This is a genomic window from Amycolatopsis sp. NPDC006125, from assembly GCF_040614195.1.
Taxonomy (GTDB): Bacteria; Actinomycetota; Actinomycetes; order Mycobacteriales; family Pseudonocardiaceae; genus Amycolatopsis_E; species Amycolatopsis_E tucumanensis.
Genome location: NZ_JBEXTZ010000002.1, coordinates 109146 through 164263, shown reverse-complemented (window position 1 = coordinate 164263; position 55118 = coordinate 109146). Strand labels below are relative to the sequence as shown.

The 55118-nt window shown below is 71.3% G+C and carries 56 protein-coding genes and 1 pseudogene (2 of these 57 cut by a window edge); 21 read left to right on the top strand and 36 right to left on the bottom strand.

Annotated features, from left to right (window positions below):
- On the bottom strand, positions 1 to 968 hold the 5' portion of the coding sequence (locus ABZ193_RS02120) for a hypothetical protein (RefSeq protein ID WP_354708505.1). Its footprint begins 112 nt before the window's first position; only the first 968 of its 1080 coding nucleotides appear in the window; it begins with the start codon at positions 966 to 968; the stop codon falls past the left edge of the window.
- Positions 969 to 1224: 256 nt separating this feature from the next.
- Positions 1225 to 1773: a VOC family protein gene (locus tag ABZ193_RS02115; RefSeq protein ID WP_354708504.1), complete on the bottom strand. Its 549-nt coding sequence runs from the start codon at positions 1771 to 1773 to the stop codon at positions 1225 to 1227.
- A gap of 160 nt (positions 1774 to 1933) precedes the next feature.
- Here ABZ193_RS02115 and ABZ193_RS02110 point away from each other — a divergent pair, with 160 nt between their 5' ends.
- From ABZ193_RS02110 to ABZ193_RS02085, 6 genes are read left to right on the top strand one after another with little or no spacing between them, the layout of a single operon-like run.
- Positions 1934 to 3052, top strand: coding sequence for a substrate-binding domain-containing protein (locus ABZ193_RS02110; RefSeq protein ID WP_354708503.1), 1119 nt, complete (start codon positions 1934 to 1936; stop codon positions 3050 to 3052).
- Positions 3052 to 4590: a sugar ABC transporter ATP-binding protein gene (locus ABZ193_RS02105; protein ID WP_354708502.1), complete on the top strand. Its 1539-nt coding sequence runs from the start codon at positions 3052 to 3054 to the stop codon at positions 4588 to 4590. Before ABZ193_RS02110 ends, ABZ193_RS02105 begins: the two co-directional genes overlap by 1 nt.
- Positions 4587 to 5561: an ABC transporter permease gene (locus tag ABZ193_RS02100; RefSeq protein WP_354708501.1), complete on the top strand. Its 975-nt coding sequence runs from the start codon at positions 4587 to 4589 to the stop codon at positions 5559 to 5561. Before ABZ193_RS02105 ends, ABZ193_RS02100 begins: the two co-directional genes overlap by 4 nt.
- Positions 5558 to 6559 carry an ABC transporter permease gene (locus ABZ193_RS02095; RefSeq protein ID WP_020415727.1) on the top strand — a complete coding sequence of 334 codons (1002 nt, stop codon included), beginning with the start codon at positions 5558 to 5560 and terminating at the stop codon, positions 6557 to 6559. The genes ABZ193_RS02100 and ABZ193_RS02095 overlap by 4 nt, the downstream gene beginning before the upstream one ends.
- On the top strand, positions 6559 to 7455 hold the full coding sequence (locus ABZ193_RS02090; RefSeq protein WP_020415728.1) for an NAD(P)-dependent oxidoreductase: 897 nt from the start codon (positions 6559 to 6561) through the stop codon (positions 7453 to 7455). The genes ABZ193_RS02095 and ABZ193_RS02090 overlap by 1 nt, the downstream gene beginning before the upstream one ends.
- Before the next feature lie 32 nt (positions 7456 to 7487).
- Positions 7488 to 8348, top strand: a complete 861-nt coding sequence (locus ABZ193_RS02085) for an enoyl-CoA hydratase/isomerase family protein (protein ID WP_020415729.1) — start codon at positions 7488 to 7490, stop codon at positions 8346 to 8348.
- Positions 8349 to 8404: 56 nt separating this feature from the next.
- On the opposite strand, the gene ABZ193_RS02080 is transcribed toward ABZ193_RS02085, so the two are convergent.
- The 3 genes from ABZ193_RS02080 to ABZ193_RS02070 are packed head-to-tail and all read right to left on the bottom strand — an operon-like array spanning position 8405 to position 11067.
- Positions 8405 to 9814, bottom strand: coding sequence for an aldehyde dehydrogenase family protein (locus ABZ193_RS02080; protein WP_354708500.1), 1410 nt, complete (start codon positions 9812 to 9814; stop codon positions 8405 to 8407).
- Positions 9815 to 9836: 22 nt separating this feature from the next.
- A complete protein-coding gene (locus tag ABZ193_RS02075; protein ID WP_020415731.1) occupies positions 9837 to 10529 on the bottom strand; it encodes a GntR family transcriptional regulator in 693 nt (230 codons plus the stop codon).
- A gap of 13 nt (positions 10530 to 10542) precedes the next feature.
- The gene (locus tag ABZ193_RS02070; RefSeq protein ID WP_020415732.1) at positions 10543 to 11067 is read right to left on the bottom strand and encodes a VOC family protein; all 525 of its coding nucleotides are present in this window, start codon (positions 11065 to 11067) and stop codon (positions 10543 to 10545) included.
- 169 nt (positions 11068 to 11236) lie between these two features.
- Between ABZ193_RS02070 and ABZ193_RS02065 the strand changes: the two genes are divergently transcribed.
- On the top strand, positions 11237 to 13426 hold the full coding sequence (locus ABZ193_RS02065; protein WP_027935512.1) for an alpha-ketoacid dehydrogenase subunit alpha/beta: 2190 nt from the start codon (positions 11237 to 11239) through the stop codon (positions 13424 to 13426).
- Positions 13426 to 14664 (top strand): dihydrolipoamide acetyltransferase family protein, encoded by a 1239-nt coding sequence (locus tag ABZ193_RS02060; protein WP_020415734.1) that lies wholly within the window; start codon positions 13426 to 13428, stop codon positions 14662 to 14664. The genes ABZ193_RS02065 and ABZ193_RS02060 overlap by 1 nt, the downstream gene beginning before the upstream one ends.
- A 115-nt stretch (positions 14665 to 14779) precedes the next feature.
- Here the strand turns inward: ABZ193_RS02060 and ABZ193_RS02055 are convergent, their stop codons facing one another.
- From ABZ193_RS02055 to ABZ193_RS02035, 5 genes are all read right to left on the bottom strand, one after another.
- On the bottom strand, positions 14780 to 15187 hold the full coding sequence (locus ABZ193_RS02055; protein ID WP_039791030.1) for a type II toxin-antitoxin system VapC family toxin: 408 nt from the start codon (positions 15185 to 15187) through the stop codon (positions 14780 to 14782).
- Positions 15175 to 15402 carry a type II toxin-antitoxin system Phd/YefM family antitoxin gene (locus ABZ193_RS02050; RefSeq protein ID WP_020415736.1) on the bottom strand — a complete coding sequence of 76 codons (228 nt, stop codon included), beginning with the start codon at positions 15400 to 15402 and terminating at the stop codon, positions 15175 to 15177. The genes ABZ193_RS02055 and ABZ193_RS02050 overlap by 13 nt, the downstream gene beginning before the upstream one ends.
- A gap of 32 nt (positions 15403 to 15434) precedes the next feature.
- Positions 15435 to 15989, bottom strand: a complete 555-nt coding sequence (locus ABZ193_RS02045) for a hypothetical protein (protein WP_354708499.1) — start codon at positions 15987 to 15989, stop codon at positions 15435 to 15437.
- A 157-nt stretch (positions 15990 to 16146) separates the two neighbouring features.
- Positions 16147 to 16830, bottom strand: a complete 684-nt coding sequence (locus tag ABZ193_RS02040) for a metal-dependent transcriptional regulator (protein ID WP_354708498.1) — start codon at positions 16828 to 16830, stop codon at positions 16147 to 16149.
- An 8-nt stretch (positions 16831 to 16838) separates the two neighbouring features.
- Positions 16839 to 17378: a YbhB/YbcL family Raf kinase inhibitor-like protein gene (locus ABZ193_RS02035; RefSeq protein WP_354708497.1), complete on the bottom strand. Its 540-nt coding sequence runs from the start codon at positions 17376 to 17378 to the stop codon at positions 16839 to 16841.
- A gap of 134 nt (positions 17379 to 17512) precedes the next feature.
- On the opposite strand from ABZ193_RS02035, the gene ABZ193_RS02030 reads away from it, so the two are divergent.
- Together ABZ193_RS02030 and ABZ193_RS02025 are read left to right on the top strand one after the other, a co-directional pair.
- Positions 17513 to 18169: a GntR family transcriptional regulator gene (locus ABZ193_RS02030; protein ID WP_354708553.1), complete on the top strand. Its 657-nt coding sequence runs from the start codon at positions 17513 to 17515 to the stop codon at positions 18167 to 18169.
- Positions 18170 to 18320: 151 nt separating this feature from the next.
- Complete coding sequence (locus ABZ193_RS02025; RefSeq protein ID WP_354708496.1) at positions 18321 to 19595, top strand: DUF11 domain-containing protein; 1275 nt, start codon at positions 18321 to 18323, stop codon at positions 19593 to 19595.
- A 339-nt stretch (positions 19596 to 19934) separates the two neighbouring features.
- On the opposite strand, the gene ABZ193_RS02020 is transcribed toward ABZ193_RS02025, so the two are convergent.
- Together ABZ193_RS02020 and ABZ193_RS02015 are read right to left on the bottom strand one after the other, a co-directional pair.
- Positions 19935 to 20861 carry an NADP-dependent oxidoreductase gene (locus ABZ193_RS02020; protein WP_354708495.1) on the bottom strand — a complete coding sequence of 309 codons (927 nt, stop codon included), beginning with the start codon at positions 20859 to 20861 and terminating at the stop codon, positions 19935 to 19937.
- Positions 20858 to 21670, bottom strand: a complete 813-nt coding sequence (locus ABZ193_RS02015; protein ID WP_354708494.1) for an SDR family NAD(P)-dependent oxidoreductase — start codon at positions 21668 to 21670, stop codon at positions 20858 to 20860. The genes ABZ193_RS02020 and ABZ193_RS02015 overlap by 4 nt, the downstream gene beginning before the upstream one ends.
- A 113-nt stretch (positions 21671 to 21783) precedes the next feature.
- On the opposite strand from ABZ193_RS02015, the gene ABZ193_RS02010 reads away from it, so the two are divergent.
- Complete coding sequence (locus tag ABZ193_RS02010; protein ID WP_354708493.1) at positions 21784 to 22389, top strand: TetR/AcrR family transcriptional regulator; 606 nt, start codon at positions 21784 to 21786, stop codon at positions 22387 to 22389.
- 64 nt (positions 22390 to 22453) lie between these two features.
- Here ABZ193_RS02010 and ABZ193_RS02005 read toward each other — a convergent pair whose 3' ends face one another.
- The 5 genes from ABZ193_RS02005 to ABZ193_RS01985 form a co-directional block, all read right to left on the bottom strand.
- Positions 22454 to 23077, bottom strand: a complete 624-nt coding sequence (locus ABZ193_RS02005) for a hypothetical protein (RefSeq protein WP_020415750.1) — start codon at positions 23075 to 23077, stop codon at positions 22454 to 22456.
- A gap of 24 nt (positions 23078 to 23101) precedes the next feature.
- On the bottom strand, positions 23102 to 23704 hold the full coding sequence (locus ABZ193_RS02000) for a hypothetical protein (protein WP_354708492.1): 603 nt from the start codon (positions 23702 to 23704) through the stop codon (positions 23102 to 23104).
- A gap of 118 nt (positions 23705 to 23822) precedes the next feature.
- On the bottom strand, positions 23823 to 24473 hold the full coding sequence (locus ABZ193_RS01995) for a response regulator transcription factor (RefSeq protein WP_020415752.1): 651 nt from the start codon (positions 24471 to 24473) through the stop codon (positions 23823 to 23825).
- Positions 24455 to 25555, bottom strand: coding sequence for a hypothetical protein (locus ABZ193_RS01990; RefSeq protein WP_020415753.1), 1101 nt, complete (start codon positions 25553 to 25555; stop codon positions 24455 to 24457). Before ABZ193_RS01990 ends, ABZ193_RS01995 begins: the two co-directional genes overlap by 19 nt.
- Positions 25548 to 26642, bottom strand: coding sequence for an ATP-binding protein (locus ABZ193_RS01985; protein ID WP_020415754.1), 1095 nt, complete (start codon positions 26640 to 26642; stop codon positions 25548 to 25550). Before ABZ193_RS01985 ends, ABZ193_RS01990 begins: the two co-directional genes overlap by 8 nt.
- A 94-nt stretch (positions 26643 to 26736) precedes the next feature.
- Between ABZ193_RS01985 and ABZ193_RS01980 the strand changes: the two genes are divergently transcribed.
- Positions 26737 to 27096 (top strand): MmcQ/YjbR family DNA-binding protein, encoded by a 360-nt coding sequence (locus ABZ193_RS01980; protein WP_020415755.1) that lies wholly within the window; start codon positions 26737 to 26739, stop codon positions 27094 to 27096.
- Here ABZ193_RS01980 and ABZ193_RS01975 read toward each other — a convergent pair.
- From ABZ193_RS01975 to ABZ193_RS01955, 5 genes are read right to left on the bottom strand one after another with little or no spacing between them, the layout of a single operon-like run.
- The gene (locus ABZ193_RS01975; RefSeq protein ID WP_020415756.1) at positions 27063 to 28646 is read right to left on the bottom strand and encodes an AMP-binding protein; all 1584 of its coding nucleotides are present in this window, start codon (positions 28644 to 28646) and stop codon (positions 27063 to 27065) included. The two genes, ABZ193_RS01980 and ABZ193_RS01975, sit on opposite strands and share 34 nt — an antisense overlap.
- Positions 28646 to 29959, bottom strand: coding sequence for an MFS transporter (locus ABZ193_RS01970; RefSeq protein WP_354708491.1), 1314 nt, complete (start codon positions 29957 to 29959; stop codon positions 28646 to 28648). The genes ABZ193_RS01975 and ABZ193_RS01970 overlap by 1 nt, the downstream gene beginning before the upstream one ends.
- A 31-nt stretch (positions 29960 to 29990) precedes the next feature.
- A complete protein-coding gene (locus ABZ193_RS01965; RefSeq protein ID WP_354708490.1) occupies positions 29991 to 30521 on the bottom strand; it encodes a 3-isopropylmalate dehydratase in 531 nt (176 codons plus the stop codon).
- A complete protein-coding gene (locus ABZ193_RS01960) occupies positions 30518 to 31786 on the bottom strand; it encodes an aconitase family protein (RefSeq protein WP_354708489.1) in 1269 nt (422 codons plus the stop codon). The genes ABZ193_RS01965 and ABZ193_RS01960 overlap by 4 nt, the downstream gene beginning before the upstream one ends.
- Before the next feature lies 1 nt (position 31787).
- Positions 31788 to 32639 (bottom strand): isocitrate lyase/PEP mutase family protein, encoded by an 852-nt coding sequence (locus ABZ193_RS01955; RefSeq protein WP_020415760.1) that lies wholly within the window; start codon positions 32637 to 32639, stop codon positions 31788 to 31790.
- 89 nt (positions 32640 to 32728) lie between these two features.
- Between ABZ193_RS01955 and ABZ193_RS01950 the strand changes: the two genes are divergently transcribed.
- Positions 32729 to 33562, top strand: coding sequence for an IclR family transcriptional regulator (locus ABZ193_RS01950; RefSeq protein ID WP_354708488.1), 834 nt, complete (start codon positions 32729 to 32731; stop codon positions 33560 to 33562).
- A gap of 159 nt (positions 33563 to 33721) precedes the next feature.
- Here the strand turns inward: ABZ193_RS01950 and ABZ193_RS01945 are convergent, their stop codons facing one another.
- The 4 genes from ABZ193_RS01945 to ABZ193_RS01930 form a co-directional block, all read right to left on the bottom strand.
- Entirely contained in the window at positions 33722 to 34126 is a 405-nt protein-coding gene (locus ABZ193_RS01945) for a type II toxin-antitoxin system VapC family toxin (protein ID WP_354708487.1), read from the bottom strand.
- On the bottom strand, positions 34119 to 34349 hold the full coding sequence (locus ABZ193_RS01940; RefSeq protein WP_354708486.1) for a type II toxin-antitoxin system CcdA family antitoxin: 231 nt from the start codon (positions 34347 to 34349) through the stop codon (positions 34119 to 34121). Before ABZ193_RS01940 ends, ABZ193_RS01945 begins: the two co-directional genes overlap by 8 nt.
- Positions 34350 to 34369: 20 nt before the next feature.
- Positions 34370 to 35584, bottom strand: coding sequence for an NAD(P)/FAD-dependent oxidoreductase (locus ABZ193_RS01935; RefSeq protein WP_354708485.1), 1215 nt, complete (start codon positions 35582 to 35584; stop codon positions 34370 to 34372).
- A 65-nt stretch (positions 35585 to 35649) separates the two neighbouring features.
- Positions 35650 to 38574, bottom strand: coding sequence for an AAA family ATPase (locus ABZ193_RS01930; protein WP_354708484.1), 2925 nt, complete (start codon positions 38572 to 38574; stop codon positions 35650 to 35652).
- Between the two features lie 175 nt (positions 38575 to 38749).
- Between ABZ193_RS01930 and ABZ193_RS01925 the strand changes: the two genes are divergently transcribed.
- From ABZ193_RS01925 to ABZ193_RS01910, 4 genes are all read left to right on the top strand, one after another.
- Positions 38750 to 39487 carry an IclR family transcriptional regulator C-terminal domain-containing protein gene (locus tag ABZ193_RS01925; protein WP_354708483.1) on the top strand — a complete coding sequence of 246 codons (738 nt, stop codon included), beginning with the start codon at positions 38750 to 38752 and terminating at the stop codon, positions 39485 to 39487.
- A gap of 98 nt (positions 39488 to 39585) precedes the next feature.
- Positions 39586 to 40566, top strand: a complete 981-nt coding sequence (locus ABZ193_RS01920) for a thiamine pyrophosphate-dependent dehydrogenase E1 component subunit alpha (protein WP_020415767.1) — start codon at positions 39586 to 39588, stop codon at positions 40564 to 40566.
- 24 nt (positions 40567 to 40590) lie between these two features.
- Positions 40591 to 41637, top strand: a complete 1047-nt coding sequence (locus ABZ193_RS01915) for an alpha-ketoacid dehydrogenase subunit beta (protein ID WP_354708482.1) — start codon at positions 40591 to 40593, stop codon at positions 41635 to 41637.
- Positions 41634 to 41867, top strand: coding sequence for a lipoyl domain-containing protein (locus ABZ193_RS01910; RefSeq protein ID WP_020415769.1), 234 nt, complete (start codon positions 41634 to 41636; stop codon positions 41865 to 41867). The genes ABZ193_RS01915 and ABZ193_RS01910 overlap by 4 nt, the downstream gene beginning before the upstream one ends.
- 348 nt (positions 41868 to 42215) lie before the next feature.
- Here the strand turns inward: ABZ193_RS01910 and ABZ193_RS01905 are convergent, their stop codons facing one another.
- The 3 genes and pseudogenes from ABZ193_RS01905 to wecB form a co-directional block, all read right to left on the bottom strand.
- Positions 42216 to 42368, bottom strand: a complete 153-nt coding sequence (locus ABZ193_RS01905) for a hypothetical protein (protein WP_354708560.1) — start codon at positions 42366 to 42368, stop codon at positions 42216 to 42218.
- A gap of 33 nt (positions 42369 to 42401) precedes the next feature.
- Entirely contained in the window at positions 42402 to 42548 is a 147-nt protein-coding gene (locus ABZ193_RS01900) for a hypothetical protein (RefSeq protein ID WP_354708559.1), read from the bottom strand.
- A gap of 86 nt (positions 42549 to 42634) precedes the next feature.
- Positions 42635 to 43476: pseudogene (gene wecB, locus ABZ193_RS01895) on the bottom strand (UDP-N-acetylglucosamine 2-epimerase (non-hydrolyzing)); the annotation flags it as partial.
- Positions 43477 to 43604: 128 nt separating this feature from the next.
- On the opposite strand from wecB, the gene ABZ193_RS01890 reads away from it, so the two are divergent.
- The gene (locus tag ABZ193_RS01890) at positions 43605 to 44885 is read left to right on the top strand and encodes a ferric reductase-like transmembrane domain-containing protein (protein ID WP_354708481.1); all 1281 of its coding nucleotides are present in this window, start codon (positions 43605 to 43607) and stop codon (positions 44883 to 44885) included.
- 6 nt (positions 44886 to 44891) lie between these two features.
- Positions 44892 to 45320, top strand: coding sequence for a MarR family winged helix-turn-helix transcriptional regulator (locus ABZ193_RS01885; RefSeq protein ID WP_354708480.1), 429 nt, complete (start codon positions 44892 to 44894; stop codon positions 45318 to 45320).
- A 219-nt stretch (positions 45321 to 45539) separates the two neighbouring features.
- Here ABZ193_RS01885 and ABZ193_RS01880 read toward each other — a convergent pair whose 3' ends face one another.
- Positions 45540 to 46388 carry an ABC transporter permease gene (locus ABZ193_RS01880; RefSeq protein WP_354708479.1) on the bottom strand — a complete coding sequence of 283 codons (849 nt, stop codon included), beginning with the start codon at positions 46386 to 46388 and terminating at the stop codon, positions 45540 to 45542.
- Positions 46388 to 47323 carry an ATP-binding cassette domain-containing protein gene (locus ABZ193_RS01875; protein ID WP_354708478.1) on the bottom strand — a complete coding sequence of 312 codons (936 nt, stop codon included), beginning with the start codon at positions 47321 to 47323 and terminating at the stop codon, positions 46388 to 46390. Before ABZ193_RS01875 ends, ABZ193_RS01880 begins: the two co-directional genes overlap by 1 nt.
- 154 nt (positions 47324 to 47477) lie before the next feature.
- Between ABZ193_RS01875 and ABZ193_RS01870 the strand changes: the two genes are divergently transcribed.
- Positions 47478 to 48656 (top strand): histidine kinase, encoded by a 1179-nt coding sequence (locus tag ABZ193_RS01870; RefSeq protein ID WP_354708477.1) that lies wholly within the window; start codon positions 47478 to 47480, stop codon positions 48654 to 48656.
- On the top strand, positions 48653 to 49321 hold the full coding sequence (locus ABZ193_RS01865; protein WP_020415776.1) for a response regulator transcription factor: 669 nt from the start codon (positions 48653 to 48655) through the stop codon (positions 49319 to 49321). The genes ABZ193_RS01870 and ABZ193_RS01865 overlap by 4 nt, the downstream gene beginning before the upstream one ends.
- Positions 49322 to 49491: 170 nt before the next feature.
- On the opposite strand, the gene ABZ193_RS01860 is transcribed toward ABZ193_RS01865, so the two are convergent.
- The 5 genes from ABZ193_RS01860 to ABZ193_RS01840 all read right to left on the bottom strand — a co-directional run.
- Positions 49492 to 50877 (bottom strand): MFS transporter, encoded by a 1386-nt coding sequence (locus tag ABZ193_RS01860; protein WP_020415777.1) that lies wholly within the window; start codon positions 50875 to 50877, stop codon positions 49492 to 49494.
- A 109-nt stretch (positions 50878 to 50986) separates the two neighbouring features.
- A complete protein-coding gene (locus ABZ193_RS01855) occupies positions 50987 to 51787 on the bottom strand; it encodes an enoyl-CoA hydratase/isomerase family protein (protein ID WP_020415778.1) in 801 nt (266 codons plus the stop codon).
- The gene (locus ABZ193_RS01850) at positions 51780 to 52952 is read right to left on the bottom strand and encodes a CaiB/BaiF CoA-transferase family protein (RefSeq protein ID WP_020415779.1); all 1173 of its coding nucleotides are present in this window, start codon (positions 52950 to 52952) and stop codon (positions 51780 to 51782) included. The genes ABZ193_RS01855 and ABZ193_RS01850 overlap by 8 nt, the downstream gene beginning before the upstream one ends.
- Before the next feature lie 175 nt (positions 52953 to 53127).
- On the bottom strand, positions 53128 to 54138 hold the full coding sequence (locus ABZ193_RS01845) for a LacI family DNA-binding transcriptional regulator (RefSeq protein ID WP_354708476.1): 1011 nt from the start codon (positions 54136 to 54138) through the stop codon (positions 53128 to 53130).
- A 355-nt stretch (positions 54139 to 54493) separates the two neighbouring features.
- Positions 54494 to 55118, bottom strand: the 3' end of a protein-coding gene (locus ABZ193_RS01840) for a M81 family metallopeptidase (protein ID WP_354708475.1). 842 nt of this gene lie beyond the right edge of the window; the window shows 625 of its 1467 coding nt (coding positions 843-1467); its start codon lies beyond the right edge, outside the window — the gene reads right to left on this strand; its stop codon occupies positions 54494 to 54496.

Here is a 55118-nt window from a genome sequence, read left to right as displayed (position 1 = left end):
CTCTCGGCTGCCTCGCTGTCGGCGCCCGCGGGATCGGGGGCGGCCATGGCCGCGTCGTCGTTCAGATCTTCGAGCCGCGCGTAGAGCACGTCCGCGGTCTCGCTCATCCACCGCCACGTCTGCGGGTCGCAGCAGGACAGCGACCGCAGGTGGGAGTAGACGAACAGGCGGTCCTCGACGACCTCCACGTCGAAAGCGGTCTTGCCGGGGCCGACGAAGCGGGCGACGATGTCCGGCGTGAACAGTGAACGGGCCCAGCCCTCCGCCTCGGGCGGGCAGAACAGCCGGAACGCTTCCTCGAACGGGCCGCCCAGCGTTCGCCTGTCCTGAGCGGGCTGGACGGGCAGGGTTGATCCGAGCAGCCGTCCTTCGTCGGTGCGGGCGTCGAGCACGATCTGCGGCATCCGCTGACCGAGCGTGAGGGCGAAGTACGACCAGTGCAGCGACTCGCCCGCGCGCCCCTTCGCGATCCAGGCGGTGTAGTCGGCGACCTCCAGCGGGCGAGGGCCGAAGCGGCGCAGACGTGCGGAGCAGCGGCGCAGGGTGCCGCGCTGGAAGATGAGTCCCGGCAGGTCGGGTTCCTTGACCTCGGGGGTGAAGTCGAACCCGTTGGCGGTCGCGAACCGGTGCAGCCGAAAGAGCTCCTCTTGCTTGCCCTTCATCCTGTGGGCGACCCAGATGAACACGGAGGCGACCAGGCAGGCCGCCGTACCGGCCGACAGGAGCAGGGCGTGATCACGCAACCGCTCGGCCAGCGTCTCCGTCCCCAGCGCGCCGAGGATCAAGGCGACGAGGACGAGGGCCGCGACGGCGGCTGTCGCGACCAGGTAGAGAACGAGCAGGCCGACCCAGACGTTCCACCGCGTGCGGCGCCCGAGCACGCGAGTGGTGAACTCCCGCATCTCGGCGCGGGTGGAGGCAACGGTGAGGGGCGACGTGTCGAGCCCCGCGTCAGCTGCCGCCTTCACCGGCCGATTCCTCCCGGAAGGACATTGACTCACTCCCCATGACCACGACGCCACCATACGCGAGCACACACGCCGCGGCCGTCAACCAGTCCCGCGCCGTCATGAGCAGAGCCGGTACCAGTCCCGCGCAGCTGCGCGCGTGACCGTCACCACGTTGTCGCAGACGCCGCACGCGTGAATTGTCCAACTGCGACCGTCTGGACGACCGAGGCCGAATCACGTCGCGCGGAACTTCGCCTGCGCTGGTAGCCGGCCCTCAACCGGCGGCGTCCGGGCGCGGCACGAGTGTCGGCGGGGTGAGCTGGCCGGGCTGCGGCCAGTTGGCGAACGCCTCGGCGTAGCTGTGGCTCATGATCTCCAGGACAGTGCCCCACGGGTCGGTCGCATAGGACAAGACCCACGGCCTGCCCGGAACGAACTCGTACGGCGGCGCGACCAGCGTGCCGCCGGCGTCGACGATCCGGTCGATCACGCCCGGCACGTCCGGATGGGTGAGGCAGAGGTGCCACGGGCCGCGGTCCAGATAAGGCACCCGTTCGTCCTCCGCGCGCTCGCCGCGGGTGGGCGGGTCGATGAACTGGAAGAGTTCCAGGCCCACGGAGTTCCCGGCCAGCAGATGGGCCTGCCAGGCGCGGCGGAACCGCGGGCCGAGCACCGTCGCGGCCTCCCCGTGACCGGTCGCTTCGAGGACGCGCGGGCCCATGATGCAGTGGAAACCGAACACCTGCCCGTACCAGTCGATCGCGCCGAAGACATCCGGCACGGTCAGGCCGACGTGGTTGACCGCGAGTGCTGGTGCCGACACGGGACGCCTCCCTCTTCACCGACTCAAGACCACCCAAATGTATCCGATTAACGGATCGCACGCCAGGCGAGCTTGAAGTTTGCCGCGTATTGCCGCGCGAATGTATCCAATGCTAGCCTCGCCTCCTCGCTTGGCTGCACTGGTGCAGAAAGGATCGACGATGACCCGCTGGTACCGAGCCGTGCTCCTCGCGGCGGTCACTGCGACCGCCTTCCTCCTGTCGGGCTGCGGTGACGCGGCCGTCGTGCCCGCGAAGGTCACCGGCACCGGAACCGTGGAAGGGAGGGGCGCGACGATCGTGGCCTTCGTCGTCTCGACGGCCAACAGCTACATCAGCACCGAGATCAAGGCGATGCGGGCGGAAGCCGGCCGGCTGGGCTACCGGCTCGACGTGATCGACAACAACTTCGACCAGACCCAGCAGAACCAGCAGGTGCGGCAGTTCCTCGCGTCCGGCAAACCCGCCGCGGCGTTCGTGTACTGGCCCGCCAACAACGACACGGGGGTGAACTCCGCGCGCCTGCTGGCGGCCCGCGCGCCGGTCATCCAGCTCAACGGCCGGGTGCTGCCACAGGCCGGCCCCTACATCACGGCCCGGCCCGGGCAGGACAACGAGGCGATCGGCGCCGAGATGGGCAACATGGCGTTGCAGGCCGTGGCCGAGGCGCGCAGCCGCGGTGTCACGTTCCACGGCCCCGGCGGGAAACCGAATCTGCTGGAGATCACGTATCCGACCGGGTACGAGACCGGCATCGTGCGGCACCAGGCGTTCTTCGACCGCGTCGGCGACACCTTCAACGTGCTGGCCACCGAAAACGTCAAGAGCCCCGACGCGCAAGGCGGGTTCACCGCGACCAGCCAGATCCTGTCGAAGTACAAGGCCGCCGGCATCGACTTCGTCGTGGCGGGGTCGAACAACATCGGCACCGGGGCCGTCAAGGCGCTGCAACAGGGCGGCCTGCGACCAGGTGAGGACGTGACGGTCGTGGTGGGTGACTTCTCGGGCGACCAGCAGCCGCTGAAGCAGGGGCTGATCTATTCCGCGGTGCTGCAGTCACCCGTCATCGAGGGCATCCTCGCCATCCAGACCGCGGCGCGGTACCTCGCCACCGGCCGGGTCGTCGACGGCGTCGACCGCCTGCCTGCCTCGGCCGACCAGCCACCCGTGACCGCCGCCGCACCGTCCCGTTTCACCTACATGCCCAACCCGGCCATCACCCCGCACAACGTCAACACCCTGCGGGTGTGGGGCCGCACCGTCCAGGAGTTGCAGTTCTGATGGCGGCGAACGTGATCCCGCGCCTGGAAGTCGATGGCGTGTCGAAGAGGTACGGCGCCGTGCAGGCGCTCGACGAGGTCCGCCTCGAAGTGCGCCCGGGTGAGGTCATGGCTCTGCTGGGCGAGAACGGCGCGGGCAAGAGCACCATCGTGAAAGTCCTTTCCGGACTGGTGCGGCCCGACTCCGGCACCGTCCGGATGGACGGGCGAGCCGTCGAGCTGTCGTCGTCGGGGGCGTCGCAGGCGGCCGGTATCGCCGTCGTGCAACAGGAATACAGCACTGTCGGCGCCCTCAGCGTCGCCGAGAACCTGCTGCTCGGCCGGCGCGGCGTGCGGTTGTGGTGGAGCAGCGGTTTCCTGCGCCGCCGCGCGGAGGATCTGCTGGCCAGGGTCGGGCTCGGCTACCTGGACCCGCGCACGCCCGCCGAGGAACTCTCGGTCGCGGAGCTGCAGCTGCTCGAGATCGCCCGGGTCCTCGCGCGGTCGGCCACCGTGCTCATCCTCGACGAGCCGACGGCGGCGCTGTCGCAGGCCGAAGCGGCGCGAGTGCTGAAGATCGTCCGGTCCATCGCCGACGAAGGCGCCGGCATCCTCTACATCACCCACCGGCTCGACGAGGTCTTCGCGATCAGCGACCGCGTCACGATCTTCCGCAACGGCGCCAGTTTCGACCCGGCGGTGACCGCGGAGCTGACGCCGGAGGACGTCGTGCGGCGCATGCTGGGCCGCGATCTCGGGGACATGTTCCCCGACCGCGGGGACACCGAGGACGCCCCGGTCCGGCTGAAGATCACCGGGCTCACCACGCCCGGGCTGGCGGCGCCGGTCGACCTGGCCGTCCGGCGGGGCCAGATCGTGGGCCTCACCGGGCAGCTCGGTGCCGGTGGTTCCGCGTTGCTCCGGGCGCTGGCCGGTTTCGCGCCGTCGCTGACCGGCACCGTCGAGCTCGACGGCAAGCGCGTCGATCTCAGCCATCGCCGGGCGGGTATCGCCAGCGGCATCGCCTACTGCTCGCCGGATCGCAAGCGCGACGGCATCTTCGCCGGGCTGTCGATCCAGCGGAACCTGTCCTCGGCGTGGCTCGGGCGGGTGTCCCGGCTCGGGGTGGTGTTCCCGCGCCGGGAACGCGACATCGCGACACGGACGGCAGAGCACTTCGCGATCGACACCGCGCGGCTGCCCGTGCAGGTCGGCACCCTGTCCGGCGGCAACCAGCAAAAGGTCGCCGTCGGCAAGTGGCTGGGCCGCGATCCCCAGGTCCTGCTCGTCGACGAACCGACGCGAGGCGTGGACGTCGGCGCCCGCGCCGAGATCTACCGGCGGCTGCGCGCGCTGGCCGACGAGGGGATGGCCGTCGTCGTCAGCTCCTCGGACACCGGCGAGGTCTTCGGGCTGTGTGACGCCATCGGCACTTTCCACCGGGGCGTCCTGTCCTCGGTGCGGCCCAGTTCGGAATGGACGGAGGAGGCGCTCGTGCGCGAGGTCATGCACGATGGGAACACGCGGCCGGTGCCGGCGGGTGAAGAGGTGACGTCATGACCGAGGTCTCCGTACCGGTCCCGGTCGCCAGGCGCGCCGGCACCGCACGGCAGTTGAGCCGGTGGGCCATGCCCGTCGTGTTCGTGGTCCTGGTCGCGGTCGCGACGGCCACCACACCGGATTTCCTCACCTTCGACAACCTGCGCGGAGTACTGATCAACACGTCGGTGACCGGGATCGCCGCGGTCGGGATGACGGCGATCACCCTCTCCGGCAACCTCTTCTCCCTGGGCACCGGGCAGTCCGCGATGCTCGCGTCGATCCTGTTCATGTCCGTCGCCGCGCACGGCGGCTCCCTCGTGGCAGGCGCCCTGCTCGCGCTCGTCACGCTCGTCGTGATCGGCCTGGTGCAGAGTCTTGCCGTGGCGGCGGGACTGAACCCGGTGGTCACCACACTCGCCGCCGGAGCCCTGATCTACGGCGTGGTGGCGGCGGTGACCGGCGGAGCCGTGATCTCGGCGCCGGCCTCGGGTGTGGGCGCGCTGGCGGCCACGACGCTGCTGGCGATCCCGCTGCCGGTCTGGGTGTTCGTGGCGTTCACCGGACTCGTCTGGCTGTTCGTCGAGAGGACGGTTCCCGGCCGCCGTCTGGTACTGGTCGGCGCGAACCGGGAGGCCGCGGTGACCAGCGGCATCTCGGTGCGGTCCGCCACCGCGTGGGCGTTCGTGATCATGTCGGTCGGGTTCACCGTCGCGGGTGTGTTCTCGGCGAGCCAGCTCGGGCAGGTCACGGTGAACAACCTGTCCGAGCTGACCGTCGACGCCGTCGCGGCGGTGCTGGTGGGCGGCACGGCGGTCAGCGGTGGCGACGGTTCGCCGGTCCGTTCGGCGGCCGGTGCGCTCGTGATCGTCGTGCTGCAGAACGTGCTGCTCCTGCACGGTCTGACCACCGGGGTCCGGGTGCTCGGCGAGGGCATCCTGATCATCGTGGTGGTGGCCGTCCTGCACCTGGCCAGGAGGTGGGCGTCATGACTTCCCGGACCGTCGGCAGAGCCGGCCGGGCCTACGGGGTCCAGGCGGGGGTGCTGGTCGCACTCGTGGTGTTCCTGGCGGTGACCGTGCCTGATTTCACCGCCTCGTCGGCGGTGTTCGGCACCTTGGACGGCGTTGCCCTCGTCGGCATCGCCGCCGCGGGAGTCGCGGTCACGATGATCGCGGGCGAGCTCGACCTCTCGATCGGCTCGATGGCGGCGCTGGCCGGTGTCGTCGCGATCCGCGCCGGGGAGCTCGGGCTGGTCCCCGCGATCGCGCTCGGCACCGCGACCGGGCTCGTCTTCGGGGTCAGTCAGGGGCTGCTCATCGCGTGGCTGCGGATCAGTTCGCTGGTCGTCACCGTCGGGTCCCTGATCGGGCTGAGCGGGATCGCGCTGGTGCTGTCCCGCGAGCGGCCGATCGGCCTGGCGGAGCTCACCACGACCGATCCGCTGCTGCGGCAGTGGTGGCTGCTCACGCCCGCGACGCTCACCGGCATCGCCGTGCTCGTCCTGCTCGGTGTCTTCCTCGCGTACACCCGGTGGGGCAGGGAGATCTACGCGGTCGGTGGAGCCCGCCAGGAAGCACGCGCGGCCGGTGTCCCCGTGACCGGCTCGCTCACGCTGGCGTTCGGGCTCTCCGGCGCCTGTGCCGGGCTCGCCGGATCGCTCGCCTGCCTGCAGGGCGGCTCGGCGGATCCGCGGGGTTTCTCCACCCTGCTGCTGGCCGCGGTGTCCGCCTGCCTCATCGGCGGAATCAGCCTGTACGGCGGTCGCGGCAACGCGGTCAACGTCGTGCTGGGCGTGCTGATCCTCGGCGTGGTCGGCGCGGGGGCGACGGCAGCCGGCGCCCCGACCTACGTCACGGGCCTGGCGACCGGGGCGTTGCTGCTCCTGGTCGTCGGGATGCAGTTCGTCATGGACCGTACGGTCGCGGTGCGGCGCCTGCACGCCGCGCGAGCCCGCAACGCGGCCGCTTTTCTGGGAGGAGATGGGTGATGTCCACAGCGGATCGGCGTGTCGGTTTCATCGGGCTCGGCCACATGGGCTCCGCGATGGCGGCACGCCTGCTCGAGGCCGGTTACGACGTCACGGTCTGGAGCCGGACGCCGAGCAAGGCCGACGAGCTCTGCGCACGGGGTGCGACCCGGGGCGAGGGCCCCGAGGACGCGATCGCCACCGGCCTGGTCTTTTCGATGCTGAGCAACGAGGACGCGATGCGCGCGGTGTTCACGGGCGAACGGCTGCGAGCCGCGCCGGACGGTTTCGTCCACGTCGGTCACGCGACCGTCAGCCCGGGTGCGGCGGCCGGGTTCGACCGGCTCGCCCGCGAGCACGGCTGTCACTACCTCAGCGCCCCCGTGCTGGGGCGGCCGGACGCGGTCGCGGCGGGGCGGATGACCGTGCTCGCCTCCGGCGACCCGGGGACCCTGGCCGCGGTGACGCCCGTGCTCGAGGCGATGGGCAAGCGGGTGTGGGACTTCGGGCCCGCCGTGGACGCCGCGCCCACCGTCAAGATCGCGGCCAACTACCTGATCGTGCACGCCCTGCAGGCGCTCGCCGAATCGGTGACCCTGCTCGAGGGATCCGGCATCGACACCGGGAAGTTCGTCGAGGTGATCAACGACTCGATCTTCCCCGGACCGGTCTACGGCGGCTACGGGCGCGCGATCGCGACGAGCACGTACACCCCGCCGGGCTTCACCACCACGCTGGGGCACAAGGACCTCATGCTCGCGATCCGCGCCGCCGAGACTCTCGGCGTGGAGCTGCCGACCGGAGCAGTGCTGCGCGAGGTCTTCGAATCGGCCATCGAGCACGTCGGCGAGGACCTGGACTGGGCGTGCGTCGCCGAGATCACCAGGCGACGCGCCACCGAACCGCTCACGAACTGAACCGCTTTCCGACCACAGGGAGCTACCCGCACATGTCACTTCAGGAATTCCTGCCCACGCCGAAGTTCGCCGAGTACAAGGAGCACTTCAAGGACTTCTTCCTGCTCGATCGCCGGGACGACGGCGTGCTGTTCGCCCAGGCCCACACCCGGGGTGACTCGGTCAAGCTGAGCGTGGAGAACCACCGTGCGCTCGGTCAGTTCCTCAAGACCGTCGGCGCGGACCCGGAGAACGAGGTGCTGATCCTTACCGGCACGGGGCGGGACTGGATGATGGGCTCGGACCCCAAGGGGTTCGAGATCGAGGAGCGCGACCTCGAGTACTGGGCCTACGAGTACGCCTACAAGGACGGCCGGATCAACGTCAGCAGCCTGGTCAACGACCTGGAGATCCCCACGATCGGCCTGATCAACGGGGACGGGTACCACTCCGAGGTGCTGCTCATGTGCGACCTGACGCTGATGGCCGAGGACGCGCGCATCTACGACCTGCACTACGGGATCAGCTCGGTGCCGGGCGACGGAATCCACAGCTGCTTCCAGGAACTGCTGGGCGTCAAGCGTGCCGCCTACGCGCTGCTGACCGGTGAGGCGATCGACGCGGCCACCGCGCTGGAGTACGGCATGGTCAACGAGGTCCTGCCGCGTGACGAGCTGGTCACGCGCGCGCACGTCATCGCCGACCACATCATGCGGCAGCCGCGGACCGTCCGCCGCCTGACCACGCAGATCATCCGGCGCCCGTGGAAGAAGCGGATCGTCGACGACCTCGACGGCGGGTTCGGCATCCAGATGTTCGGTCACCTCGCCAAGGGCAAGGCCGTGCACAGCGACGACCAGATCTCCGGCAGCGGGGACTACGTGCGGGAGGGCCGCCGGACCCCGTTCGACTGAGCGCGAGCACGAAGAAGCCGCCGGCCCGGAAAGGCCGGCGGCTTTTTCCTGTGGTGTCACCCGATCCAGACGGTCTTGAGGTTGCAGAACTCGCGGATGCCCGCCGCCCCCAGCTCGCGCCCGTAGCCGGAGTCGCGGACCCCGCCGAACGGCAGTTCCGGGTGCGACACGGACATGCCGTTGACGAACACGGCGCCGGCTTCGAGCGCGTCGGCGATGCGCCGGGCCTGTTCCTCGTCGCCCGTCCACACCGCGGAGCTGAGCCCGAACGACGTGCCGTTGGCCAGCTCGACCGCCTCCTGTTCGTCGGCCGCCCGGTACAGCACGGCGACGGGGCCGAACGCCTCCTCCTGGAAGAGCCGGCACTCCGGGCCGACGTTCTCGAGCAGGGTCGGCGGGTAATACCAGCCGGGGCTGTCCGCGGGGACGGCCGCCGTGGCGAGGACCCGCGCGCCGTGGGCGAGGGCGTCCTCGACCTGGGCGGCGAGCTCGTCCCGGCCGCTCAGCGTCGCGAGCGGACCGATGTCGGTGGTTTCCCCCAGCGGGTCGCCGACCGACAGCGCGGCGATCTTCCCGGCGAACAGCGCCGCGAACTCCGCGTAGACGTCGGTGTGCACGATGAAGCGTTTTCCGGCGATGCAGGACTGGCCGTTGTTGTTCATCCTCGCCGCCACGGCCGTGGTCGCGGCCCGCTCGACGTCGGCGCTGGGAAACACGAGAAACGGGTCCGAGCCGCCGAGTTCGAGCACGGTTTTCTTGATGGCGCGGCCGGCTGCGGCACCGACGCTGCGCCCGGCGCCTTCGGAGCCGGTCAGGGTGACCGCCGCGATCCGGGGATCGGCGATGATGCTCGGGATCGCCTCCGAGCCGATCAGCAGCGAGCCGAACGCGCCGGGCGGAAAGCCGGCCCTGGTGAACAGCGAGTCCAGGTACAGCGCGGACCGCGGCACGTTCGAGGCGTGCTTGAGCAGGCCGGCGTTGCCTGCCATGAGCGCGGGGGCGGCGAACCGCATCGCCTGCCAGATCGGGTAGTTCCAGGGCATGATCGCCAGCACGGCGCCGAGTGGCTGGTACTTCGTGAGGGCCCGGCGGGCGCCGACCCGCTCGGGTGCGCGCAACGGCTCGTCGGCGAGGAACTCCTCGGCGTGCTCGGCGTAGAAACGCATGGTCCGCGTGCTCTTGGCGATCTCGGCGCGGGCCTGGCCGATCGTCTTGCCCATCTCGATGACGATGCCGCGAGCGACCTCTTCGCCGTCGGCGTCCAGGATGTCCGCCGCCCGCCGCATCCAGGACGCCCGGGTGGCGTAGCCGGTGACGCGGAGCCGCCGGGCGGCCTCGTGGGCGGCCCGCACCCGCGATTCCACCTCGGCGGGATCGTGCGCGGCGAACCGGTCGGCCACCTCGCCGGTGGCCGGGTTCGTCACGGCGATGGGGCGGGTGACCGGGGGGCCGGCGGTTGTCGTCATCTCGTGCCTTTCTGCGTGGGGCTCAACCTCTGTGGTGAGCCGAGAACAGCTCGGGGTGGTGTGCCAGTTGCAGCCGGGTCCGGCGGATGTGGCCGCGGGCGACCAGGCTCGCCTGGTCCGCGTCGTTCTCCCGCAGGGCGCGCACCAGCATGCGGTGCTCGTCGTGGACGATGGTGTCGCCCTGTTCCAGGAAGACCCGGGTGAACATCAGCCGGTAGTGGTGGGTCATGTTCCACATCCGCTGCACGATCTCGTCGAGCACGACGGTCTTCGCGCCGGAGTAGGACAGGCCGTGGAACTCACGGTCGAGCGTGAGGAACTCCTCGGCGCTGCTGGTGGCCGCCATCCGGTCGGCCAGGGATTCCATCTGGTCGAACACCTCGGGGGTGAGCCCGGGCAGGCTGGCGCGCAGCAGCAGCGGCTCGATCTGCTCGCGGATCCGGTAGAACTCCTCGCATTCGGACAGGTCGAACTGGGACACCCAGGCGCCCGAGTTCGCCACGAGCTTCACCAGGCCGTCGGCCTCCAGGATGCTGAGCGCGCTGCGGACGGGAATGCGGCTGGTGCCGTACCGCTCGGCGATCTCCTCTTGCCGGATGCGGCTGCCGGGCGGCAGTTCACCGGCGAGGATGGCGGCGCGCACCGCGTCGGCGATGCGGCGGCTGGTGTTGCCGACGCCGGTTTTCCCGGTGCTGGGTTCGTGCTCCTCGGTCATGGCGACATGATGCCTAACGTGCCGGGTCCGCGGGGTGCCACAGGGTCACCGTCGTGTCGGCCTCGTAGGCCTTGCCACCGGGGAAGCTGACCAGTTCGAACTGCATCCCCCAGGGGGCGAGGAAGTAGACCCAGCGTTGACCCGCGCTCGCGTTCGCGCTCGCGACGGGGTCGCCGAGGACGCGCACGCCACGGCCGCGCAGGTACTCCACCGCCTCGTCGAGGTCGTCGACGTAGAACGCGATGTGGTGGCCACCGATGTCGCTGTTGCGCGGTTGCTCGCGCTGACCGTCGGCCGCCTCCCACTGGAAGACCTCGAAGTTCGGGCCGAACCCGCACCGGTAGAAGTACAACTTCCGCATCACCGAACGCGGGTGCACGTTGAGCTGCTCGCGCATCCAGTCGTCGTCGTGCACGAACGGCCCGAGTTCGTACACGCGCTCGCACCCGAGCACGCCGACCAGGAAGGCATCGGCCTCCTCGAGGTCGGGGACGGTGAAGCCGACGTGTTCCGCGCCGCGCAGCCCAGGCAGTGGCATAGGTCCTCCTCGCACCGTTGATTGGATACATTAGCCGCCGGGTTACGCGTGTCAAGCCTGGACACCGCCTGAGCAACTCTTGTGATTGTATCCGATCTGTGGCTAGGGTTGATGACGCGCGCTCGGCGTGAAATGCCTTTTCCTGGATCGAGGACCGCGAGGAAAGCTGATGCCACGACAACGACGTTTGGAACCGATCCGGCCCTGGGTGCACCTGAGCACGACCCGGGCCGACTGGCAGGAGGCGGACCCGGCCCTGCTGGCCGGGATGCTCGGCCAGCTGCACCTCATCCGGGCGTTCGAGGAAACCGTGCTGGAACTCGCGTCCGAGGGACTGGTCCACGGTCCGGCGCACTCGAGCATCGGTCAGGAGGGCGGGGCCGTCGGTTCGGCCATCGGGCTGCGCACCTCGGACGGGATGAACGGCTCACACCGCAGCCACCACCAGTTCCTGGCCAAGTCGCTGACCCACCTCACCGGCGGCAAGGCGGACCTGGACGCGCTGGTCGACGACGCCGTGCTCGCGTTGCTCCGCCGCACCCTCGCCGAAATCCTCGGGCTGGCACAGGGGTTCAGCCGTGGCCGCGGTGGTTCCATCCACCTGCAGTGGCTCGAGGCGGGCGCCCTCGGCAGCAACGCGATCGTGGGCGGCGGAGTGCCGCTGGCCGCCGGGAACGCCTGGGCGCAACGACGGGCCGGCACCGACGACATCACGGTCAGCTACTTCGGCGACGGCGCGGTCAACATCGGGTCCGCGCTCGAGACGATGAACCTCGCGGCGGCGTGGAACCTGCCTCTGTGCTTCTTCATCGAGAACAACCTCTACGCGGTCTCGACACAGGTCGCCGAGGTGACGCGGGAAGACCGGCTGTCCGGGCGTGGCCTCGGTTTCGGCATCCCGTCCTGGAAGGTCGACGGGATGGACCCGCTCGCGGTGCACCTGGTGATGACGCAGGCCGAAGAGATCATGCGCGCGGGCGACGGCCCGGTGCTGGTGGAGGCCGACGTGTACCGGTACTACCACCAGAACGGGGCGTATCCCGGCAGCGCGTTCGGCTACCGCTCCAAGGAGGAAGAGGCCGCCTGGCGCGAACGTGATCCCATCGCCAGGGTCGCGACCGAGATGCGGAACCTCGGCCACCTCGACCAGGCGACCGCGGACGGCGTCCGTGAGCAGGCGCTGGAGGCGATGCGAAAGGTCGCCGCGGAGCTGCTCGAACCCGATCCGGACGACGAGGGGAAGCGGCGCATCCGGCCCGCGCTGTGGCCGGACCCGGCGACCGTCGACGAGGGGCTGCGCGGCGACGCCGCGGAACTGGCCGGCGTCCGCACCCTGGATCCGGCCGGATACGACGGCCCCACGACCTCCGCCCGGTTCGTCGGCATCGCCTCGGACGTGCTCGCCCGCCGGATGGAAACCGACCCCAGGGTCGTCGTCCTCGGCGAGGACGTCCACCGGCTCGGCGGCGGCACGAACGGGGTCACGAAGCAGGCCCTCAAGGTCGCGCCCGACCGCGTGCTGGGCACCCCGATCAGCGAGAACGCGTTCGCCGGCCTGGCCGGCGGGATGGCGCTGGACGGCCGGTTCCGCCCCGTGGTCGAGTTCATGTACCCGGACTTCCTCTGGGTGGCCGCGGATCAGGTGTTCAACCAGATCGGCAAGGCGCGGCACATGTTCGGCGGGCACAACACCGTTCCGCTCGTGCTGCGCACCAAGGTCGCGATGGGCACCGGCTACGGTTCGCAGCACCTGATGGACCCGGCCGGGATCTTCGCCACCAGCCCGGGATGGCGGATCGTTGCCCCGTCCACCGCGGCCGACTACATCGGACTGTTCAACACCGCCCTGGCGCTGGAGGACCCGGTGCTGGTCATCGAGCACGTCGACCTCTACCCGCTGCGGGAGGAGGTGCCGCGGGACGATCTCGACTACTTCCTGCCCCTGGGCAAGGCCGCGGTACGCCGCACCGGGTCGGAGGTCACGGTGCTCAGCTACCTGTCCATGGTGGGCCGCTCCGCCGAAGCCATCACCCAGTCCGAAGTGGACGCCGAGCTGATCGACCTGCGCTGGCTGGACCGCGCGTCACTGGACTGGGACACCATCGGCGCCAGCATCCGCAAGACCAACGCGGTGCTCATCGTCGAACAGGGCGCCAGGGGCACCTCCTACGGCGGCTGGCTCGCCGACGAGATCCAGCGCCGCTACTTCGACTGGCTCGACCTGCCGGTCCAGCGCGTCACCGGCACGGACGCGAGTCCGAGCATCTCCCGAGTCCTCGAGGCCGCGGCCATCGCCGGAACTGGCGACATCGTCGCGGCGCTGCGCCGGTGCAGGACCGAGCTGGGCGGGGGTGCCTGATGCCCGCCGTCATCCGGATGCCGGAACTGCTCGCCGGTGCCGCCGAGGCGGTGCTGCTCACCTGGTACGTCTCCCCCGGTGACGAAGTCGCCGCGGGCCAGGCCGTCGCGGAGATCGAGACCGACAAGGCCACCGTCGACATCGAAGCCGATCGCGGTGGCGTCGCGGCCGGAGTCCTGGTGGACAGCGGCGCCTCGGTCCCCGTCGGCACCCCGCTCCTCGTCCTGGCCGAGGACGGCGAGTCGGTGGACGCCGCCATGGCTGGTTTCGCCGAACCGGGAGCCCCGTCCGGCAAACCCCCGGCGCCGGACGACGCCGCGGGTGAGCCGCCCGCGCCCCCGCAGCGGCAGTTCGCGACCCCGCTGGTCCGCAAGCTCGCCCGGGAACACGGGGTCGCGCTGGCCGCGATCAACGGATCCGGTCCCGGCGGGCGGATCGTGCGCCGGGACCTGGAGCGTCACCTCGCGGCGCGGGCCGAGCCCGCCGCCGTGCCGCAGGCGAGTCCGCCCCCGGCTGAGGTGGAGCCGGCGAGCATCCCCGCGGGAGAGAACGGCCACGTCGACGTCCCGCACACCGGGATGCGGCGCGCCATCGCCCGGCGGCTCACCGAAAGCAAGAACACGGTCCCGCACTTCTACCTCGAGGCCGACTGCCGGGTGGACGCGCTGCTGCGGCTGCGGGAGACGATCAAGAACGACCCGTCGATCGCGGTCACGCCCTCGGTCAACGACTTCGTGGTCAAGGCCGTGGCCGTGGCGTTCGCGGAGGTGCCGGAAGCGAACGTGATCTGGACGCCCGACGCGGTGCGCAGGTTCGAGTCGGTGTCCATCGCGGTTGCGGTGGCCGTCGACGGCGGGCTGGTCACGCCGGTCGTCCGCGATGTCGGCAGCCGTTCGCTGAGCGACATCAGCCGGACGACCGCGAGCCTGGCCACCCGCGCCCGTGCGGGCCGGCTCAAACAAGCCGAGCTCGAAGGCGGCTCGTTCACGGTGTCGAACCTCGGCATGTACGGGATTGAGCGCTTCGCGGCCATCATCTCCCCGCCGCACTCGGGCATCCTCGCCGTCGGCGCCGCGACCAAGCGCGCTGTCGTAGACGAGGACGGTGCGCTCGGCGTCGCGACCATGATGACCGTCACCCTCTCCGGCGACCACCGCGCCCTCGACGGCGCCCTCGCCGCCCGGTGGCTGACGGCGTTCCGGGGAATCATCGAGAATCCAATGAGGATCGTCGTGTAGCGGGGGCGCCCGGAAGCGGGCCGGTCAGCCACGCGTCCGGAGCGCCTCCCACAGTTCGTGTCCGGTGAGGGCCAGTGTGCGCTCTCCGGCGCGGTGCTTGGTCAACTCGGTTCGGTCACCACAGCACCTGAACCCCGGCCACGGTCTGGAAGGCGTCGTCGGCGGTCACTAGTGGCAGCGATTCCGTCATGCACTGTGCGGCGATCATCCGGTCGAACGGGTCGCGGTGCTTCCACTCCATCGAGCCCGCGAGAAGACTGTGCTCGTCCGTGACGGGCACACTGTCCACCGCCAGTCGCGCGAGGTGCTGCCGGTACGCGCGCACCAGCACCTCGGCCTGCGGCAGCTTGCCCAGTCGTTGCTTGGTCGCGATCTCCCACGCCGAGGCCGCGGAGACGAACAACTCCGTGCGGCGATCGGCGACCGCGGCGCGGACCTGATCGGAGAGCCGGTCAGGTTCGGTCAACGCCCACAGCAGCACGTGCGTGTCGAGCATCAACCGTCGCGGCGTCACGACTCCCATGCCGCGAGTTCGTCCTCGGGAAGCGGCTCGTCGAACGAGTCCGGAACGCGGTAGGGGACGAAACCCAGCTCCCTTTCCGGTGGTTCCTGAAACGGCACCAGCCGGGCCACCGGCACGTCGCCGCGCGCGATGACGACCTCCTCGCCCCGCTCGACGTCAGCCAGGATCGCGGACAGCCGCGTCTTGGCCTCCTGCACCTTCACCGTCCGTTCCACCAGGTCGAAGGTACTTGACCAACCCAAGCTAGTCAACCTTGGTCACCGCCGGTCGGGTCTTGATCGCGCTGGTCAAGGCGGTGAAGCGCCCAGGCCCGCGCAGCAGCAGTGAGTGCCGCGCGGTGTGGCAGCGGGTGGTCCCGTTCGAGCAGTTGCCAGATACCCCAGATCGCGATGGCGAACGCGGTCCGCGTGGCGGCGGGAGTGCCTTGCCAGCACAGCACGGCCTCGGCCCACCGTTCCGCCGCGTCCGGCTCGTGGCCCGCAGCGATGAGCCGGAGTATCAGGAACGCCGTGTCCACGGCCGGGTTGCCCCGCCGCGACCAGGCCCAATCCACAACCCGGGCACCATCGTCGGCGACGAGGATGTTGAGCGAGTGCAGGTCGGTGTGCACCAGGTGCCCACCGGCGACCAGCTCGATCGCGCGCGCCTCCCCCGCCACCAGCTCGTCGAGGTGGTCGCGGGCCCACGGGTCCACGCCGGGCGGAAGGTCCTTCGCCAGCCTGCGCCAAGCGGCCAGCCGCCCCCACTGCTCGGCCAGGGACGGCACGTGCCCCGGGCACGCCGTCAGCTCAAACCACCCCACGGGCGGCTGGCCATCGGATCCCCTCTAACGCTGCGGCGGCGGGTCGCCGTAGCAGCGATTCTGCTGCAACAGCGCAGAGGCACGGAATCGCGACAACTGCCTCCGAATTCAAACCACCTCGTCGAGGCCGGCCCCGTTGCCGGCCCGACGAGCCAGGTCACCGCTTGACCACGTAGACCTGCGACGCGGTCTGCGGTCGGAGTTCGGCGGTCTCCCCGCCGGTGCCGACGAACACCCCGTGGGGTGACGACCTCACGCTCACGACCGCGCCGGGCCGCACCCCGGCGCGCCGCAAACTGTTCAGGAGCCGGGTGTCCGCTTGGATCCGCTCCCCGATGCGGTGCACGAGCGCGCTGGCACCGCTCGGTCCTGGCTCCAGCGCGCTGAGGCTGAGCGTGGTCTCGTCGACATTGCCACTCGTCCCGCCGAGTTCCTCCAGGCCCGGGATGGGGTTGCCGTAGGGCGACGCCGTCGGATGACGCAGCAGCTCCAGGAAGCGGCGTTCGACGGCCTCGCTCATCACGTGCTCCCAGCGCGCCGCTTCGGCATGGACGTGCTCCCACTCCAGCCCGATCACCTCGACCAGCAGGCACTCCGCGAGCCGGTGCCTGCGCAGCACACGTGTGGCGATCCGCCTGCCCTCCTCCGTCAGCTCGAGGCGCCGGTCGGCGGCGACGTGGAGCAGGCCGTCGCGCTCCATGCGAGCGACGGTCTGGCTCACGGCGGGGCCACTCCGGTGCAGGCGCTCGGCGAGGCGCGCTCGCCTGGGGACCACGCCTTCCTCCTCGAGCTCCAGGATGACGCGCAGGTACATCTCCGTGGTGCCGATCCGTCCGGACATGCTGCCCGTCAAGCGGGGATTTCGGCGGTGGCGATCAGGACCGCGCGGCCGAGGGTGTGCCCGGACATGGTGAAGCCGAGGACGGCCGGGGTGGCGTCGGCCGCGACGCCCACGGACTCCACGTCAAGGGCGTGCACCACGACGAAGTAGCGGTGCGGCCCGTGCCCGGCGGGCGGCGCGGCGCCGATGAAGCGAGCCAGACCGGCATCGTTGCGCAGCTGGAAGGCGCCGGCGGGCAGGCCCGAACCGGATTCGTCGCCGGCGCCCTCGGGCAGCTCGGTGACCGCGGCGGGAATGTCGGCGACCGCCCAGTGCCAGAACCCCGAACCGGTGGGCGCGTCGGGGTCGTAAACGGTGACGGCGTAGCTCTTGGTGCCCTCCGGTGCCCCGCGCCAGGACAACTGCGGGGACACGTCCTTCCCATCCGGCACTCCGAAGAGGCCGGAGTACTGCTCGCGCGACCAGGCGGCACCGTCTGCGACGGTGGTGCTGGTGAGCGTGAAGGAGGCCACCTCCGGGAGGCGGGCGAACGGGTCATTGGCGCTCATCGCGTCATTCCTCTCAGACCGTCTTGGCGGCGCACTTCGCCGCACGAGATCGACGATAACACGGATAATCGATTATCGTCCGGATCGTCTATGCTTCGGGCATGGCAACCACATCCCGGACGCCGGGGAAGCAGATGCTCTCCGAGCAGGTCTACGCCCACCTTCGGGACGCGATCATGCGCGGCGAGCACGGCCCCGGGGCCGCCCTCAAACCACAGGAACTCGCCCAGCAACAGGGCGTAAGCCTGGCGGTCGTGCGGGAGGCGCTCGTGCAATTGGTCGGCGACGGGCTCGCCGAGCGCCTGCCCAACCGCGGCTTCGCCGTCGTGACCTTCTCGGACCGCCGCTGGCAGCAAATCGCGGAAGCCCGCCAAATCGTCGAGCCGTCCGTGCTGCGCATGTCCATCGAACGCGGGGACCTCGACTGGGAGGCCCGGGTGCGAGCCGCCCACCACCGCCTGGTCCGCACCCCGGTATGGGCGCCGGAGGAGGGCGAGTACTACAGCAGCGAGTGGTCGGAGGCTCACCGGGTCTTCCACCGCACGCTGCTGGAAGGTTGCGGCAACCCGGTCCTGCTGGAGACGTTCGACCGGATGTGGACGGCGAGCGAACTGGCCCGGCGCTGGTCGACGCAGCGCAATCCCGATCGGGACGGCACCGACGAACACCGCCGGCTCGAGGAGGCGGCGCTGGCCCGCGACGCCGACACCGCGGCCGAGCTACTGGCCCGGCACGTCGCCATGACCGCGGCCGCACTCGACGGCAGACAGGAGCCCGCGCGGGGAACCTGACGAACGGGCGCCCCTTGCCCCGAGCGGCAGGAGAGGCGACAGCCACAAAGGACACCCCGGCGGACCTCCCCTTCGCGGGGGAACGCGACATGTTCGCGCCAGGACGTCCTGTCCTTCCGGATGACCGTTCCGCACACCGGAAGGAAGATCAGTGGTCGTTCAACAGTTGAAGCGCGCGGGGATGCTGACCCTGGCCGCGTCCGCGATGGCGGGCGGGTTGGTGTTCACCGGCGCGGGCACGGCGTCGGCCGCGCCGTTCGTCTGCACCGGCCAGGTTTTCCTGGCGCAGGCGGTGAACAACAACACGCAGGGACAGCTCTACGGCGGCACCTTCGGCGAAGGCAACATCACCTTCAGCCCGATCGGGGCTCCGGCGATCGACAACTACAACGCGATCGGTTACAACACGGTCGACAACTACCTCTACGGCATCCGGGGCACCAACGGCGGGCTGTGGCGGATCAACTCCGACGGCACCGCGACCGGTTTCGGCCCACCGGCCGGGCTGCCCGCGCCCGGCACCGTCGTCAACGGGGTGACGATCACCGGCTACAACGTCGGTACGTTCGACGACCAGGGCAACTTCTACGTCACGATGGGGACCGCGCCGTACATCTGGGTCGTCAACCCCGTGACGAACAGCGTGGTCAAGCGCATCGACCTCAACGGCAGCACCTCGTACGCCGACTTCGTGTTCGCCGACGGCTACCTGTGGGGTGTCGCGACCAACGGCACCGTCACGCGGGTCAACCCGAACACCGGCGCGGTCGAGAACTTCAACGCCGGTCTGCCCGCCGGGACCTTCGGCGGCGCGTTCGCCTACGGCAACGGCGACCTCGGCATGTACGAGAACAACGGCACGCTCTACCGGCTGCAGGTGACCAACCCCGCCTCGGCGAGCCCGGCCTTCCAGATCATCTCCACGCAGGCGGGCCCGGCCTCCGGCGGCAACGACGCGACCTCGTGCGTCGCGCAGCCGACGGACCTGGGGATCATCAAGGACGGTCCGGCGCAGGTGAACAACGGTGAGACCGTCACCTACACGCTCACGGTCCTGAACAACGGCCCGGGCACGTCGACCGGCTACACCGTGACGGATTCGATTCCCGCGGGCCTGACGAACGTGACGACGAGTTCGCCCGGCTGCGGAGTGGCGAACATGGTGCTGACCTGCACCGGCGGCTCGCTCGGTGTGGGTGACAGCACGACGATCACGGTCTCCGGCACGGCCGACGGCAGCGTGGAGACCCTGTTCAACACCGCGAAGGTGCGGGGCAACGAGGAGGATCCGAACCCGGGCAACGACAACTCGAACACGGTGACGACCGTGGTGGTGCCGATGTTCGCGGCGCCGCTGGCGGCGGGGGCGCTGGCGCTCGCCGGTGGCGGTTTCGCGCTGCGCCGCCGCCGCAACAGCGTCCGCTGAACTCAGTCCCGGGGCTGCTGCCTCCTGCCTTCCGGAGGCGGCAGTCCCTTTCCACCAGTCCCGGCGGATCCGGGGGTGATGTCACCGGGCTTGGGGAGGCCGGAGGTCTTCGACCGGCTCGCTCAGCATGGGCAGATCCCTCCAGGGCGCAACACCTGGCAGCCGCCGGGTCCGAACGAACTCACCAACGGCTTCGGTGATCGGCTCGAGAGGAAGCCCGCTCCCAGCAGGACCCCGTCTCCGACGGCCCGGAGGGTGAGCCGCCGAGAGCGTCAATCGGCGCCCTTCCGGAGCGGTCGTCGGGGGGCTGGAGGCGTCCTGCCACATGGGCCCGAACGGTCACAGCGTCACGACGATCTTCCCGTGCACGTGGCCCCCAGCCTGCAGGGCCACAGCCTCCCGGATCCGGTCGAGCGGGAACGACGCCGCAATGGGCACGGTGACGGCTTCGGCGGCGACCAGGTCGGCGATGCGCTCCAGCGCGGCCGGGTCGGCGGCGAAGGCGCCCGTCGCGTGCACGCCCGGAAGCCGACCGTCCGCGGCGATGGTCGAGATTCGCGCCGGTGGCACGCCGAGCGCGAGGGCTGTCTCGGCGGTTTCCGTGCCGTGCAGGTCGGTTGCGGCGGTGATGCCGTCCGGGGCGAGTGCGCGTACCCGGTCCGCGAGGCCGGCGCCGTAGGCCACCGGCACGGCGCCGAGCCGCTTCAGGAAGTCGAACGTTCCCGGAGACGCGGTGCCGATCACGGACGCGCCGGCCAAGCGGGCAAGCTGCGCGGCCAGAACGCCCACACCGCCGGCGGCGCCGCCGACCAGGACAGTGTCCGACGGACCGACGCGAATCGCGTCGAGGGCGGCTGCCGCGGTGAGCCCGGGGGTGGGCAACGCCGCCGCGGTGGCGTCGTCGATGCCGTCCGGGGTGCGCAGCACCAGGTTCGGCGGCGCCGGCGGCACACGCAGCACGACGTGGTCGGCGACCGCGCCGACGAGCACCCCGCCGTACACGCGGTCGCCCGGGGCGTACTCGGTGACACCAGGCCCGACCTCGTCCACGACGCCGGCCAGATCACAGCCGAAACCGGACGGCCCGGTGATGCCTAACCTGGCCGCGTGGCGTGCGGAACCGGCGATCTGCCAGTCCATCGGGTTCAGCCCGGCCGCGCGGACGGCGACACGGATCTCGCCCGGACCGGCATGGGGCTCGGGAACCTCGCGCACCTGAAGCACTTCCGGCCCGCCGAACTGTCCACGGAGGACGGCCCGGCTCATGCCGCGGTCCCCGGTCCGGTGAGGGCCTGCTCGATGATCCGCCCGTACAACCGGACCGACGTCGACCGCGGCAGCAGGTACTTCCCCGCCACGTCGGCGAGGTTGTTCATCAGGCCGGGAATGACGTGCGCCTTCCGGCCGAGCTTCCGCAATGCCGTGCGCGCGACCACCGCGGGGTCCATCTTGCGCCCGCCGAGCTTGCCGAAATCGATGCCGACCGCGTTGTCCAGCCCCTCGGTCCGCGTCGGCCCCGGGGAGACGACGAGGACGTCCACGTCGTGCTTCTTCCACTCGTGGTTGAGCGCCTGCCCGAGCGACAGCACATATGCCTTCACCGCGGCGTAGTTGGCTTGGAAGGGCACCGGACTGGCCGCGAGGCTCGACGCCACCAGGATCAGGGCACCGCGACGGCGGCCGACGAACTCCCGCCCGAACCGGTGCGCCAGCCGCATGGGCAACGCCCCGTCGAGGGCGAGGACATCCAGCTCGTCGGACAGCTCGTTGCCCACGAACGGACCGGCGTGGAAGATGCCGGCGTTCGCGACGACCATCCCGACGTCCAGGCCGCTGACTTGCCTCGACAGCTCGTCGACCGCGCCGTCGTCGATGAGATCGAGCACGACCACCTTGCTGTCGACGCCATAGGCCCCGGAGAGCTCCGCGGCCAGCGCCTCGAGGCGGTCCTTCCGGCGCGCGACCAGGACGGGGTTCACGCCCGCGGCGGCCAATTGCCGCGCGAACTGCTCGCCGATGCCGGAGGACGCTCCGGTGACGACGGCGTAGGCACCGTAGGTGCGCAGGTCTTTCATAGTGGTTCCTGTCTGTGCCGGGGAACGCCCCGATTTCCGTGCAAGCGTTCCAGAAGTCGTCCGCGACCCTACGACTTCTTGAACGCGCAGTCAAGAAGTCGTAGACTGGGGACATGGCAAGGACAGGACGGCCGAGAGCGTTCGACCCGGCGGAAGCGCTGGCCACGGCGCAGGGCATCTTCTGGGCGTCCGGCTACGGCGGAACCTCGATCCAGGCGCTCGTCGACGGCGTCGGACTGGAACGCGGGAGCCTGTACGCCGCCTTCGGCGACAAGCGCCGGCTGTACTTCGAGACGGTGAAGCTGTACTGGGCCGAGTACGAGAAGACCCTCCGGTCAGCGCTCACGCAGGTCCCGCTGCTTCCCGCGTTGCGCGAGGTCCTGGTGATGCCCGCACAACTCGGAACCGTCGCGTCCGATCCGCAGGCCCCGCACGGCTGCATGATGGGCAACACCATCGCGGAGCTCGTCCCCCACGACGCCGAAGCCACCGCCCTCGTCACCGACGCGTTCGCCCGGTTCGCCGACCTGCTGATCGAGCCGCTCCGGCAGGCCCAGAAACGCGGGGAAGTCAGCACCGCTTCCCCACCCGAAGCGCAGGCGCAGCTCCTGCTCGTCCTCGCCCAGGGAACCTCGCTCCTGACGCGCACGGGAACCGACCCGGCGACAGCCACCGCGGCGATCGACGCCGCCTTCGCCGGACTACGCGCGGACGACTGAACAGGCAGCATGCAGAAAGGGGCCGGGTGGAGTGCCCTCCACCCGGCCCCTGAAGACGGCAGGCTCAGCCCTTCCAGACCACCGGCGAATCCTCGTACGCGTCACCGTCGCTGAACTCCGCCGCGGTCACGCTGGCCCCCTCGCGGGCAGCGGTCAGCACGCACGTCTCGTACTTCGCGCCCGCGGTCGTGAACTCCCGGCCGGCGCTCTCCGACTCGCACTTGGCGGTGTCCCCGCTGATGATCACGCCCGTCGAGCGCCCGTCCGCGCCGAGGCCGCGCAGGCGCACCGAACTGTAGGACAGGTCGGTGCCGCCGACGTTCTCCACCGTCGCCCGCACGTAGAACGGGGTGAGCCCCTTCGCGCGGTCGCCGAAGGCCGCCAGGTCCGCGTTCTCCCCGCGCTCGATGGCCGTCACGGTGATCGCGATGGTGCCCGACTTCGAGTTGCCGTACTCGAACGGCACCACCGCCCGCTCCCCCACCTTGAGCTCGCTGCCCGGCGCGGTCGTCTCCCCCGCCGCCGCGGGACTCGCCGGCGCGGACGGCTGCGACGACTCGGCCGAGGCGCTGCTCGGCGCGGTCGTGGTGCTCGGCGCCGGCGCGGCGGACTCGTCGTCGCTGCCGCACGCGGTCAGCAACACCGGAGCCACCAGGGCGGCCAGCAGGACGGAACGGACGTGCTTCATGGAACTCCTCACGTGGAAAGAACCTCAGGCCGCGAACCGGACGGCGTGGTCGCCCTCCGGATAGGCCGTGCGGTCGACGTAGACGAACCCGGCCGGGACGGCCGCGGGATCGTCGAAGTACAGGACGGCACAACGCACCTGTTCGGCCCGCAACTCGGTGACGCCCTGCTCGGTGGGGGGATCCTCGCACTTCTCCAGCGAGCGGGGCACGCTCAGCGCGTGCGCGTAGCCCCCCGCCGGATCGGTCGCGGTGATCTTCGTGAGGGGGTTCGCGTGCGGATCGCCCGCCAGGACGGCGAAGTGGACGTTCACGTAGTACGGCACCGCATCGCGCACCGCCTGCGTGCTCGCACCGAGCCCCCGCACGTCCCGGAAGTCACCGGCCTCGCCGCGCCGCACCTTGCCGATCCGCAGCGCCAGCACGCTGTCCGGCGGTGTGTCACCGCCGGCGTGCAGCTTGACCACGCCGAAAGCGCCCGCCGGGACCGGGGTGGCCGGGTCGGTGAGCGCGGCGGCCGCGGGCAACGCGGGATTGACCGTCGCCCGCGGCCGCTCCGGTTCCTCGTCCTCCCCTGCGCACGAGGTCACCAGAACCGCCAGCACGGCCGCGGCAACCAGCCGCAGCACGCCCCTCGACCGCACACGCCACCCCTGAACGTCCTCGGCTCCCGGTCCGGCGAGCCCCCTCACGCGGACGTTAACCCGCCCGGACCATCCGCCGTGTGGGCCGTTCGCACCACAGCACTCACAGGTCGTCGACGCTGATCAAGCCGTCCTGGATCGCCCGCGCCACCAGCGCGGCCTTCGTCGGCGCCTCCCGGCCGATCTGGGCGTACTTGACGCGGATCCGCTCCAGGTGCGAGTTCACCGTGTTCTGCGAGATCCCGAGGCGGTGGGCGACGAAGTCCTTGGACTCCGACTGGAACCACTCCACGAGCACCTCGGTCTCCCTGGCGGACAGCGCGGGCCGGTTCGCGGAGCGGTCACCGGCGAGCGCGCCCGCCAGCGACGGCGGCGTGTACGGCCGCCCGCCTGCCGCCGCGCGGGCGGCTTCCACCAGGTGCTCGGCGCCCTCGGCCTTGGTGAGGTAGGACAGCGCGCCCAGTTCGAGGCACTGCAGCGCGATGTCGTCGTCGGCGCGCATCGAGTACACCACCACGCGCCGCCCCGCGGCGGCCAGCCTCCGCAGGTCACCCAGCGCGGGCGTGGCGCCGCCGAGGTGCAGGTCGAGGATCACCACGTCGGCGTCCGCGCCGTCGAGCCACGCGACCCGCACGTCGTCCCCCTCGGCGACCGTGCGGATCGGCGGGCTGCCCGACGCGAGCCAGTGCGCGACGCCCGCCCGCACCGCCGGGTGGTCGTCCACGACCACCGCGGTCAGCTCGTCACCTGCCATTTCGCCTCCAAGCGGGTCCGGTCGCCGTGGGTGTGCAGCACCACTTCGACGTCGGGGGAACGCGGCGGGCTCCCGGTCATGACGGCGCGATCGGCGATCACGGCGAGCCGGACCTCTCCGGCGGTGCGCAACAAGCTCACCCTGGCCCGTGTGCCCGCCGCCGACAGCACGGTCAGCACCGGATCGGCCAGCGCGCGGCGCACGTGCGTGGGCACCGGCACCGCCTCCCCGCTGACCGCGAACGACACCACCACCCCGCGGCGCTCGGCGACGTCGATCGCCGCGGCGAGCTCGTGCACGAACGGGTCCGGCACGTCATCGTTCTCCGCGAACAGCCGGCGCAGCCGCGCCGCGGCGAGCGCGCACTGGTGGCGCACCTCGTCCGCGCGCGGGTCGAGCGTGCGGTCGGCGAGCCCGGCGAGCAGCGGCAGCAGGGTGCCGAGCTGTTCCGCGGCGCGGACACGCTGGTCGCGCTCCCACTGCTCGGCGAGCGCGGCGCGGGTGGCGGCCCGGTCCCGTTCGCGCAGCACGCCGGCCATCGCGCGGAGCCGGCGCAGCACCACTTGCGTGATCAGCCCGATCGCGACCTGGAACCCGAGCACGCTGACGATCGCGATGGCGGTCTCCCCCAGCGAGACCCGGTCCAGGGGCACCACCAGCAGGAATTGCGTGGTGCCGAGCGCGGCGTGCAGCGCGAAGGCGGCCAGCAACGGCCGGGTCCGTTCGAGCAGCAACACGAGCAGGTGCCAGCCGACCAGACCGAACGCCCAGTGCCGGGTCAGCAGGTACCACTCGGGCGGGGTGGTCGCGGTCGCCGAGGCGGAGGCGAGCAGCACCACGCCCGCGGCGGGCAGCGCGACCCCGGCCGGCACGCGGCGGCCGCGCAGGATCCAGCCCGCGGCGACCACGAGCACCAGCGCCAGGACGGCGAACGCGGCCTCGGCGAGCCACAGCGGGTGGTAGGCGGAGCGGTTGCCGAACAGGGCCGCCCCGGACATGGTCGCCTGCAGCACCGCCGTGGTGCCCAGCAGCACGATCCGGATCGCGGTCAGCACCCGCTCCAGCAGGACCTGGTCAGTCATCCGGCCACACCAGCCGCACGGTCGTCCCGGCGCCGGGCCGGGAGGTCACGGTCGCACTGCCGCCTGCCGCCGCCATGCGTTCGACGAGCGATCCGCGGATGCCGCGCCGGTGCCCCGGCACCGCCTCCGGCTCGAACCCGGCGCCCTCGTCGCGCACGGTGACCACGGCCCCGTGCCGGTGGGGCGCGACGGCGACCCGCGCCTCGGTCACCCCGGCGTGGCGTTCGACGTTGACCAGCGCCTCCCGCACCGCGCGCGTCACCGCCAGGGCGGCGGACGCGGGCAGCAGCGGCACCGGTGTCCAGGCGAGATCGACCCGGAGTGCGCTCTGCGCCAGGACACCCCGCAGCGCGGCTTCCAGGTCCACCAGGCTGTCGTGCGCCGCCGAGCCGCCGGTTTCGCCCGTCAGCAGCGCGAGATCCCGCCGCGCGTACCCCGCGACCGCCTCCGGTTCCGCGTCGTGCAGCGCGACCATCAGGAACGTCGCGGACGCCGTGTCGTGCAGCAGCGCCAGGTACTCCCGTTCCTGCCGCCGCCGCTCCAGCGCCAGGGTTTCGGCCCGTTCCAGCGCCGCCTGCCGGTCCCGCACTCGCTCGATCCAGCGGGTGACGCGCACCAGCAACGCGAACGCCAGCCACGCCAGCGTGGACTCCAGCACCACCCGGAACAGGGTCGGCGCCGCGTCGGCGACACCGATCACCGCGGCTTCGAGCGCCAGTAGCCCGGTCAGGACCGGCACGGTGACCCGCGGCGGCCACTGCCACTGCATGGTGATCCCGGTGATCGTCAGGACGTTGGGCGCCCACAGCCCGGGCACCGTCCACGGCTGCGTCGCGATGATCGCGGCCGCTCTGGCAACGGTCAGGACGCAGGCGAGCGCGCCGCCGCGGCCGGTGAGCGCGTGGTGGCAGTCCGCCGCGCCGCTGACGAGGGCGAGCCCCAGCAGGGCGAAGGCCAGCGGCAGCGCGGCCGTGGGGGTGGACAGGACGCCGAAGACGCTGAGCACGGCGAGGGCGATGCCCCGCACCAGGCCGCTGAACTGGCCGAGCGACCGCAGGAACTCCGTCTCGACCTGGCCGCCGCCCAACCCCCCCTCCTTCGGTGGTGTCCGCGCCCCGATCCTAAAGCGCGACCCGCCCGAGGAGACTACGATGGCCGGTTTCCGGCTGGGGAGGTGCGTCATGGCGGTGCTCGACGACGTTCGCGCGCTCGGCACGGAGCTCGAGCGCTCGTATCCGGTCTACGTGCGCGGCCGGCTGAAGTTCCGCGTCGGGCAGATCGTCTACGTCGCCTTCTCCGCCGACGAGACGGTGATGGAGTTCGCGTTCCCGAAGGAGGAACGCGCCGCGCTCGTCGCCGGTGAACCGGAGAAGTTCCGGCTGCCCGCCCAGTCGGACATGCGGTTCAACTGGGTCCGCGCCGTGCTCGCCGCGCTGGAGCCGGCCGAGGCCCGCGAGCTCGTCGTGGACGCGTGGCGCATGGTGGTGCCGCAGAAGGTCTCCCGCGCCTACGACCTCGCCCATCCCGGCGGTCCGGGCTGAGTGCCCGAAGGCACCTGTTGCACTGCCGGCCGGCGCCGCAGGACCGCTCGCAGGATCTTGCCGGACGCGGATTTCGGGATGGCGTCGAGAAATTCGACGCGCCGCACCTTCTTGTGCGGTGACACCCGCGCCGCGACGTAGCTCATGACCTCCGCGGCGTCCAGCCGGGCGCCGGGGCGGCGGACCACGAACGCCTTCGGGATCTCCTCCCCCTCCTCGTCCGGCACGCCGACCACCGCGGCGTCGTCGATTCCCTCGTGGGTCAGCAGCAGCGCCTCCAGCTCGGCGGGCGGCACCTGGTAGCCCTTGTACTTGATCAGCTCCTTGACGCGGTCGACGATGGTGAACACGCCGTCTCCCGTCACAGTCGCGATGTCGCCGGTGTGCAACCAGCCGTCGGCGTCGAGGGTGGCCGCCGTCGCCGCCGGGTTGTTCAGGTAGCCGGTCATCACGTTCGGTCCGCGCACCCACAGCTCGCCCCGGTCGGCGTCCCGCCCGGCGGAGTCGACGAGCCGGCATTCGACGTTGGGCAGCGCGTACCCGACGCTCGCCGGGTCGGTGTCCGGGCGGTCCTCGGGAATGGCGTGCGACACCGGCGACATCTCGGTCATCCCGTAGCCCTGCAGGATCTTGCAGTCCAGCCGTTTCGCGACCGCCCGCGCCAGGTCGCCGTCCAGCGGCGCCGCGCCGCTGAACACCAGCTCCACACTGGACAGATCGGCCCCGTCGACGAGCGGGCTCTTCGCCAGCAGCACCGCGGTGGGCGGCGCGATGTAGAGCTTGGTGACGCGGTGCCGCTCGATCAGCCGGAGCATGCCGGCCAGGTCGAACCGCGGCATCGTGACCAGCGGGAACCGCTGGTGCAGCGCGTGGTTCATCAGCACGGTCATCCCGTAGATGTGGAACAACGGCAGCACTGCCAGCAGCACCGTCGAGGGCGCGGTGCGGCCCATGCGGGAGAACTGCAGCACGTTGGCCACCAGGTTCCGATGCGTCAGCACGACACCCGTGGCGCGGCCGGTCGTGCCGGAGGAGTACGGCAGCACCGCGACGTCGCCGGGCCCGGTCACCAGCGGCGGCGGCTCCCCGCCGGGCAGCGCGTCGAGGCGCCGGCGCCCCGGCGCGTCGTCCAGCGTCAGCACCTCCTCGATGCCGGCCTTCGCCGCGGCCGCCTCGGCCACGTCGAGCAGGTCCGCGGTGGTGACCAGCAGGCAGGCGCCGGAATCGGCCAGCTGGTGCGCCAGTTCATCGGCGGTGTACAACACGTTCGCGCTGGTCACGATCGCGTTGGCGCGCAGGATGCCGTGGAACGCGGCGACCCAGTCCGGCGAGTTGGGCGCGAACAGCCCGACCACCGAGCCCCGGCCGATGCCGTGGGCGTGCAGTCCGGCGGCGATCCGGCGGACCGACTCGTCCAGCTGCCGCCGGGTCGTCACCCGCCCCTCGGGGTCGATCAGGGCGGGCGCGGCGGACGGTTCGCCGGAGAACAGCAGCTCGGTGAGCGTGACGTCCGGGATGTCGATGTCCGGGAACGGACTGCGGATGATCATCAGACCGGCAGCCGATCGCGACCGGTCTCGCGCAGGGTCAGCACCGTGATCAGGCCGACCACCGCCACGCCGAGCACCCAGAACGCGGGCGACATCGGGTTGCCGGTGCTCTCCACGAGCTGCGCCGCGACGTAGGGGGCCGAGCCGCCGGCGATGATCGTGCCGACGTTGAAGCCCAGCGCCACCCCGGTGTAGCGGATGCGGCGCGGGAACAGCTCGGTGAACTGCGGGAACGCCGGCACCTGCGCGAGCCCGTTGACCGCCATGTAGACCACGTAGATCGCGGTGACGACCACGATGCTGGAGGTGGCGCCGAGCAGCGCGAACGCGGGCCAGGCCAGCACCAGGTAGGCGACGTAGGCGGTGATGAGCACGGGTTTCCGCCCGAAGCGGTCGGTGAGCATCCCGGCGAGCGGGTAGGTGGCGCACGCGAGCGCGATCCCGATCGCCGACGCCCAGTACACGGCCTGCTTGCCGAACCCCTGCGTCTGGATCAGGTAGGTGGAGAAGTAGGTGAGCCCGATGTAGCCGGTGCCGTTCATGGCGATCGCGATGCCGATGACGCGCAGCACCGACAGCGGCTTTTCCTTGACCACCGCGAGCAGCGGGCTGCGCACGACCTCGGCCCGCTGCGCCATCTCCGCGAACTCCGCGGTGTCCTCCAGCCGCACCCGCACCCACAGGCAGATCACGGCCAGCGGCAGCGAGATCAGGAACGGCACGCGCCAGCCCCACGCGGACATCTGCTCCGCGGTGGTCACCGCGGTCATCAGCCCGACGACCGCGGCGGCGACGGAGAACCCGAGCGTGGAGCCGACCGGGGTGAGCGAGCCGAACAGGCCACGCTTGCCCGGCGGCGCGGACTCGGCCACGTAGGTCGCGGCGCCGCCGATCTCGCCGCCTGCCGAGAAGCCCTGCGCGAGCCGGACGAGCACCAGCAGCACCGGCGCGATCACCCCGACCGAGGCGTAACTGGGCAGGATCCCCAGCACGCCGGAGAACACGCCCATCGTCACGACGGTGACGACGAGCGCGTGCCGCCGTCCGCGGCGGTCGCCGAGCCTGCCGAAGAACCAGCCGCCCAGCGGCCGCATCACATAGGCCGAGCCGAACACGGCCAGGGTCAGCAGCACCGACACGGCGGGCTGGTCGCTGGGGAAGAACAGCGGCCCGAGGGTGACCGCGAGGAAGGCGTAGACGCTGAAGTCGTAGTACTCGATCAGGGTGCCCACACCACCGGCGATCGCGGCGCGGCGCGCGGACGGGGTGCGGGTCGGGGCGGAGGTGCCCGCGCGGGCGGTGGTTTCGGCCATGTCGGCTCCTCGTTGAGCGGTGGGGCGGTTCTCAGGTCCGGGCGTGTTCGGCGAGCAGCAGCTTGAGCGATCCGCCCGCTTCGATGACGCGGACGACCCGCGGGCTGGGCGGGGTGCCGTGCAGGACGCGGCCGTCACCGAGGTCCACGGTGGCCGCGCGCCAATCCAGCGCGATGGCGTCGCCGGTCGTGACGGCGGCGGCGATGCCGGGCACGGTGATCAGCGGGACGCCGTTGTAGGTCTCGCCGCGCCAGAACCCCGGGGAGAACGATTCGGCGATCACGGCGGCGATGCCGAGGTCGCGCAGCGCGACCATCGGCGGGTAGTGCGGGTGGCCGTAGCCGAAGTTCCGGCCGCCGACGATGACGTCGCCGGGCCGGACGCGGTCGGCGAACCCGGGGTCGTAGGCCCGCATCACCTTGCCCCGCAGGAAGTCCGCGTCGTAGGACTTGATGTTCTCGACGCCGATGACCAGGTCGATGTCGAAGTCGTCGCCGAAGACCCAGGCGACCCGGCCGCGGATGACGTCTGGCGGGGGCGGGTAGTCCCGCGCGGCGCTCACGAGCGTCCCACCTCCTCGGCGGAGCTGATGGCGCCCGCGACCGCGCTCGCGGCGACGGTGAAGGCCGAGCCCAGGTAGATGTTGGCCTGCGTGCTGCCCATCCGGCCGGAGATGTTGAGCACCCCGGTGGAGATGCAGTTCTCGCCGTCCTGCAACGGTTTCTGGTAGCCGAAGCAGAAGTCGCAACTGGACCGGGCGATCTTCGCCCCGGCGGCGCGCAGCACGTCGAACAGGCCTTCCTCCTCGGCCTGGCGGTGCACCGCCTCGGAGGTCGGGACGACGTTGAGTTCGACGCCGGGCGCGACCTGCCGCCCGTCGAGGACGAGCGCGGCCGCGCGGATGTCCTCGATCCGCCCGCTGGCGCAGGATCCGATGAACGCCTTGGTCACCGGGGTGCCGGCGAGTTCGGCGGCGTCGCGGGTGTTGGCGGCGCGGGCCGAACCGGGCAGCACCACCCGGGGACGCACCTGCGACAGGTCGTAGGAGTGCACGGCGGCGTAGTCGGCGTCGGCGTCGGGCTGTTGCGGGGTGAATTCGGTGCGGGCGACCCGGCGCGCGTAGGCCAGCGCCGCGTCGTCCGGTTCGAACACCGCCGACACCGCGCCGGTGAACATCGCCATGCCGCACAGGCCCTGCCTGCGGTCGATGGACATCGCCCGCGCGCCCGGCCCGGCGTACTCCATCACCTGGTGGGCGCAGCCGTCGGCGCCGTGGTCGGCGATGATCTGGTGCACCAGGTCCCGGCTGTCCACGCCTGGCGCGAACTCGCCGGTCAGCTCGAAGCGCGTGGTCGCGGGCACGTCGAGGAAGATCTGCCCGGACACCCACGCTTCCAGCAGGTCGCGGCGCACGCCCCAGCCGAGCGCGCCGAACGCGCCCGCGCCGGAGATGTGGCCGTCGAAGTGGATGAGGAAGTTGCCGGGCAGGGCGTAGCCGAGTTCGGCCATGACCTGGTGGCCGATGCCGCGCGCCTCGTGCAGTTCGATGCCGTAGAACTCGCACCAGTCGCGGGTCACCTGGTGGACCTGCTGTTCCTTGTCGTTGCCCTTGGTGAGCATGTGGTCGATGAACACGACGTAGCGGCCGGGCTCGTCCAGCTCGCGGATGCCGAAGTCGTCGTGCATCTGGCGGAACATGACGTCGGTGTAGCCGGGGAACTCGTAGGCGATCATATAGTCGGGGCGCACCGGCAGGCTCTCCCCCGCGCGGACGCTGTCGCGCCCGGCCGCCCGGGCGAGGATCTTTTCGGCGATCGTGTGGCCCATGTCAGACCGCCGCCGGCAGGTACTTGTGCTGCTGGCGCTCGATCTCGTCCATGCCGATGAGGGCGACGAAGTCGTGGTGTGGCAACGCATCCGCGCTCACCTCGGCGGGCGGCTCCCCCGCGGCGAGCCGGCGCAGCGTGGCTTGCGCGGCGCCGGTGACGGCCATCAGGACCTGGGTCGGCAGCAGCGCGATGCGCACCCCGATCTGTTCCATGACCTTTGGCGTGAATTCGCGTTCGGTCCACGCGGAGGCGGTGAGGGTGGCCATCAGCGGGACGCCGACGGTTTCGTGGCAGCGCGCCCATTCCTCGACGGTGGTGAAGGTCTTGGTGACCGGCATGATCAGGTCGGCGCCGGCGCGGACGTAGGCTTCGGCGCGGCGCAGGGCCTCCTCGCCCTTGGCGTCGGTGCGGGCGATGACGAGCATGTCACCGGCGGCGTCCTTGACGGCGCGGACCTTGCCCTCGGCCTCGGCGAGGTCGGTCAGCTCGACCTCGGCGCCGGGGATGAGCGGGCAGCGTTTGGGCGAGCGCTGGTCTTCGAGGAACACGGCCGCGACCCCGGCGTCGGCGAAGCGGCGGGCGGTGCGGGCGGCGTTCACGGCGTTGCCGTAGCCGGTGTCGATGTCGGCGATCAGGGGCAGGCCGCTGGCTTCCCGGATGGTCCGGACGGCGGTCAGGTTCTCCGACATCGTGTACAGCTCCGCGTCGGGGTAGCCGAGCGCGGCGGAGATCGCGAAGCCCGAGGCGCACAGCGCAGAGAAGCCCGCCTGTTCGGCGAGGCGGGCGGTCAGCCCGTCCCAGACACCGGGGGCGAACACCAGACGGTCGGAGATCATCTCGCGCAGTTCCACAACTCACCTCTCTGTGTATCGTGATGCGATACGCGTTCCGAAACTGTGCGCGAGAGGGGCAGGGCGTGTCAAGACGTGCTTCGCCGCCGGTGGATAACCTGGAGCGAACCGGGCGGGCGATGGAGGAGGTGCCGGTGGCCGAAGCGGTGCCCGAGGGCAACGGGACCCGGGAGACCGTCACCGCGGTCCTGCGGGCGTGCCAGCTGCTCGGCCAGTTCGGCCCGGACCGGCCGGTGATCACGCTCGCCGAGCTGACCGCGGCGAGCGGGCTGAACAAGCCCACGGTGCACCGGCTGATGAGCTCGTTCGTCGAGGCCGGCTGGGTGCACCGCGACCACGCCGGGGCCTACCGGATCCAGATGCCGGTGTTCACCATCGGCGCGGCGGCGCTCGCCGAGTTCGACCTGCGCGAGTCGGCGCGGCCGGTGCTGGAGGAGCTGGCGGGGCGGTTCGGAGACACCGCGTTCCTGATGGTTCCCGCCGACGCGGGCGCGGTGTGCATCGACCGGGTCGAGGGCGGCAAGCCGCTGGTGCTGGCCGCGATCGGGATCGGCGCGGTGCTGCCGTATCACGCGGCGGCGGCGCCGATGGCGATGGCGGCGTTCGACCCGGAACTGCGGGCCCGGGTGCTCGATGGGCCGCTACCCGCCTTCACCGCGACGACGCATTCCGACCGCGACGAGCTGGCGGCCTACCTCGACCAGGTGCGGGCCGAGGGCGTCTCGTTCAGCCGGGACGACTACCTGGACGGGGTGTCCGCAGTGGCCGCCCCGGTCCTGGGCGCGAACGACTCGCTGGTGGCGACGCTCAGTCTGGGCGGCCGGAGCGAGGACTTCACCGGTCCCGAGGGCGAAGCGCGAGCCACCGCCGTGCGGGAGGCGGCGGCGGCCCTGAGCCGTTTGGTGACCGCGGCGCGGATCTGAGCCCGCGCCGCCACGGCGTGGTGGAGAAGGTTGTCGCCGAGCCCCGGCCGCTCGTTTCAGGAGACGCTGCTGGCACATCCGCCCACCCGCCGGGGGCCCACACGTGCCGAGCGCGCCCGCTCCCCCGGTGTTCCATCCGCCGCGCCCCTCGGCCGCGGGCTACTGGCTGATCCCGTCGGCGAGGGAGGTCGCCCGCGCGAGGCGGTGGTCGGTGGTGAGGACCCGGGCGTGCAGGCGCGCGGCGAGTTCGACGTAGAGCGCATCAGCGAGGCGCAGATCAGACCGGCGTGCCCAGGCGCCGGCGGCGAGTTCGACAACAGGATGGCGCGTGACCGGGATCGTGGCCAGCGCACTCAGCGCCGCGTCGACCTCAGACGCGGACAGCTTCCCGGCGCGCTCCAGCCGCCCCAGCGCGGCAAGGACCTCGGCATCCAGGTGCGCCGGCGCGTGCAGGACAGTGCCGGCGAGGCGTTTCCTCGCCGCGGGGGCGTAGTCGGTGCCGGCCAGCAGGTCCACGAGCACCGACGCGTCCAGGACCGCGATTTCCGCCGGCGCGTCACTCATCCTCGGCACCGGCCAGCTCAGCGCGGGCGCCGTCCAAGGCCTCGAGAGCCACATGGTGTGAAACTGTTCGCCGCGGCGGCGGGAGGGCGTCCAGCCAGGCGTCAGTGGCACGGCGTCGCAGCTCGTCCGCGATCGCGGCCTGCACCAGCGCGGACACGTTCAGGTCCGCGGCCCTGGCGCGTTCGGCCAGCTCATCGGGCACGTAGACGTTCAACCTCGCCATACACACACTATACACACATGTCAGCCGGCCACAGCCGCTCCGTTGAGGATGCGGGCGATGTTGCCGGGTGCGAAGAACTCGTCAGGCGAGATGGTGCCCGCGGGGACGCTCACGAACTCGTCCATCGCGTCCTGGTTGCCCTCGATCACGGCGAACAGGCGCCGCATCTCGGGCGGTGGCGGTTCCATCGTCGCCATCGCGGTGGCGAACTCGTAGATCGGCAGCCCCCGCTCGTCGCGCACTCGCTGGTACTCCGCCATCCCGTCCGCGTACGGACGGCGGCCGGTGAAGTAGTCGTCCAGCGCCGCGGCGCAGAGTTCGGCGCTGGCGAACGCGTCGCTGATGCCCTTGGGGACGACCGGATCCTTGTTGTAGCCCGCATCGCCGACCAGTGCCCAGCCCGGGCCGTACGGGGTGCGGAAGTAGTTCCACACGCCGCCGCCGACGAACGGCTCGACCCGGGTCGCGGCGCGGACCCGCTCGGCGAAGGCCGGCGCCGCCTCGGCCGTCTCCCAGAACGCGGCTTCGGGGTCGGCCTTGAGCGCCTTCATCTCCGCGACCGGCCGGCCGAAGACGACGAGCGTGAGATCGTCGTTGGTGGCGATCGCGCCCATCGCCAGGCCCGGCGGGACGACGAACTCCACGCCGTCCACCGGCAGGCCGCGGAAGAACGTGTAGTAGCCATACTGCAACCTGGGCTTGTCGTGGTACTGCCACGCGCCCACCCACTTGGCGACGTGCGATGTGCGGCCGTCGGCGCCGATCACGACGCGGGCCCGCTCGGTCACCGTGCGGCCATCCGCGCCGTGACCCCGGATCCCTGCCACACGGCCGTCGCGCACGACCAGTCCGTCCACATTGAAGTGTTGCCGGACCTCGGCGCCGGCGTCGGCGGCCGCGTCGAGGAGGATCTTGTCCAGCACGCTGCGACGCGGCGCGTACGCCGTCCCGATGCCCTCCACCGGGCGCGGCGTCCCGCTCAGCCGGACGTCCCCGAAGTCGAGCGTCCACGTCCGCAGCGGCGGGCAGCCGGTCGCGGTCACGCGGTCGAGCAGCCCCCAGCGGGCCAGCGCGGCCACCCCCGGCGGCTGGATGATCAGCGTGGACAGCGTGTCGCTGGGAAAGGTGGCCCGGTCGACCAGCAGCACCCGGTAGCCGCGGCGGGCCAGCAGCATCGCGGTCGGCGATCCGGCGCACCGGGCGCCGACGACGATCGCGTCGTATTCGGTGGTCATGGCATCCTCCCTGGGAACGGGTTCGTCCACCAGCCTCGCCCCGGGGGCGTTCCGCGGGCGTTCCGTCAGGCGTTCGCCGGGTGCCCGGCGGCGAGGAACTTCGCCCGGAGACGTTCCGCCTCCGGGCGCCAGACCGCCGAGTTGGTGAGCGCGGACAGTTCCGCGGCCGCGCGCATCCCGGTGTCCCCGTCGCCGGCCGCGTCGCAGGCGGCCAGCAGGACGCGCAGCAGGGCAGACCGCAGCCCGGGCGCGGCTTGGTCCCGTTGCCGGGTGTTGTCGAGGATCCGTTCGATCTCCGCGATGCCCGCCGTGGTCTCGCCGTCGAGCACCCGGAGGTAGCCGTCCAGGGCCGCGATGGCCGCTTCGACCTGCGCGCCGCTCACCAGCCGCAGCACCTCCTTCCCGCGTGCCACGTACTGCCGCATCGCCGGCACGTCGCCCATGTCCAGCGCGAGCAGCGAGGCGAAGAGCAGTGAGGTGGCCAGGCTGTACGGGTGCGCGATCTCCTCCGCCCGCGTCAGCCCGCGGTCGCGCGCGCGGATCGCCGCCCGCTCGTCGCCGAGGAACCAGTGCGTCAGCGCCAGCCGGGTCAGGCAGATCACGGCGGGATCCTGCGCGTAGCGGAGCAAGTGCTCGCGGCGGTTCTCGTCGCGGTAGGTCGCCACCGCCCGTTCCAGGTGGTCGCGCGCGGCGGTCAGCTCACCGGCCCAGAACGCGGTGACGCCGAGCAGATACTCCCCCTCGACGCGCAGGATGTCGTCGTCGTCCCGCTGCCCGCGCTCGCGCAGCGCGGCTCCGTACTCCCGCGCCGCGGCGAAGTCACCGAGCGCCAGGCTGCCCAGTCCCAGCGACCGCAGCAGTGGCGGCGAGGGCTCGGCACGCAGGGTTCGGGTGAGCACCAGCGCGCGCTGGTGGGTCTGGTGGATCTGCCGCGAGGCGTAGCCCTCGCCGGCGACCAGCGGCGCGAGCAACGCCGTGCACAGCTCCAGCTCCCGGTGCCACCGCGGCGCCGACTCGGGCCGGGTCCGCACCAGCTCCAGGGCGCGGGTCAGGAGCCGGGCGGACTCGCCGTGCGCGTACAGCTGCTGCGCCACGTCCGCGGCGCGGGCGTAGGCGTCCACCGCCTGCTCGATCCGTCCGGCCTCCTCGTAGTGCCGGGCGAGGCTTCCGCTGACGCTGTCCAGGTCGTGGGCGTAGGCGTTCTCGAGGGCGTGCGCGATCCGCCCGTGCAGGTAGCGGCGCCGCACCGGGCTCAGCGCGCTGTACACCGCTTCGCGGATCTTGTCGTGGCTGAAGTCGTAGGCCGTCGTGCCGTGTTCGCGGATGATGCGCCGCCGCCACAGCTCGTCCAGCCCGCCGACCACCGGTTCGTCGCCGAGTCCGCCGGCTGCCGTGAGCACCTCGGCGGTGAACTCCCGGCCGACGGCGGCCGCGATCTCGACCAGTTCCCGGGCCGGGTGGGACAGTTGCGCCACGCGGGCCCGGATCACCGCCTGGACCTTCGGGGTGAGCACGTCGCCCGCGCGCACCGCCTCGACGACGAAGAGCGGGTTGCCCTCGGTTTGCTGGTAGAGAGCGTCGACATCGGCGAGCCGGCTCCCGCCGAGCTGCTCGGCCAGCACCGCGGTCTCGGCCCGGCTGAGCCGGTCCAGGTCGATCTCGGTCAGGGTCTCGGCGGCTCGCAGGGAGCTGAGCAGGTCGCGCAGCGGCGCCGTGCCGTCGATGTCCTCGCGGCGTGCGGTGGCGACGACCAGCACCGGCACCGGCAGCCTGGTCCGCACCAGGTAGTGCAGGAGCTGCAGCGCCTCCCGATCCCACCACTGCACGTCGTCGGCCACGAGCGACACCGGGGCGCCCGGTGCGGCCAGAGCGCGGGCCACGGCGTCGTAGAGCCGCTGCCGCTGCTCGCTCTCGGGCAGCCGTTGCGGGCGCGGCACGGTGGTCAGCAGTTCCGGCAGCAGCCGGGCGAGTTCGGTGAGGTAAGGGGCGGGCAAGCCGCGCAGCGACCGGTTGAGGCGTTCCGAGCGGAGCCAGGAGGTGACCGGTCCGTACGCCAGCGCGCCTTCCCCGGGGTAGGCGCGAGCCAGTGCGGTGACGGCGCCGCGGTGGCCGCACCAGGCCCGGAACTCCTCCGCCAGCCGGGTTTTGCCGATTCCGGGTTCCCCGGCGAGCAGCACGACCCGCGCCCTGGTGCGGGCTTGCCGCCACGCGGCGATCAGCTGCGCGCGCTCGGCGGAGCGGCCGATGAACGGCGTCCCGCCCACGCGGGTGGAGGTCTCGGCGTCGTCGCGCGCGAGGAGGGCGTCATAGACCGCTCGGGTAGTGGCCGCGGGCTCCACACCGAGGTCGCGTTCCAGCGTCGCCGCGCACTCGTGGTACACGCGGACCGCGCCGGCCCGGTCACCGCGGGCGTCGTGCAGGCGCATCAGCAGCTGGTAGGTCTCCTCGTGGGTCGGCTGCTCGCGCAGCAGCCGCTCGGCGTGCCGCGTGGCCTCCGCGAGGTCGCCTCGCTGCTGAGCCGAGGCGACCAGCCGCTCGAGAGCGCCGAGGTAGCGGCGGCGCAGCCGGTCCCGGTCGGCGTCCGCCCAGTCCCCGGAGCGGCCGGCCAGCAGGTCCCCGGTGTAGGCCTGCACGGCTTCCCGCCACGACTCGCGATCGAGCGCGGCTTCGAACTCGGCCACGTCGAGGCGGTAGGGCGGGTCCGGCCGCCAGGTCAGCGTCCGCGGAGTCACCTCGAGGTGGCGGTCGAGACCGGGCAGCGCGTGGCGCAGCGTGTGCAGGACGTGCCGCAGGTTGGTCAGCGCCTGCGCCTCGGTGGAGTCCGGCCAGAGCGTGAACGCCACCCGCTGCCGCGGCTGCGGCTGGTGCCGGTGCAGCAGGAGGAAGGCCAGCAGCGATTCGGCGCGGGCGGAATCCAGCGGCGCCGGAGCGTGACCCCGAAGCACCTGGAACTGCCCGAGCAGCCGGATCGACAACGGCCCATCCGTCACGATTCCGGACGGTAGGTTCCCGGGCCGCGGCTGTCTACGGGCGGCGGGAATCCGTCTCCACGACGTAAGCATGCCGGCCGCGGCGGGTCACCGGGTCGGGCCTGGTGCCTTGCCGGTGGCGCGCGGCACCGGGCATCCTGGATGCGCGGCAACGGGGCGGCGGAGGTGAAGCGGGATGGCTGCTGGACCGACACTGATCGGCTCCGTACAGCGGGCACTGCACCTGCTCGACGCGGTCGGCGCGAGCGAACGGCCGGTCACGGCCAAGGCGCTGGCCCGCGGTGTCGGCCTTCCCCTGCCGACGACGTACCACCTGCTGCGCACCCTGCTGCACGAGGGTTATCTCCGCAAACTCGATGACGGCTACGTGCTCGGCGAGCAGGTCGGCGCGTTGCGCAAGCACAACTCGCTGCACGCGCTGCTGCCCAAGATCCGGCCGGTGCTGCGCGCGCTGCGGGACGAGGTCCGTGGCGCGGCCTACCTGTCGCTGTACTCCGGCGGTGAGATCAAGCTGATCGACATCGTCGACGCTCCCGAGCTGCCCGCCGTGGACCTGTGGGTGGGCGTGCAGGAAGCGGCGCACGCCACCGCGTTCGGCAAGTGCATCCTGTCCTGCCTGGACCCCGAGGCGCGGCGCGACCACCTCTCGCGGTACCGGCTCGCCGACCTCACCCCGCACACCATCACCGACACCCGGGTGCTGGAGCGGCGGCTGGCCGAGGGCGGCGGGGTCTTCAACGACCGCGAGGAGTACCTGCTGGGCACGGCCTGCCTGGCCACCCCGGTGCGCGCGCCCGGGGTGGTCGGCGCGGTGGCGATCTCGCTGCCGGCGCGCCGGCTGCCCGCGGTGGAGCCGGTGTCCCTGGAGCGGGCGTCGCGACGGGTGTCCCGTGCCTTCGCGCTGCTGTCCTGATCTGCGGAAACCGGTGTTTATCACCATCTGAAATCCGCACCGTTGTCCGCGGCCCGCGCCCGCCGCGACAGTGACTCCCACACCGATTGGGAGGTCACATGGAACCGGAGGACAGGCTGGGCCTGTACCGCATGATGGTCCTGATCCGCACCTACGAGGAGACGATCCTCCGCGAGTACCACGCGGACAAGAAACCCGTGTTCGACATCGGCGCCGGGCTCATCCCGGGCGAGATGCACCTCTCCGCCGGGCAGGAACCGGTCGCCGCCGGGGTGTGCGCGCACCTGAGCGCCGACGACGCGGTCACCGCCACCCACCGGCCGCACCACTTCGCCATCGCGCACGGGGTGGACCTGGAGAAGATGACGGCCGAGATCTTCGGCCGGGTGGACGGTCTCGGCCGGGGCCGTGGCGGGCACATGCACTTGTTCGACCCCGCGACGCACTTCTCGTGCTCGGGCATCATCGCCGAGGGTTATCCGCCCGCGGTGGGGCAGGCGCTGGCGTTCCAGCGGCGCGGCACCGACCGGGTCGCGGTCGCCGTCACCGGTGAGGGCGCGGCGAACCAGGGCGCGTTCCACGAAGCGCTCAACCTGGCGGCGCTGTGGCAGCTGCCGGTGGTGTTCGTGGTGGAGGACAACGACTGGGGCATCTCGGTGCCGCGCAGCGCTTCGACGTGCGTGACGTCGAACGCCGTGCGTGCCGCGGGCTACGGCATTCCCGGTCACCGGGTCGAGGACAACTCGGTGGAGGCGGTGCACGAAGTCGCGGGCGAGGCGGTGGCGAGGGCGCGTGCGGGCGAGGGGCCGAGCCTGATCGAGGTGCACACGCTGCGCCTGTGGGGACACTTCGAGGGCGACGCGCAGGGCTACCGGTCCGATCTGGAGGGTGTGCCGGGCCGCGATCCGCTGCCCACCTACGAGAAGGAGCTGCTCGCCGCCGGCGTGCTCGACGAAGCCACGGTGTCGTCGATCGCCGCGCAGGCCCGCGACCGCGTCGAGGCCGCGGTCGCGTTCGCCAAGCGCAGCCCCGAGCCCGACCCGGGCACCGCGCTGGACTTCGTGTTCGCGCAGGCCTGATCCCACCACCGACGAGGAGAAGCAATGACGCTCACGGATGCCTCGGCATCGTCCTCCGCACCCGTACAACGCAAGCTCAGCACCGCCAAGGCCATGGTCGAGGCCATCGCGCAGGAGATGGAGCGCGACGAGGACGTCTTCGTGCTCGGCGAGGACGTCGGCGCCTACGGCGGCATCTTCAGCTCCACCACCGGCCTGCTCGAGAAGTTCGGGCCGCGGCGCGTGATGGACACGCCCATTTCGGAGACCGCGTTCATCGGCGCGGCCATCGGCACCGCGGTGGAGGGCATGCGGCCGGTTGTCGAGCTGATGTTCGTCGACTTCTTCGGCGTGTGCATGGACCAGATCTACAACCACATGGCGAAGATCCACTTCGAGTCGGGCGGCAACGTCACCGTGCCGATGGTGCTGACCGCCGCGGTGGGCGGCGGCTATTCGGACGGCGCGCAGCACTCGCAGTGCCTGTGGGGCACCTTCGCGCACCTGCCCGGGATGAAAGTGGTCGCGCCCAGCAACCCCGCCGACGCCAAGGGCCTGATGACCGCCGCGATCCGTGACGACAACCCGGTGGTGTACCTGTTCCACAAGGGCGTGATGGGCCTGCCGTGGATGGCCAAGAACCGCCGGTCGATCGGGCCGGTGCCCGAGGGCGACCACGTGGTGCCGATCGGCAAGGCGAACGTCGTGCGGCCGGGCAGCGACGTCACGATCGTGACGCTGTCCTTGTCGGTGCACCACGCACTCGACGTGGCCGAGGAGCTCGCGCCGCAGGGTGTCGACTGCGAGGTCGTGGACCTGCGCAGCGTGGTGCCGCTGGACACCGACACGGTCCTGGAGTCGGTGGGCCGCACCGGCAGGCTGCTCGTCGTCGACGAGGACTACCTGTCGTTCGGGCTGTCCGGGGAGGTCATCGCGCGCGTCGCCGAGCGCGACCCGGGGCTGCTGCGCGCTCCGGCCGCCCGGGTGGCAGTGCCCGATGTTCCGATCCCCTATGCCCGCCCGCTGGAGTACGCCGTGCTGCCGACGCCGGACCGGATCCGCCGGGCTGTCCTCGGCCTGGTGAGCGCATGACCGATATCGCCTTCCCCCACATCTCCGACAACGAGCCCGACGCCGAGGGCGTGCTCGCCACGTGGTTCGCCGCCGACGGCGAGCAGGTCGGCGAGGGCGACCTGATCGCGGAGGTCGCGGTCGACAAGGTGGACGTGGAGGTGCCCGCTCCGGCCGCGGGTGTGCTGCGGCTGCTCGTCGAGGAGGGAGAGGTGGTCAAGCAGGGCGCGGTGATCGCCCGGATCGAGTAGGAGCCAGGCTGTCGCCGGCCCCATGCCTTGGGGCCGGCGGCGGGGTTGGCGATCGCGAGGCCGAGGCCCGGTTCGGGGGGCCTCGGCGAGCACGGCACGCCCGCGCTCGTCGAGGTCGCGCAGGAAGCTGTCGTGCGTAGCCGGTCGTCGACCCGGACACCGGCAGCACCGCGCGCGTCCAACGGGCCATCGCCACCCGGGGCCGAAGCGCCCGGCCGGCTGCGCCGTCTCCGGCACGTCCTCGGCCCGCTGGGGCCCCGGAAGGGCGCCACGGCCGGGAGCCCCCTCGCGCGACCGGGCCAGAGGGCTCCCGCCAAGGGCGCCATCACCGATGAGGGACCGTGGGAATCACCGTCCGATGGCGTGGTCATCCTCGCCGATGGCGGAGATCGGGTCTATGGTCGCCGGCGGCGCCTCGACGGGGTCCGGGAACGGCACGCTGTCGATGGCCGAGCGCCACGCGGAGAGGTACGGAGTGAGCGGATCATCGTCGGCGCACATCGGTTCTCCCGGTTCTCGAAGCGGGCGGACGGCTCAGGGCACGGGTTCCGCCTCGCCGAGCAAGGCGTTCTGTGCGGGCAGCGCGAGCAGCTCGGCGATCGCTTCCACGGATCGGAGCGCGGCCTTGCCGTCCCCGTACGGGTTGGCCGCCCCCGCCAGGCGCCACCGCCCCGACAGCACGTCTTCGACGGCCCCGAGGATCGCGGCGGGGTTGGGCCCACGAGCCGGGCGTGCCCGCTGTCGACTGCCTCGCGGCGCCCGGTCTTGTCCCGCAACACGACGACCGGCGTCGCGAAACTCGGTGCCTCCTCCTGGATCCCGCCGGAGTTGGTGAGCACGACGGTGGCCAGGCGTCGGGCGCGGATCAGGTCCGGGTACTCCAGCGGCGCAGTGACGGTCACGCGGGGCACCCCGCCGAGGACCGCCCCGACGTGACGCCGCACCGAGGGGTTTTGGTTCGCCGGGAACAGGACCTCGACGTCGGGGTGCCGCGACACCAGTTCGGCCACAGTGGACAGCACCTGCTGCAGGGGCTGCCCCAGGACTCCCGGCGGTGCGAGGTCACGAGCACGAGCCGCCGCCCCTGCTCGTGCAGCCTCAGCTCCATCTCCGCGAGGGCGCGGTTCTTCGCCGGCCACGCGCGGGCGGGGATGTGTTCCACGGCATCCACGACGGTGTTGCCCGTCAGGACGATCCGGCCCGGCGCCACACCCTCGCCGCGCAGTGCCGCGACCGCGGCGTCGGTCGGGGCGAGATGCAGCGCCGCCAGCCGCGAGACCATCCGCAGGCCCCCTTTCTCGGGGAACGGGGCGGAGAGGTCGTTCGTGCGCAGACCCGCTTCGAGATGGACGACCGGGATGCCACGCCAGAACGCGGCGAGCGTGCCGGCCAGGACCGTCGTGGTGCCGCCCTGCACAACCAGCGCGGCCGGAGCACGCACCCGCAGAACCGCGTCGAGTGCGGGCAGCAGTCCGGAGACGAGCTCGGCTGCGTCCCGGTGCGACGCGCGGGCAGCGGCAGCCGTTCGTCCACGAGGATGATCACGCCCGCGCTCGTGACGACCATCACGGCAGGAACCGGGCGTCGTTCGCCAGCCCTCGCCCCGCATTCAACGGGCGCAGCCGGCGCTTCACAGGGCGCCGCGATCGTCACGGGAACCGCATGCCGGGGGCGGTGGCTGCCCACGACGAGTGACGGCGTTGGACGAACCACTCGCTTTTACATAGCATGCTATCTATGTCGGACAAGGTGCGCTGGAACCTGGTGGCACTCGGCGGGTTGTCCCTCGGCCTGACCGCAAGCGTCCTGTTTCTCGCCGTCCCCACGTCGGGATGGCTGACCGGCCTGGCCTTCCTCGCGGGCGCGATCGCCTACGCGATGATGGCGGCGAACCTGTTCCTCGCGATCCGGCGACCGGTGCTGGAGAAGCTACTGGGTCCACTCGACCGCGTGTATGTCGCTCATCGCGTGATCGGCACCGGTCTCGTCGGTGTGCTGCTACTGCACCTGGTGATCACCCCGATCGCGTCGGCCGTCGAGCACGGCGAGAACGTTCTGAACAGCCTCGGCGTGGCTGCTGTGCTCGGTGCGCTCGGCACACTCCTGCTACTCGCCTCGATCGCGCTGTCGATCAACACGAAGGTGCCCTACGACCGGTGGCTGCGGGTGCACCTGGCCACCGGGGCCGCATTCCTCGTGTGGACGGCGTACATCCTCATCGCGGCGAGCAGGTGGCTGTCCTTGACCACTCCCCTGGGTTGCCTGCTGATCCTGTTCGCGTTGCTAGGGCTCGCGAGCTTGGCGGTTCGGGTGTGGGACAGGGCGCGTGGCGGCATCCCCTACACGGTTGTCGAAACCCTGGGACGAGAGCGGGGACGCGAGATCGTGCTGCACCCGGACGGGGCTCGGCGAATCACCCGGCACCGTCCCGGCCAGTTCATGTTCCTGACCGCGAACGCCGAGACGCATCCCTTCACGCTGACGAGCGCGGCGGGGGCCGACGACCTCCGTGTGCTGATCCGCCCGTCCGGCGACTGGTCTCGCCACGCCCAGACCCGCCTCACCGTCGGTGACCGCGTGCGTGTCGACGGGCCGTTCGGTGCGTTCACGCCGTCGGTGAATGCCGGCACCGCAGCGCCTCAGGTCTGGATCGCTGGTGGCGCGGGGATCACCCCATTCCTTTCAGCGTTGCGCAGCGCGAACGGGATGCAGCAGGGGCAGGTCGAGTTGGTCGTCGCGGCAAGGGATGCCACGGACGTACCGTGCTGGGAAGAACTGTCGACTTCGGCCGCGACGAAACCGTGGCTGACGCTGACACCGACGTTCAGCGCGCTGGGTGGACGGCTGGACAGCGAGGCTGTGAGCCGCCTCGTGGCGCGTCAGCCAGAGGACGCCGAGTGGTACCTCTGCGGTCCCGCCGGGCTCACGGATATCGTGGTACGCGCACTCGATCGGCTACCGGCCGCGCGAGTGCATCGTGAGCTGTACGAGTGGCGGACACCGATGAGAAGCCGTTAGGAAGCAATGGAATTCAACCGTTTCGACTCGGCTGGCTTCATGATCAACTGGTGTGCCCGGGTGTTCGAGCGCCGCATGGCCGCGGCTCTCCGCCCCCTCGGGCTCAAGCCGGCCTACCTTCCCCCGTTGTTCACCCTTTCCGCGATGGGCGAGGCGACGCAGAGCGAACTGGCGAAAGCGTCGGCGATACAGCAGCCGACCATGGCGCTGACCCTTCGCCGGATGGAGCGTGACGGTTTGATCACCCGAGTCCAGGCGAAGGCCGACGAGCGCCGGGCGATCGTACGCCTCACTCCGACGGCCGAGGAAGTCCTGCCGCAGGTCGAAGCGATCGCCCGGAGCATCAACGAGGCGGCGTTCGAAGGCCTGCCTGACGACGCACCAGCACGGCTGATCGAGCTGCTGCGGCAGACCGTCCGGAACCTCGAGAAATGACCCTCACGCCGGCTCATCCTCGGTCGTGGGCCCAGACCGACCGCAGGGTGGGTGAACCCGCGGATATCGCGGGTTCAATCCCTCGGGATCGGCGCTGATCCCGGTACCTCCTGCGACCTTCGATCCGGCGGCATCAGCAGGCTCCGTGCCGGGCTCCGTCTTGCCGGAGCTCGCCACTTCCGCGCCGGCCCGCGCGCGGGGGACTCTGCGGTTCGTCGGTCACACGTCCCGTCGCCGCATCGTGATGGTGGCGGCGCCCAGCGCGGCCACGACCCACGCGGTGACAACCGCGGCGCCCCCACCCGGACCGAGGGTGCTGCTGCCGGCGGCCTGCACCTCGGTGAACGAGGCGGCGGCGGAGCTGGGGAGGAAGCGCAGCAGGGTGTCCCAGCTGTCGGGCAGCAGCGCGCCCGCGATGTTCGGAAGGATCATGACTCCGCCGACCACGACGCCGATGCTGCCGGCGACGCTGCGCAGCAGCACCCCCGCGCCCAGGCCGATCAGGGCGATCGCGGTGATGTAGCCGATCATACCCAGCAGCGAGGTCAGGACGCCGTCGTCGGTCAGGGCCACCGTGGGAGCGCCATTGGCGGAGAGGATGCCCATTCCCGCGCCATAGGAACCCAGGACGGCGACCACCGAGGTGGGGACCACCACGGCGGAGAGCGCGGCGGCCTTGGCGGCGACGACCTGCCAGCGCCGGGGCACGGCCGCGACGGTCGCGCTGATCATCCGTGAGCTGTACTCCCGCGCCCCGGCCAGGCTGGCCAGAACACCGACCAGGAGGACTGCGAAGGTGGAGCCGGTGAGGACGGTGGTGAGGGGTCCGCCACCGCCGAACGGGCCGGCGTCCTCGCCGGGCGTGGCGAGCGAGCCGCTCGACACGGCCGCCGCGATCGCGCCGAACCCGATCATGGCGACCACGACCGAGAGCATGCCGATCCAGGTGCTGCGCAGGCTGCGGATCTTGATCAGTTCGGACCGGATCGCCCGGCCCAGGGTCTGGCGTTGCGCGGGGGTGTGACTGGTCGCCGCAGCGTGCCGGGGCGACGGGAGCGTGGTGGTCATCAGGCCGCCTTCTCGTGAGTGTTGTGCTGGACGGTTGCGGCGTACTCCACGCTGTCGCGGGTGAGTTCGAGGTAGGCGGACTCCAGTGACGCGGTGACCGGCGTCAGTTCGTGAATCCGGAGCCGGTGTGCGGTGGCGATGTCGCCGATGTCGGCCGCGGTCATGCCGCGGACCTCGAACCGGCCGGGCTCCCGGGTGGTCAGGGTGACCTCGTCGCCGGCGAGCAGCGGCGCGAGCGCGCCCGCGTCCGGGGAGACCACGACCACCGCGTTGCCCCCGGGCGACTCCTCGATGAAGTTCGCGATCGAGGTGTCGGCAAGGATGCGGCCCTGACCGATGACCAGCAGGTGGTCGGCGACCAGCTGCATCTCACTCATCAGGTGGGAGGACAGCAGCACGGTGCGCCCCTCCGCGGCGAGTTCGCCCAGCAGTTCGCGGATCCACTGGATGCCGTCGAGGTCGAGGCCGTTGACCGGTTCGTCGAGGAGCAGGACGGCCGGGTCGGCGAGCAGTGCCGCGGCAATGCCGAGGCGCTGGCCCATCCCGAGGGAGAACGACTTCGCCGGCTTGTGCGCGACGTCGGTCAGGCCGACCGACGCGAGAACCTCGTCCACGCGGCGAGCGCCGATGCCGACGGTGGCGCCCAGGGCGAGCAGGTGGTTGCGGGCGCTGCGGCCGCCGTCGACCGCCTTCGCGTCGAGCAGCGCGCCCACTTCGGCGAGGGGTGCGCGGGACGTGACGTAGGGGTGTCCGTCGACGAGCGCGCTACCGGAGGTGGGCCGGTCGAGGCCGACGATCATGCGCATGGTGGTGGACTTGCCTGCCCCGTTGGGGCCGAGGAACCCGGTGACGACGCCGGGGCGGATGGTGGCGGTGATGCCGTCGACGGCGCGCTTGCCGCCGTATGTCTTGGTGAGTTGCCGTAGCTCGATCATGGTGTCCACGATCCGGGGAACCGCCACCGGTGCGCGTCGCCTCGTCGCAGGCAGTCGGCCTGACGCGGCTACCACGTTCGTGGTATGCCCCGCAGGGGCGGTCTACCACGGCCGGCAGACTCACGGACCGCGCCGAGCGTCTACTTTGACCAGTATGGCAGCACTGGCGACCCGGCGTTGGACGTCTCGTCACCCCCTGGCGCGGGACATCCTGTTGGCGTGTGTGGTGGTCACCTTCGGTGCCGCGGGTGAGCTGAGCGGGATGCGGGGCGAAACCGACGGGGTGCTCACCACCCGTGATGTGGTCGCGCTGCTCGTCGCGCTGCTCGCGGTGGCCGCCCGCCGGTACCACCCACCGCTCAATCTGGCGGCCACCGCCGTCGCGTCGACGGTACTCGTCATCGCGACCGGCGTGGAGCAGCCGGTGTTGTTCGTGGCCCTGGGGATCGTCACCTTCACGATGGCATTGCGCACCGACCGCCGCTCAGCGCTGGCGCTCGCGGGTTCGCTCGCCGCCTGCCTGTACACCGTCGACGCGTTCGTCAGCACGGGATCACCCTGGTCTCCCGAGAGTCTGGGACTGTTCGCCTGGATCGGGATGGCCACCGCAGCCGGCGACGCCGTCCGCAGCCGGCGCGCCTACATCGCCGAGGTCGAAGAGCGGGCCCGGCGCGCCGAGCGGACCCGCGACGAGGAAGCCGCCCGCCGGGTCGTCCAGGAGCGGGTGCGCATCGCCAGGGAACTGCACGACGTGGTCGCGCACCACATCGCGGTCATCAACGTGCAGGCAGGGGCCGCGAGCCACGTCCTCGATCGGCACCCCGAACAGGCCGGCCGGGCGCTCGCGCACATCCACGACGCCTGCGAAACCGTGCTCGGCGAGCTCTCGTCGATCGTGGGCGTGCTGCGCCAGTCGGACGACCAGGACGGCACCGAACCCGTGCCCGGGCTGGCCCGGCTCACCGACATGCTCGACGCGCTCGCCGCCGCGGGTCTCGTCGTCGAACGTGAGCAGATCGGCCACGCACGGCCGTTACCCGCTGTCGTGGACCTCGCCGTGTACCGGATCCTGCAGGAAGCGCTCACCAACGCACACCGGTACGGCACCGGCACGGCGCGCCTGACCATCACCTACGCGGTCGAGAAGATCACCCTTGACATCGTCAACCTCATCGCCGACGGACGCGCTCCTGCCGGTTCCGGCTACGGCATCCTCGGCATGCGGGAACGCGCCGCCACCGCGGGTGGCAACCTCGACGTCCGGGCCGGGCCGGACGGCCGTTTCACCGTGCACGCCGAACTGCCCGCCCCGACCTTGAAAGCCGCACTATGACGATCCGGGTGCTTCTCGCCGACGACCAGGCGCTCATCCGCGCCGGCTACCGGATGATCCTCGACGCCGAACCCGGCATCGAGGTCGCCGGGGAAGCCGTCAACGGACGCGACGCCGTGTTCCTGGCCCGTACGACCCGTGCCGACGTCGTGCTCATGGACATCCGCATGCCCGAGGTCGACGGCATCGAAGCCACCCGCCGGATCGCCGCCGACGACGACCTGGCCGGCGTGCGCATCCTCGTCCTGACAACGTTCGAGAACGACGAGAACGTCCTGCACGCCGTCCGCGCCGGGGCGAGCGGCTTCCTCGGCAAGAATGCCGGGCCCGACGAGCTGGTCCACGCCGTCCGCGTCGTGGCCGCCGGTGATGCGCTCCTGTCCCCGAAAGCCACCCGCAGCCTCGTGCAGCACGTCCTCGGCCAGCCCGTCGCCCAGCCGGCCGCCGCACTCGACCACCTCACCGACCGGGAACGTGAGATCGTGGTCCTCGTCGCGCACGGACTGTCCAACGACGACATCGCCGAGCGTCTGCACCTGTCCCCGTTGACCGCCAAGACCCACGTCAACCGCGCTATGACCAAGGTCGCCGCCCGCGATCGGGCTCAACTGGTCGTCTTCGCCTACCAGAACGGTCTCGTCCGCCCGGGCGACCCACCTCCCTGAGGCGAACCCGCGAGGTTTGGCTGCCCGTTGGCGCACCCGTCGGCCGGTGCACCCGCGCAACCCCGTCGGACACCTCGGCGAAGGTTCGCTGCCGATCCGCGGAGATCGTCATCACCTGGGTGTGGGTGCCCCGAGACCAGCCGGGTCGGGGCACCCACGCTCGACGGCGCTCACCCGCCCTCGCCTGGCTTCGCGGAAGCCGGCACGCCGCAGCCCGCGCCTGCGCCCGGGCTCTCGACCGGGCTGTCCAATGCGGACAAGGACATGCCCTTCGTCTCCCGGGTCGCGACCACCGCGATGGTCGAGATGATCGCGGCGACCGCCAAGTACAGCGCGATCGGGATCGACGAACCGAAGCTCTTGAGCAACGTCGCGGTGATGAACGGCGCCAGGGAGCCCGCGAAGATCGACGTCGTCTGGTAGCCGAGTGACACGCCGGCGTAGCGCATCCGCGTCGGGAACAGCTCGGCCATCATCGCCGGCTGCGGCGCGTACATCAGGCCGTGCACGGCGACCCCCAGCACCAGCGCCAGCACGATCAGTACCGGGGATCCGGTGTCCATCAGCGGGAACCCGGCGAAACCCCACCCGATCATGGCGACCGAACCGGCGAGGAACACCGGACGGCGGCCCCACCGGTCCGCGAGATGGCCGAACAACGGAACCAGCACCATGTGCGCGAGGTGCGCGAACACCAGCAGCAACAGGATGTCGGTCGTGCTGCTGCCCACCCGCAGCGCCAGGTAAGTGATCGAGAACGTCACCACCACCTGGTACAGGATGTTCTCACCGACCCGCGCGCCCATCGCCACGAGGACACCGCGCGGGTACTGCCGCACCACCTCGATGATCGAAGTCCGCTCGTTCTCCCGCGCCTGCGCCTTCTCCAGCGACTCCAGGAAGATCGGAGCCTCCTCCACCTGCGTGCGGATGTAGTAACCGATCAGCACGATGACCGCCGAGGCCCAGAACGCGGTGCGCCAGCCCCAGGACAGGAACTGCTCCGGTGAGAGCACTCCCGACAGCCCGAGCAGGACCACTGTCGCGACCAGGTTGCCGATCGGCAGCCCCGCCTGGGGCCAGCTGGACCAGAACGCCCGGCTGCGGTCCGGGCTGTGCTCCCCCACCAGCAACACCGCGCCACCCCACTCGCCGCCGAGGGCGAAGCCCTGTACGAACCGCAGGAGCACCAGGATCATCGGCGCCCAGTACCCGATGGAAGCGAAGGCGGGAACACAGCCGATCGCGAACGTCGCCGCCCCGACCAGCAACAGGCTCAGCTGCAGGAGCTTCTTCCTGCCGAGACGGTCACCGAAGTGCCCGAAGACGATCCCGCCGAGCGGGCGGGCTACGAAGCCCACCGCGTAGACGAGCAATGCGTTGATCACACCGTCGAGCGGCTCGTCGGACTGCGGGAAGAACAACGCGCCGAAAACCAGTGCCGAGGACGCCGAATAGAGCAGGAACTCGTACCACTCGGCCACGGTGCCGGCCATCGAGGCCGCCACGACCTTGCGCAGCCCGCTCGGCGGCGGGCTCGCTTGCTGTGCTCGCATGGGTGACTCCTTTGTCGATGAGGAACTGCACAACCGGTTGTGCAGCGCGGATGAAACGGTCGGCGCGCGGCACCGTCCGTGGACGGGCGGTCAGAAGTAGTGTGGCGGGTCAGCGACCGCGGAAGTGAGGCGGTCGCTTGTGGACGAACGCCGCGATCCCTTCCCTGCCGTCCGCCGACTCGAACAGAGCGGACAGCTTCGCCCTCTCCAGCTGGAAACCCGCGCCAGCCGACGCTTCCGCCGCGGCCGGCACGGCGGCCGTGACCGCCTCGCGGATCGCGGCGACGGCCAGTGGCGCCTGCTCGGCGAGGGTGGTGGCGATCTGGGCCGCCCGGGCCGCGAGTTCGTCCTGGGCGCAGCGGTGGGTGACGATGCCTGCCGCCTCGGCCGCCTCCGCGTCGAGGCGCTCGCCGGACATCACCAGCCACTTGGCGCGGTTGGGTCCCACGTGCCAGGTCAGCCGCTGCGTACCGCCCCACCCCGGGAGCAGCCCGAGGGAGACCTCGGGCAGACCGAACGACGCCTCGTCCGCCGCGACCACGACATCGCAGCTGAGCACGAGTTCGAACCCGCCCCCGAGCGCCAGACCGTTCACCGCCGCCACGACGGGGACCGCACATTTCGCGATCCGGTCGCACAACTCGTTGCACCGCTGAGTGAAGGCGTCGAACGACACGCGGTCCGCGTCGGCGTAGAACGCGATGTCGGCACCGGCGGCGAAGGCCTTGCCCGCGCCGGTCAGCACGATCGCGCGAATGGCGGGATCGCCCTCCAGTTCGGTGAGCGCGTTTTCGAGCGCGTCCACGACAGCGGCGTCGATCGCGTTGTACTTCTCCGGCCGGTTGATCGTGACGACCGCGATGGGCGCGGACCGCTCGACCAGCACCGGGCAGGGCGCCGTGTCAGCCATGCACCGCACCGCCTTCCATCAGGCGGGCGATTTCCCCAGCGGAGTACCCGAGTTCGGCGAGGACCTCCCCGGTGTGCTCCCCGAGCGCCGGGGGCAGGCGGCGGATTCCCGGGCGCTGCCCGCCGTAACGGATCGGGTGGGCGAGGACCTGGACCGGACCTGCCGACGGGTGGTCGAAGGACAGGAACGTCTCGTTGTGGCGCACCTGCGGATCTGCCACCACGTCGTCATAGCTGTTGACCGGCGCGTGCCAGATACCGAACTCGGCGAAGCGCTCGGTCCAGTACCTCGTGCTCTTCCGGGCGAGCAGTTCGGCGATACGCGTGTTGATCTCCTCGCGCATCGCGTACTCGGCGTCGGGTTCGACTCCGCGGAACCACGGTTCCTCCAGCACCTTGCTCAGGGCGTCGGTGCTGGTCAGGGAGATCGTGAGGTGCCCGTCGGCCGTGGCGAACACGCCGTAGGGCGCCTTGTAGAACGGCGAGGAGATCCCGCTGGTGCTCCGCTGCCCGCGGAAGCCGTTCAGGTGGTACGACAACGGTTCGATCTGCAGGTCCAGCGCGGCGTTGAGGAGGTTGCTCTCCACCCTGGTGCCTTCGCCGGTGCGCTCGCGTCCGTGCAGGGCGGCGAGGATGCCCAGTGCGCCGAGCACGGCACCGTGCTGGTCGACCAGCGAGGCACCCACGGGGGTCGGCGGCCCGGACGCCGGGCCGGTCGCCGACGCGAGCCCGGACAGCGACTGGATGAGCACGTCCTGTCCGGGGCGATCCTTGTACGGGCCGTCGGACCCGTAACCCGACAGCGAGCAGTAGACCAGCCGGGGGTTGGTCCGGCGCAGCTCTTCGTAGCCGAGCCCCAGCCGGTCCATCACTCCTGGGCGGAAACTCTCGATGAGCACGTCGGCGCTGTCGATCAGCCGGCGCAGCACCGCTTTCCCTTCGTCGTTCTTCAGGTCGACAGCCATGCTGCGCACGTTGCGGTTGCCGAGCAAGAAGAACACCGACACACCCTCGACGTAGGCGTCCGGGCCGGACCAGCCGCGCTCGAAGGCACCCTGCGGCGGTTCGACCTTCACGACGTCCGCGCCGAGGTCGGCCAGGATCTGCGTCGCCGAAGGGCCTTGCAGGAAATGGGTGAAACTGACGATCTTGATTCCGGAAAGCATTGTCGCCCTCGTCCTGTCAACGAGGAGCCTCAGCCGACGCGCATCGGCAAGGGATCGCGGTTGTGGGCAGGGGCAGCTGCGAAGCGATCCCGGGGCTCCGAACGGGAAAGTCCGGGCTCGAGTGAAGTGCCACAGTGGACACTGCCGACGATGGTAAGCGGTGGCCGCCTCCCGGTCAAGGGACCGGCCGCGTCGACTCCCGGACGATCAGCTCCGGCGCCGGCTCCTCGACCACGACATCGCCGAGTCGTTGTCCCGCAAGGTGGTCGAGCAGCATTCCACACGCGCGGCGCCCCAGGGCGCGCAGCGGCATCCGCACGGTGGTGAGGGCGGGCGCCCAGGTTTCGGCGACCCAGGTGTCGTTGATCGCGACGACCGACAGGTCCTCGGGCACCCGGACACCCAGGCGGCTCAGCGCCGACAACGCCCCGATTCCGGCGTTGACACTCGAGACCACCAGCGCGGTCGGCCGCGCCTTCCGCTGCATCATCCTGGTGACGGCCGCGGCGCCACCAGGAGCCTCCCAGCCGGAGCGCTCGACCCACGACGGACGCACCCGGAGTCCCGCCGCGCGCATGGTCTCGGTGAAACCGTGGTGACGACGGACGGCGGTGTCGTGGTCGGCCACACCGGCGAGGTGACCGATGCGTTCGTGACCGAGGTCGATCAGGTGCCGGGTCGCCGTCGCGGCCCCGCGGACGTCGTCGAGAACGACCGAGCCCGCGCGCCCGGCCAGCTTGGAGTTGATCAGCACCACCGGCGGATCCCCGGCGAGCACCTCACGCAGGCGCTGGTCGTCGAAATCCTCACGCCGTTGCAGGAGAACCCCGTCCACCCGGCCTTCGGCGACCAGCCGGCGCAACTGGTCGCGGCCGGCCGGCGGCGGGTCGATCTGACCCAGCAGCACCGACATGCCCGCCTCGCCCGCCCGGTCCTGCACGCCCGCCAGCATCTCGGCGAACACGGCGTTGTTCACGTCCGGGACGATCAGGCCCACGGCGCCCGACTTGGCGAACCGCAACGCCCGCGACCGGTGATTGGGCACGTACTGGAGCTCCTCGGCGACCGCGCGCACCCGACGGCGGGTCTCCTCGCTCATCCGGGTCCTGAAGTCGCCCGTCAGAGCACGCGAAGCCACCGCCTTGGACACCCCCGCCGCCTCGGCGACCTCCCGCAACGTGGCCATGGGCTGGAGCATATCGCGATCGGACACCGCCGGCACAACCGGTTGCGCCGGTGCACAACCGGTTGTGCACCGGCATCCGCCGTGCTTTACTGCCTCCGGGTTCGAGTGAGCACCATCGATGTCAGCGAGGCCACCGATCCGGCGGGCAGCCGGTCGCCCTGGCCTCGCCCACGGAAGCCAGGAAAGGCTGATCGGCCATGAACTAGGAACGCCTCGTGAGCACTGGGGTCATGCGCTGCGGCTGGGACCGTCGCTCCCAGCCGAGTGCGTGTTGCGGGGAGGTGCCGCCGAACGCCAGGGCACTCCCCCGCCGGGGGCGCGCACCTGCGCCGACCGTCCCGGGGCCCGGAGACGGTCACGACGCTCGCTGAGGTCCGCGATCCGCCGCCCGCCCGGCGGGAGTGATCCGCACCTGTGGCGGCAGCTTCGTCCACACCAGATCCGCTGGATCGGCGGCCATCACCCCGGGAGCCTTCGCGACCAGGATGTGGGCGGCCATCGGGGCGAAGTCACCGCGGAAGTGGACGGAGCTCTTGACCACGACGATCCGCTGGCGCTCGGGCTCGATCCCGACCATCCGGAACAGGTTGCGGTCGAACACCTGCGTCCGTCCGGTCGTGACGCCGATCCGCACGGAACCGTGGCGCAAGCACGCCGAGGGGCCGAGGTCGACGACGTTGCCGTGCATCATCGGGCCGTCGAAGCGGCAGCGGCCGTCCGACAGGTGCTCCACCGTGAACCGGCCGTGCACGGGGCTGTCACCGGGCACGGCCGGTTCCCCGCCGAGCGGCACGGTGATCGTCGCGCCGACCCCGGCCGCGTGGGCGGCGGCGGCCACCTCCGGGTCGGTGAACAGGCCGATCGCCGCGGGGCCGGTGTCCGCGGCGAGCAACGCCTTGAGCAGCCCGGTGGTCCGCGCGGTCCCGCCCGCCCCGGGGTTGTCCTGGGTGTCGGCGATGACGACCGGCCCGTCGGTGCTG

Bases quoted from the DNA above. Each gene is read 5' to 3' on its own strand.
- ABZ193_RS01945 (WP_354708487.1), bottom strand. From the start codon at position 34,126: ATGAGTGACGCGCCGGCGGAAATCGCGGTCCTGGACGCGTCGGTGCTC.
- ABZ193_RS01995 (WP_020415752.1), bottom strand. From the start codon at position 24,473: ATGGCAGGTGACGAGCTGACCGCGGTGGTCGTGGACGACCACCCGGCG.
- ABZ193_RS02085 (WP_020415729.1), top strand. From the start codon at position 7,488: ATGTCACTTCAGGAATTCCTGCCCACGCCGAAGTTCGCCGAGTACAAG.
- ABZ193_RS02030 (WP_354708553.1), top strand. From the start codon at position 17,513: ATGCTCTCCGAGCAGGTCTACGCCCACCTTCGGGACGCGATCATGCGC.
- ABZ193_RS01860 (WP_020415777.1), bottom strand. From the start codon at position 50,877: ATGCGAGCACAGCAAGCGAGCCCGCCGCCGAGCGGGCTGCGCAAGGTC.
- ABZ193_RS01850 (WP_020415779.1), bottom strand. From the start codon at position 52,952: ATGCTTTCCGGAATCAAGATCGTCAGTTTCACCCATTTCCTGCAAGGC.
- ABZ193_RS02035 (WP_354708497.1), bottom strand. From the start codon at position 17,378: ATGAGCGCCAATGACCCGTTCGCCCGCCTCCCGGAGGTGGCCTCCTTC.
- ABZ193_RS01975 (WP_020415756.1), bottom strand. From the start codon at position 28,646: ATGATCATCCGCAGTCCGTTCCCGGACATCGACATCCCGGACGTCACG.
- ABZ193_RS01915 (WP_354708482.1), top strand. From the start codon at position 40,591: ATGACGCTCACGGATGCCTCGGCATCGTCCTCCGCACCCGTACAACGC.
- ABZ193_RS01845 (WP_354708476.1), bottom strand. From the start codon at position 54,138: ATGGCCACGTTGCGGGAGGTCGCCGAGGCGGCGGGGGTGTCCAAGGCG.
- ABZ193_RS02005 (WP_020415750.1), bottom strand. From the start codon at position 23,077: ATGAAGCACGTCCGTTCCGTCCTGCTGGCCGCCCTGGTGGCTCCGGTG.
- ABZ193_RS01925 (WP_354708483.1), top strand. From the start codon at position 38,750: ATGGCTGCTGGACCGACACTGATCGGCTCCGTACAGCGGGCACTGCAC.
- ABZ193_RS02055 (WP_039791030.1), bottom strand. From the start codon at position 15,187: ATGGGAGTCGTGACGCCGCGACGGTTGATGCTCGACACGCACGTGCTG.
- ABZ193_RS02080 (WP_354708500.1), bottom strand. From the start codon at position 9,814: ATGACGACAACCGCCGGCCCCCCGGTCACCCGCCCCATCGCCGTGACG.
- ABZ193_RS01960 (WP_354708489.1), bottom strand. From the start codon at position 31,786: ATGGGCCACACGATCGCCGAAAAGATCCTCGCCCGGGCGGCCGGGCGC.
- ABZ193_RS01910 (WP_020415769.1), top strand. From the start codon at position 41,634: ATGACCGATATCGCCTTCCCCCACATCTCCGACAACGAGCCCGACGCC.
- ABZ193_RS02095 (WP_020415727.1), top strand. From the start codon at position 5,558: ATGACTTCCCGGACCGTCGGCAGAGCCGGCCGGGCCTACGGGGTCCAG.
- ABZ193_RS02060 (WP_020415734.1), top strand. From the start codon at position 13,426: ATGCCCGCCGTCATCCGGATGCCGGAACTGCTCGCCGGTGCCGCCGAG.
- ABZ193_RS01885 (WP_354708480.1), top strand. From the start codon at position 44,892: ATGGAATTCAACCGTTTCGACTCGGCTGGCTTCATGATCAACTGGTGT.
- ABZ193_RS01940 (WP_354708486.1), bottom strand. From the start codon at position 34,349: ATGGCGAGGTTGAACGTCTACGTGCCCGATGAGCTGGCCGAACGCGCC.
- ABZ193_RS02010 (WP_354708493.1), top strand. From the start codon at position 21,784: ATGGCAAGGACAGGACGGCCGAGAGCGTTCGACCCGGCGGAAGCGCTG.
- ABZ193_RS01980 (WP_020415755.1), top strand. From the start codon at position 26,737: ATGGCGGTGCTCGACGACGTTCGCGCGCTCGGCACGGAGCTCGAGCGC.
- ABZ193_RS02065 (WP_027935512.1), top strand. From the start codon at position 11,237: ATGCCACGACAACGACGTTTGGAACCGATCCGGCCCTGGGTGCACCTG.
- ABZ193_RS01905 (WP_354708560.1), bottom strand. From the start codon at position 42,368: ATGTGCGCCGACGATGATCCGCTCACTCCGTACCTCTCCGCGTGGCGC.
- ABZ193_RS01890 (WP_354708481.1), top strand. From the start codon at position 43,605: ATGTCGGACAAGGTGCGCTGGAACCTGGTGGCACTCGGCGGGTTGTCC.
- ABZ193_RS02020 (WP_354708495.1), bottom strand. From the start codon at position 20,861: ATGAGCCGGGCCGTCCTCCGTGGACAGTTCGGCGGGCCGGAAGTGCTT.
- ABZ193_RS02040 (WP_354708498.1), bottom strand. From the start codon at position 16,830: ATGTCCGGACGGATCGGCACCACGGAGATGTACCTGCGCGTCATCCTG.
- ABZ193_RS02015 (WP_354708494.1), bottom strand. From the start codon at position 21,670: ATGAAAGACCTGCGCACCTACGGTGCCTACGCCGTCGTCACCGGAGCG.
- ABZ193_RS01865 (WP_020415776.1), top strand. From the start codon at position 48,653: ATGACGATCCGGGTGCTTCTCGCCGACGACCAGGCGCTCATCCGCGCC.
- ABZ193_RS02110 (WP_354708503.1), top strand. From the start codon at position 1,934: ATGACCCGCTGGTACCGAGCCGTGCTCCTCGCGGCGGTCACTGCGACC.
- ABZ193_RS01935 (WP_354708485.1), bottom strand. From the start codon at position 35,584: ATGACCACCGAATACGACGCGATCGTCGTCGGCGCCCGGTGCGCCGGA.
- ABZ193_RS01970 (WP_354708491.1), bottom strand. From the start codon at position 29,959: ATGGCCGAAACCACCGCCCGCGCGGGCACCTCCGCCCCGACCCGCACC.
- ABZ193_RS01990 (WP_020415753.1), bottom strand. From the start codon at position 25,555: ATGACTGACCAGGTCCTGCTGGAGCGGGTGCTGACCGCGATCCGGATC.
- ABZ193_RS02070 (WP_020415732.1), bottom strand. From the start codon at position 11,067: ATGCCACTGCCTGGGCTGCGCGGCGCGGAACACGTCGGCTTCACCGTC.
- ABZ193_RS01855 (WP_020415778.1), bottom strand. From the start codon at position 51,787: ATGGCTGACACGGCGCCCTGCCCGGTGCTGGTCGAGCGGTCCGCGCCC.
- ABZ193_RS01880 (WP_354708479.1), bottom strand. From the start codon at position 46,388: ATGACCACCACGCTCCCGTCGCCCCGGCACGCTGCGGCGACCAGTCAC.
- ABZ193_RS01870 (WP_354708477.1), top strand. From the start codon at position 47,478: ATGGCAGCACTGGCGACCCGGCGTTGGACGTCTCGTCACCCCCTGGCG.
- ABZ193_RS01920 (WP_020415767.1), top strand. From the start codon at position 39,586: ATGGAACCGGAGGACAGGCTGGGCCTGTACCGCATGATGGTCCTGATC.
- ABZ193_RS02090 (WP_020415728.1), top strand. From the start codon at position 6,559: ATGTCCACAGCGGATCGGCGTGTCGGTTTCATCGGGCTCGGCCACATG.
- ABZ193_RS02100 (WP_354708501.1), top strand. From the start codon at position 4,587: ATGACCGAGGTCTCCGTACCGGTCCCGGTCGCCAGGCGCGCCGGCACC.
- ABZ193_RS02105 (WP_354708502.1), top strand. From the start codon at position 3,052: ATGGCGGCGAACGTGATCCCGCGCCTGGAAGTCGATGGCGTGTCGAAG.
- ABZ193_RS01875 (WP_354708478.1), bottom strand. From the start codon at position 47,323: ATGATCGAGCTACGGCAACTCACCAAGACATACGGCGGCAAGCGCGCC.
- ABZ193_RS02075 (WP_020415731.1), bottom strand. From the start codon at position 10,529: ATGACCGAGGAGCACGAACCCAGCACCGGGAAAACCGGCGTCGGCAAC.